This is a genomic window from Methyloversatilis sp., assembly GCF_030698125.1.
Taxonomy (GTDB): domain Bacteria; phylum Pseudomonadota; class Gammaproteobacteria; order Burkholderiales; family Rhodocyclaceae; genus Methyloversatilis.
In genome coordinates this window covers 1-56302 of sequence record NZ_JAUYNV010000001.1, presented here as the reverse complement: position 1 = coordinate 56302, position 56302 = coordinate 1, and the positions used below count along the sequence as shown (strand labels likewise).

The following is a 56302-nucleotide window of genomic DNA, read 5'->3' as shown; positions in this document are numbered from 1 at the left end:
CTCGCCGCGCTGGCCGCCCTGACCCTGTTCGCCGGAGCGCTGTTCGCCGGAGCGCTGTTCGCCGCTGACATTGGTGTTGCCGAGCGAAATGCCGCCTTCGGCGAGCATTTCACGCAGTCGCGGCATCGCCTGCTCCAGTGCTTCCCGCACCTGCGGGTTGGCCGATACGAACTGTGCCGTGCCCAGATCGCCGCCGATCTGCAGCGAAATTTCGATCCGGCCCAGATGCGGCGGCGTCAGGATCAGTTCCGCGCGACTGTTGCCGTTTTCGGCCAGCCAGGTCACCTGGTGGCCGATGTCGTCCGCCCAGCCGGGATGCGTGATCGGGGTGGCAACCGCCATTTCGGTGGGCGGCTTCTGTGCAGCGTTCAGGTGGCCGCGAAAATCGCCCTGGGCGGTCTGCGGCGTTGCCGGCTGACCGGCGTCCGCCCGGGCGTCACCGGCCAGCAGCGCGTCCGGCAGATTCTTGCCGTTCGTTTCGCCGGTGCCATCTGTCGCGGCGGCAATCACTGCCGCCGGCAATTCGCCCGACGCCTCGCGGCCCGCTTTCCTGCCGCCTTGCCCGGTCAGATCGAGATCAAGGTCGGCCTGTTCGTCCAGGGTATCTCCCCGACCGGCCAGCCGTTCGATGACGGGCAGGGTCGCCGGCACCAGCAGGCCGGCCGGCAGCAGTTCGGTCGCGATGCGGGCCGGATCGGCGCTCAGCGCATCCAGCAGATCGATCTTCTCGTCGCTGCCGTCGTTGCTGCCGTCGTCGAGCAGACGGGCCAGCAAGGCAGCGCGCGGGTCTTCGGGCGCATTCTTCAGGGAGTCCTGCAGCAGGTTGGCAAATGCCGTCGCCGTGTCTTCGGGCGACGCATCGGCACCGATGCCGCGCGCTTCGCTCACCGGGCCACTGGACGCGAGCGCTGTGGCCGACGAGGGCAGGCTGAGCTTGATGTCTGACATGGGAAGTCCTCCGTTGATGGAGGGGTATAAGCAGCTAGCGTGCCAGCTGCCGGACGTGCCGTGTCAGTCGTCCGCAACCAGGCGACCCGAACGGTCGTCCGCCACACGCTGTTCGGCCCTGGCTTCACGCTTGACCAGCGTGGCCTGATGGCGGTCGGACAGTGTTTCGAAGGCCTTCACGCGGGTGCGCGTGTCGAGCCACACGCGCTGGCCAGCCTGGGCGCGGTCGCGCGATTGTTCCACCTGCTGCTGCTGGTGGCGGATGGCGTCGTCAATGCGGGCGAGGAAGGCGGAGTAATTGCTCCACTGGCCCGGTGTCAAGCCGTTGCGTGCAGCGGCCAGGAACTGGTCCTGATATTCCTTGCGGTAGTCCTCGAGCATCGTGAGCTTGCGCGACTGGTCGTGTTCGCTGGCGATCAGTGCCGCCAACGCACGCGCCGACTCGTCCATGCGCGTCTGACTCAGGTCGAGAATGGTCTGCAGACGAAACGGTTCAGCCATGATTCAAAGGTCTCTCTTTGTCCGGCCACATTGCGTGCTGCCGGTCACGGCCGCCGCACGTGTCACCGATTTTTGCAATCAGGGATTCAGACCGAAAATCTGGTGCAACTTCATCACTGCGTCCTCAAATCCTTCACGTTCGTCCATCGCCTGCTGCAAAAAGGCTTCCAGCGTCGGAAACATGTTTACTGCAAGATCGAGCTGCGGGTCTGCGCCCGGCGAATAGGCGCCGACCGAAATGAGGTCGCGCGCGCGCTGGTAGCGCGACCACAGCCCCTTGAAGCGGCGCACCAGATCGAAATGGCTGGGTTTGACCAGGCTGTGCATGGCGCGCGATACCGACTGTTCGATGTCGATGGCCGGGTAGTGGCCGGCATCGGCCAGCTGGCGCGTGAGCACGAAGTGGCCATCGAGAATGGCGCGCGCCGAATCGGCGATCGGGTCCTGCTGGTCGTCGCCTTCGGCCAGCACGGTGTAGAAGGCGGTGATCGAGCCGCCGCCCTCCGGCCCGTTGCCGGCCCGTTCGACCAGTTGCGGCAGGCGGGCGAAGACACTTGGTGGATAGCCGCGGGTGACCGGTGGCTCGCCGATGGCCAGCGCGATCTCGCGCTGCGCCATCGCATATCGGGTCAGCGAATCCATGATCAGCAGCACGTGCCGGCCCTGATCGCGGAACCACTCGGCAACCGTGGTCGCATAGGCGGCACCCTGCAGCCGCATCAACGGGCTGGTGTCGGCCGGTGCGGCGACCACGACGGATCGTTTCAGGCCGGCGGCGCCGAGGATCTGCTCGATGAATTCCTTCACCTCGCGGCCCCGTTCGCCGATCAGCCCGACCACGACCACCTCGGCCGACGTGAAGCGCGCCATCATGCCCAGCAGCACCGACTTGCCGACGCCGGAACCGGCGAACAACCCGATGCGCTGGCCGCGGCCGACGGTGAGCAGCGAATTGATCGAGCGTATGCCGGTGTCCATGGTGCGGCGTATCGGTTCGCGCAGCAGCGGATTCACCGCGCGGCTGGCGACCGAACGCGAGTGCCGCGTGATGACCGGGCCGAGCCCGTCGAGCGGCCGGCCGGCACCATCGACCACGCGGCCGAGCAGGGCGTCGCCAACCGGCAGGTGCTTGGCACGGTCGGATGCACGCCTGCGCGGCTCCAGCCTTTCGGTCGGGGTGGGGCGCTGCGGCGCCGCTTCGAGCGGTATCACTTGCGCGCCGGGCGCGAGGCCGACCACATCATCGGTCGGCATCATGAACAGCTTGTCGCCGTTGAAACCGACCACTTCCGCTTCGCAGCTGTTGCCACCCGGCACCATGATGCGACAGCCGGAACCGAGCGGCAGCTTCAGGCCGGCAGCTTCCATCACCAGACCGTTGATGCGGGTCAGACGCCCCGCGTGCAGGTACGGATTGATGCGTCCGGCCAGCGTGCCGCAGTCGGTCATGAAGCCGGACCACTTCGCGAGATGAGCGTTCGACGCAGCCGGTGCGGCCGTCTCCGGCGTGTCGTCGAGCAGTGGCTCGTCGACCGGAGTGTCCAGGGTGTCAGTCATGTTCTATCCAGTCCGCATCATCGATCAGCGCCTCGACGATGCGCGTCCAGCGCGTGGCCAGTGTGGCGTCTATGTGACTGCCGCCCGCTTCGATCTTGCAGCCGCCGCGTGCAATCGCGGTGTCTTCGAATATGCGATGGCCGGCATGCGCCAGCTGGTCACCGGCGTGCGAGCGCACGAGCGACGCGTCGTCCGGGTTCAGATAGATCGCTGTGTGCTGGTGCGGCAGCTGGTTGATCGCTTCGCGCACGACCCCGACGATCACTTCCGGTTTGACCGCGATCGCCTGCCGCACCACCTGGCGGGCGATTTCCACGCCCAGGTGCAGCACGCCCTGCGCCACTTCGGTGTCGAGCGATGCCAGTGCCTCCTGGAGCTGTTCGATCACGCTGTGCAGGCGCATGGCTTCCATGCGCACGCGCGCCGTACCTTCTTCGTAGCCGGCGGCGTAGCCTTCGCGGTGGGCGTCCGTCTGAAGCTTTTCGAGTTCTTCGGCCGTGGGCAGCTTGAAGTCGGGCTGCGTCTCGCTGTCTGCTTCCGATTCGGCTGCAGCATGTGTTGTCGGGACCGGCGTTGCGGATGCGCGGCCCTGCGACCCGCCCGGAGCATCCTCAATGCCCGCAGTCGGCGCGATGCCCTGGTCAAACACTTCGAGCTTCCAGTGCGTGAAAGCGAGTGCGCCGTCCGACGTCATCGGCTGCTCCCGCGCGTGTCGCCGGGCTGGAACCGGATCACAGCATTTCCTCGCCGCCCTTGCCGCCCATGACGATCTGGCCTTCTTCTGCCAGGCGACGCGCGATCTTCAGGATTTCCTTCTGCTCGCCCTCGACTTCGGACAGTTTGACCGGGCCGCGTCCTTCCAGGTCTTCGCGCAGCGATTCGGCGGCGCGCGACGACATGTTCTTGAAAATCTTCTCGCGCAATTCGGGCGAGGCGCCCTTCAGCGCCAGTACCAGCTGGTCACCGCTGACTTCGCGCAGCAAGGTCTGGATGCCGCGGTCGTCGATGTCGAGCAGGTTCTCGAACACGAACATTTCATCGACGATCTTCTGTGCCAGTTCCGCGTCGTATTCCTTGACCGCATCGAGGATGGCCGACTCATTCGCGCTGCCGACAAAACCCAGTATTTCGGCGGTCGCCTTGATGCCGCCGAGCGCCGTCTTCTTCATCTTGGCCGAACCGGCCAGCACGCGCGACATGGCTTCGTTCAGTTCCTTCAGCGCCATCGGCTGTACGCCGTCGAGCGTGGCGATACGCAGCACGACGTCGTTGCGCAGCCGTTCGGCGAACAGCTTGAGCACTTCGGCCGCCTGGTCGAATTCCAGGTGGGTCAGGATGGTGGCGATGATCTGCGGGTGTTCGTTCTTGATCAGGTTGGCGATGGTGGCGGCATCCAGCCACTTCAGGCCTTCGATGCCGGCGGTGTCCGAATCATTCAGGATGCGCGACAGCAGGTGACCGGCGCGTTCTTCGCCCAGCGCCTTGGTCAGCATGTTGCGGATCAGCGTTTCGTCGGCCGATACGCGGCTGCCGGCCGAGGTGGCTTCGTCGAACAGGTCGAGCACTTCGGTCACCCGTTCGCGCGGCACGTTGCGCAGCCCGGCCATCGCAGTACCGATCTTCTGCACTTCGCGCGGCCCGAGATGCTTGAGCACCTCGGCCGCGGCGTCTTCGCCCAGCGTCACCAGCAGCAGGGCGCTGCGTTCGATTCCGAGATCATTCATCGCCGTTCACCCAGTGCTTGATCACTTCCGCGATCGCCTTCGGATCGTTCTTCGCCATTGTGCGCGCTGCTTCGAGCTTGGTTTCGAACGCGAGCGCTGCGCGCGCTTCGGGTGACAGTTCGAGCTGGGCCGCCGCGCTGCCGGGCAGGGATACCGGCTGGCCATCGGCATCCAGCGTGACGTCGCGCACATCGTCTTCGTTGCGCCCGGCCGGTTCGGTCAGCGTGCGCACCAGTGGCTTGAGCACACCGAACAGCAGGTAGGCCGCGACGCCGGCAACCAGCAGGTATTTCAGCAGGTCGCCCGCCATGCCGGTCAGTTCCGGATCCTTCCAGACCGGCGTGTCGATCACCTCGTGCTGCACTTCGGTGAAGGGGGCCGATGCCACGTTCAGCGTGTCGCCGCGCCCTTCGTTGAAACCCATTGCCTCACGCGTCAGGTCATTGATGCGTTTGAGTTCGTCGTCGGTCAGCGGTACCGGCTTGGTATTGCCCTTGTCGTCGGTGATGACCTTCTGCGCCACCAGCACGGCTACCGAAAGCCGGCGAATCTGTCCGGTCGGCTGGCGCACGTGCTGCACTGTCTTGTCCAGCTCGAAATTGGTCGTCGAATCCTTGCGCGTATTGATCGGCACCATTGGCGCTGCGCCGGGCGCACCTTCGGCCACCGGCCCGCCTGGCGCCGGCGGTATCGTGATCGGCGCGGCGGCCGGCGCCGGCGGTTGATTGGCGAGCGCGCCCGGAACGCCACCGGCGGCCGGCTGGTTGCTGACCGATTCGCTCATCTGCTGGCTGCGGATTGCGGCTTCGGGCGTCGGATTCGGTTTGTAGGTTTCGGCGGTCTGTTCGGTCTGGCTGAAGTCGATGTCGGCGGCGGTCTGCACGCGGTAGTTGCCGCGCCCCATCAGCGGCTCCAGCATGGCTTCGATGCGCCGGATGGTGGATGCCTCGATCTCGTTCACATACTTCAGCTGGGTCGGGTTGAGCGTCGCGCCGTCTTTCATGTCGCGGTTGCCCGACAGCAGGTTGCCGTTCTGGTCGAGCACCGACACGTTTTCGGTGGCCAGCTGCGGCACACTCGATGCGACCAGGTGCACGATGCCGCCGACCTGTTCCGGGCTCAGCGTGCGGCCCCCGAGCAGCCCGAGCACCACCGATGCCGACGGCTTCTGGTCGTCGCGCAGGAAGGCGCTTTGCTTGGGAATGGCCAGATGCACGCGGGCGTTGTCCACGGCGGCCAGCGTGCCGATGGTCTGCGCCAGTTCGCCTTCCAGCGCACGCTGGTAGGTCACCTGCTCGGAAAACTGCGACTGCCCCATCTTCTGCTTTTCCATCAGCTCGAAACCGATCGAGCCACCGCGTGGTAGCCCCTGGGCGGCGAGCTTCAGCCGCGCATCGTGTACGAACTGCGACGGCACCAGGATGGCGTGCCCGCCTTCGGAAAATTTGTACGGCACGTTCTGCTGCTGCAGCATCGCGACGATGGCGCCGCCGTCCTTGTCGTTGATGTTCGAGAACAGCACTTCGTAATTGGGGCTGTTGCTCCACAGCGCGAGGCCGACCAGCAGCGCGATCGCCATCGCCAGGCCGCCGGCGAGTCCCATCTTCTTCTGCATCGGCAGGGCGGCCAGTCGCTGCTGCGCAAGCGCAAGCGGATTGGCACCCCCGGCAGGGGCGGTGTTCGGATCAAGTAAGGCGTTTGCAGCGGCCATGTTTCGTCTCGCGCAGGTGACGGATGAGGGTCTGCAGTACGGCAGACCTTGCAGGATGAGACGGATTGTCGGCGTGCCTCGCGCGAGCCGTTCCGCGGATAAGGCGGGTTTTTGGCCGGCTGATCCGCCCGAAAACGTGGTCTGCGCCTTGCTACGCTGGCACGGTCGATCAATTCCTGCGCCCGCCGGCGTTCCGTACATGGCCGAACCCGCTGCTGCCACTGCTGCCGTCACCGCCGCCTCTGCCGCGGACATGCCGCGCATTGCGCCGGAGGAAGCGGCACGCCTGGCCGAAGCGTTCCGCCTGTTCAATGCCGCGTCGGCCGAGCTGTCGGAAGCCTACGGCACGCTGGAACGTCAAGTCGCCAGCCTGACCGAAGAACTGGCCGCAGCGAACGGCGAGTTGCGTCGCCAGTATGAACAGAAGGCGCGTCTGACCGACCGCTTGACGACCTTGCTGAACCAGCTGCCGGCCGGTGTCGTCGTGGTCGACGGCGCTGGCGAAATCGAACAGGCCAATCCGGTGGCATTCGACATGGTGGGCGCGCTGGCCGGACAGTCATGGTCGTCGTGTACCGGCCGGCTGGTCCAGGCCGACGCCCCCGCCGAATGGGACTGCACCGACAGCGAGAGCGCGCATCGCCGGCTGTCGGTCAGCGAAGCACCGCTGACCGGCGAGAACGCCCGCATCGTGTTGCTGCACGACATGACGCGCCAGCACGCGCTGAAGATTGCCGCTGCCCGCAATGAACGTCTGGCCGCGATGGGCGAAATGGCCGCCTCGCTGGCGCATCAGCTGCGCACGCCGCTGGCCGCCGCCACGCTTTACGTCGGCACGCTGATCGGGCGCGAACTGCCGCCGGCCGACATGCGCTCGATAGCATCGCGCGCGCAGGACAGGCTGCGCCATCTCGAGCGGCTGATCCGCGACACATTGATGTTCGCGCGCGGTGAAGTGCTTGGCCGCGAGGCGATCGACATCGCCGGCCTGCTCGAAGAATTGCGCCACACGGTCGAGCCGGTGGCGCGTGCCGCCGGCGTCGAACTGATTGTCGATGCCGCATCGGCAGTCGGCACGGTGTCGGGCGATCGCAAGGCGATTGCCAGCGCGCTGGTCAGCCTGCTCGAAAACGCGGTGCAGGCCTGCGGCGCCGGCGGTGAAGTCGGCCTGTCTGTCGGCATCGATGGCAATCGCCTCGGATTCACCGTGCGCGACACCGGGCAAGGCATCGCGCCGGAGATTCAGGAAAGACTGTTCGAACCCTTCTTCACCACGCGTGATGAAGGCACCGGACTCGGGCTGGCGATTGCACGCGGTGTGGCGCGCGTGCACGGCGGCGACATCGAATGCGTGTCCGCGCCCGGCGCGGGCAGTCAATTTACGCTGCGCCTGCCGATCACGGCCGGTAGCGGTGCCCCGGAAGACGTGCTGGAGAAGGTGCAATGAGCGAAAAGCTGAATATCCTGGTGGTCGAGGACGAACCGAATCTGCGCGATGCGCTGTGTCTGGCCATCGAATGCGCCGGCCACCGCGTGATCGGTGCGGCCGATGGCCCGCAGGCGTTGCGCATGATCGAGCGCAACACCGGCGAGCATGCGCTGAATCTGGTCATCACCGACCTGAAGATGCAGCCGATGGACGGCCTCACGCTGCTGCGCGAAATCCGCATGCGCGAAGCCGCGCTGCCGGTGCTGCTGATGACGGCGTTTGGCGACGTAGAAAAAGCGGTCGCCGCGATGCGCGCCGGCGCCTGCGATTTCCTGCTCAAGCCGTTCGAGCCCGACGTGCTGCTTGCCCACATCGACCGTTACGCGGCACCGGTGGTGACGCCGGCCGACATGGTGGCCGAGGACGCACGCACGCGGCAGGTGCTCGGTCTTGCCGCGCGGGTCGCCCGCTCCGAAGCCACCGTGCTGCTGACCGGCGAATCCGGCACCGGCAAGGAAGTGTTTGCCCGCTACATCCACCAGCAGTCGGCACGTGCCGCCATGCCATTCATCGCCATCAACTGCGCGGCCATCCCGGACAACCTGCTCGAAGCGACCCTGTTCGGCTATGAGAAAGGTGCGTTTACCGGGGCCGCCGCCGCGCAGGCCGGCAAGTTCGAACAGGCCAACGGCGGCACGCTGCTGCTGGACGAAATTTCCGAAATGCCGCTGGCGCTGCAGGCCAAGATGCTGCGCGTGCTGCAGGAGCGCGAGGTGGAGCGGGTGGGCGGCAAGAAGCCGATTCCGCTCGACATCCGCGTACTGGCCACCAGCAACCGCGACATGGAAGCCGAAGCGCGGGCAGGGCGCTTCCGCGAAGACCTGTACTACCGGTTGAACGTGTTCCCGATCGGCATTCCGTCGCTGCGCGACCGCCCGGGCGACATCGTGCCGCTGGCCCGCCACTTCCTCGCCGGCTGCGCGAAGGCGCAAGGTCGTGTGCTGCGGCTCGGCAATCCGGCGGCGGCAATCCTTGCCGGCCACGACTGGCCCGGCAATGTGCGCGAACTGGAAAACACCGTGCAGCGCGCCGCCATCATGGCGCCCGATGACCTGATCGAAGCCGAGCACATCATTCTTGGCGGCCAACGCGGCCTGTCGCGTCCGGTCGCGGTACCCGCTCCCGCCGTGGAGTCGGTCATGCCGATGCCCGCGGCCAACGATGCACCGCCCAGTGCCACGCCTGACGCGCCCCTGAAGGTCAGGTCGGTGCGCGACATGGAGCGCGACCTGATCCTGGAAACCCTCGCCGAGGTGGGTGGGTCACGCAAGAAGGCGATCGAGAAACTGGGTATTTCCGAGCGCACGCTGCGGTATAAACTGGCGCGCTACAAGGCGGACGGGTTGCTGCGGGAAGGTTGAATGTTTCCCTGCAGTGTGTTGGCCCGGGATTTGCTAATGAATCATCAACCGGGTCAAAACCCCTGAATGGGTGGTTCGCGGGCGGCATTTTTTGCCGCCATGCGGCGCAGCGCAGGGCAGTCATGCCGTACTGCAACGGAGAAATGTCATGAACACCAGCCTGAACCAGATGATCACTGAATTGCGCTCCACCGCGCAGGTCGCCGCCGGCAAGCCTGCCGGCCAGGCCGGCGCCGATTCGGGTGCCGATTTCAGCGATGCGCTGAAGAACGCCATCGAACAGGTGAGTGCAGCACAGGAACAGGCGAAGCAGATGTCGGAAGGCTTCATTACCGGCACCTCGGAAGCCAATCTGCAGGACGTGATGATCGCATCGCAGAAAGCCAGCCTGTCCTTCCAGCAGATGGTGCAGGTGCGGAACAAGCTGGTGAACGCCTACCAGGACATCATGAACATGCCGGTCTGACCAATCCCGAGCGGATACGAAAAAACGGCCGCGAGGCCGTTTTTTCGTTGACCGCATGGGTCGTCGCGAAGGGGTTTGACGAGCGGATGTGCGCGGAAATATCCGGATCCGCTGCAGGGCAAGCGCTTTCTGAAAACTTTCGAGTGCCGAGGTTTTACATGAAGACGAAGAGATTCTCGGCCGAACATATCGGGTCAGTGTTGAAGCAGGCCGAGTCGGTCACGCCGGCAGCGGTCTGTTGTTCTGTTTCCACCCGGATGTGCAGCGACACTTGAGTCCCCGGACCGGCAATCGAGGTCAGGTTGTCAAAGAGCAATGACAACGCACCCCGAACGTACAAGCGACCTTACCCGCCCCGCCCGCCGCACGCTCGATATGCGGAGCGGAAATGTTGCTACGTCCCCGATAACCACTCCACAGCCAAGCCATCCTCAACAACCAGGCGAATCTGCGGGTTCGCGATCAGCGTCAAGTCAAGCGAGATCACTTGGGTCGCATGTTCAAGTGCTCCACATAACTCCAGCGTAGACACGATCACAGAAGCCCTCCGCACTCGTTGCCACAAGTCACCAAGCGCCTCCGCAGGAGGGTCAGCCAAAGTTTCAATGTCAGTTAAAGTCCAAAGTTGCTCAGGACGGGCCACCGCATGTAGCGCGGCACAGACTGTTGAACCTGCAAGTGGAAAAGCGTTTAACTCGAGAGTCATGGAATGCTCCGATCAGCCACCAAGCGGTTTGGTCGGCCCACGTTGTGGTGTCCCGCCCGTGGGGTTCGGAAAATAATCATGCTGGTGGGGATTCGGATGCGATCCCGGCCGGCCATGATCGGTGAAGTCAATATCGCGCACCGGCTTGCCGTTCGCGTCGAATTCACGCGCTTGGTCATATCGACCATTTCGACCATCTTTTTGCCCCAACTGCGTATGTGCGCCTTCAGCTTCTGGGCTAGGAGCTGGATTCCCATGCCTATCTCGCGGCAGATCGCGGTCAGGGAAACGATTCCCGCTATCCGCCCCCTGATTAAGAACATTCCCGAACACATTGTTCTTGAAATTCTCGATCGCCTGCCCGGGAGAATTGATCAGCGTGCCCAGCCCAGTCAGTGCGCCATTGACGAAGCCACCGAGCTGCCCCAGTGCGCCCGACATCGGATTCGATGAGCCGCTGCCACTATCCCTTTGTGGTGCCAGCGGGTCGACATTCGAACCCGCACCCCGACCGCCGTTCAGCGACTGGTTGCCCACACCGCTGCCGATCACACCTGCGGTAACGTCCGTCATCGTCGCACCTGCGACGACGGGACCCATTGCGACCTGCACATTCTGAGGATAGCTGCTCTGGCTTCCCGGCGTCACCAGCTGCGCCTGCAACCCGAACGGATCCACCAAGTTGACCGGGTTGTTCGCCACGTACGCATACGGGCTCATCGCATCCACCATCCCCGCCGGGTCGCGGGACATGAACCTGGCGATGCCGGGGTGGTAGTAGCGGGCGCGGTAATAGGTGAGTCCGGTGGCGTCGGGCTCGCGGCCGGTGTAGCCGTACAGGGGAATCGTGCCGGTGCCGGCGGAGCGGTTGCCCCAGGCGTCGAAGCGCTGGTTTGTGGCGAGCGAGGTGCTGGTCGGGCTGACGACGCCGACGACGCTGCCCAGGCCGTCCTGCACGAAGGCAAGCTGGGCAGCACTGGCGCTGGTGGTGGCGCCGCTGAGGCGGAGCAGGGGTTCGTCGGCGCCGGCGCCGTGCACATGGACGGCTGCGGGTGCGCCGCTGAGTGTGGTGGCCCACTCGGCATGGATGTCGTCGCCGTCATACAGGTAGTGCCTGGTGAGGCCGGCCGAGGTCTTGTCGAGGCGTCGGCCGCTGCTGTCGTAGCCGTAGGTTTCGCTGACTGCGCCAGTGCCGGTGCGCGTGGCCGCGCCGAGGTGACCGAGCGCGTTCCAGACCAGCGTGAGCGTGCTCGCCCCGGTGCCGCTGGCCGTGCAGTCACTCGCCGTCTTCGTCACCACTCCCCCGCTGCCGACCTCGCACAGCTTTGTCAGCTGGCCGTTGGCATCGTGTACCGCGCCCCTCCGTTCGGGCCTACGGCCCTCGCTGCGGGGCGCGATTACCGAGTATGCAGATGCAATGGGGGTGTATCAGTTTTAAATCGGCATTGACACCTGCAGTATTGATGAGCCGGGTTCCACGCCGCGAAAAACCGCCATGCGAGCGCACCGCGGCTCCGCCGGGCTGCGCTCAGCGGCGGCGCATTGCCATCAGCACAAGCAGGCCGCCAGCGAACAGCGCGGCCGGCGCGGGTTCCGGCACGGCGCTGACATAGGCCTGACGGTAGTCGAAGCCGGAATCGCCGAGCGCGGAATAGGTGTTGATCGGCGCGCCTTCAGCTGTTTTCAGCATCACGATGCCGCCCCAGCCTATCGTGTTGCCGAGGTTGGAAAAGGCCGCGAACTGACCGGACGAGGGCTCGTAGGGGGTGCTGCCAAGGCTGACCGACGCCGAAGCATTGCCGCCCAGGCTGAACGGAAGCACCGTACCCAGTATCACCGGCACCGTGATGTCGAGGCTGCCGAACCGGCCGTCACCGAGCAGGCGTTCGCTGCTGCCCGGCGCCCAGTCATTGAGCAGGCTGCGGAAGGTGGATATCGAGCCGAGCGTGGCGGTAAAGCTCCAGTACGACGAGGCGTTCCAGCCGCCATTCCAGCTGTTGCCGCCTTCGATGCCGAGGTCGCCCGACACGTTGACGCGGTAGGTGAGCAGCGCGGCCGTGCCGGCGGCGAGGCCGGGCGCGGTGATCACGAGCGAGTCGCTGAAGCTGGCGTGGGCGGTGGAACTGGCCGCCACGACGAGATTCAGGTTGTAGTCCGGATTGTTCAGACGCACGTTGGCTGCGGCGACCACGTGCACGCCGCCGGTTTCGGCGCGGGCGCTGCCTTGCGTGCCGCCTTCGATCACGCGCTTGCCGCTGCTGCTGTTTACCGCGCTGTCGGCTTGCGAGCCACCCGGGGCGGCGCCGGTGTGAAAGGTTTGGTCATAAGGTCCGTTGCCATAGCTCGATCCGGACACGCTCGTGGTCGTCGTCGAGTAGTAGGCGGCGTGGGCGCCTGCGCTGCTCAGGGCGCAGGCGATCAGTGCGCTGCACAGGCGGCGCGTGCGCGCCTGCGGAATCGTGACGGTGGGCATGGGAAACCTTTCCGGAGTTGGAGGACGACGGGCGTTGTCATTCAAGCACCGGACAGACGGGGATGCATCGTTGTAGGCGGAATGGCCGATGTCGCGCGTCTTGTCGGGTCGATGTCGTGCGCGGTACCCGTGCCGACGGCAGCCGAATCCGACAGACGATATTCGCCGCATTTGTTGACAATGATTCTCATTTGTAAGACTCTTCATTCGTCCGCGAATTCGAGTGTGAAGAGGTCTTCGCATCGTTTTCACGGGTGTTTTCAGCAAGCCAGGCGTCGACCTCGAGTCCGTCACCCAGCGAATCCTTCGCCAGCCATCGCCCGCATCGCCCGGGCGCGCAAGCCTTCCGTTCCGCAGCATGTGCCCGATCGGCGCGATGTCGCACCTGCCAGCCACGACCGGATCGGTCCGCCAGCCTCCGACTGCACTGTCCGCCCCGCCGCATGCGGGGCAGGGGTGCGGATAACTTTCAAAATCAATGAGGTGAATCGATGACCATCCGAAAACAGACCGTGCGTGCAGCCGGTGCAGTGATGCTGGGAACCTTGCTGGCCAGCGGCCCGGTACATGCCATCAAGATAGATGTGGCGGAAGACGTGATGACGTCCTCCTTTTTCCAGGGCGCGAATGCCGTACGCGGCTACGCGGGTGACAACCGGCCGGTATTCCGCGTATCGACCGGCAATCCGTTCGGCACGCTCGGCGCAGAAACCATCTATCTCGCGTTCGATTACGACTTCTCGTCCTTCACCGGTCCGGTCAACGCCATCCTGACGGTGCAGTCGACGAGCGGCGGTTTCGGCGCCGATGCGAGCGCCGACACCCCCTTCACCGTTTCGGCGCACGGCGTGGCCGCCAATCCGTTAACGGCCATCAGCGATGACACGAATCCCGCGGGCAGCGTGAGCTGGCTGAACTTCTACAACCAGAGCATCCTGCCGGCCGACGTCGCGGCGCGCAGTGTCGTGACCGGGCCGGGCGCCGTCACCTTCGATGTGTCGGCGTTGGTGGGCGGCTGGCTCAGCGGCGGCAATGCGGTGCAGGTGATCGCTCTGACCGGCCTCAACGACACCTCGGGCAACGAATTCCTGCATGGCTTCCTGAACAACACCGAAGCGCCCGGTTCGGTCTTCCTGACGGTTTCGGCGGTGCCCGAACCCGAAACCCATGCGATGTTGCTCGCCGGTCTCGGCCTGCTGAGCCTGGCGCGTCGCCGCCAGCGCGCTGCCGGGGAAACGCGGTGAGCGGCACGATCCTTCCGTTGCGTCAGTTGGTCGGCGCACTGACCCTCGCCGGGCTGTTTGTCGCAGCGCCCGCATCGGCCGGCCACTACCCGATGTACGCCAGTTGGGCCCAGCCCGACGGACCCGGCAGCGATCTCACGCTGACCTACAGCTTCAGCAATCTGCTCGACGGAGGGCTGCGCGATGCCGCCGGCGTGGCGCTGCCGGTGTCGGTGCTGCGCAGCGCCTTCGAGCAGGCGCTGTCCGATTATGCGGCGGTGCTGCCCATCCATTTTGTCGAACAGACCGATGGCGGGCCGCTGCCGGAAACCGGCGAGTACGACCCGGCCGGTCTGGCCGACATCCGGGTCGGTCTGGTCGCCCACATCAGCGATGCGAATGCCTACGCCTACTTTCCGTTCTCGGCCGCCAGCGGTCTGGCGGGGGACATCGTGTTCAATGCCGGACGCTTCGGTGCCGGCTGGACGCCGCTGTGGTTCTATGCGGTGGCCCAGCACGAACTCGGGCATTCGCTCGGCATGGGGCACTACGAAAGCGGCGATGCACCAACGGCTGTGCCGGCGCAGCTTTCTGTCTACGAAGGCCCGGTGTTCGCGCTCGACGGCGAAATGGTGATCGCGCTGCAGGGTGTCTATGGCAGCGGCACGGGTTCGGTCACGCCGCTGTCGGCGGTGCCCGAACCGCAAGCCTGGGCCACGCTGCTGGGCGGCCTGGGCCTGGTCGCCGTGCGGGCTCGCCGCGCCGCACGACCTGTTCGATACCGGGAGACCGGCCATGCGTGATCACACACCGAAGTCATGGCGGCGCGCGGCACCGATGCAGTTGCTCGCATGCCTGCTGATCGCTTCCGCGTCGCCGGTTTCCGCACTCGAGATCGAGTTCGACTACACCTACGACACGCGCGGCTTTTTCACCGACCTGGCGACCGGTGCGCCGCGCATCGATCGCCGCGCCTTGCTCGACCTGGCCGCCTCGCATTACAGCGGCTTCACGGATACGCTGAGAGCGATCGCGCCGGCAGAGGGCGACCAGTGGTCGGTGTCCTTCCTGCACCCGAGTCTGGGCGGGCCCGGCGTGACGCTGAACAACGTCGCCATCGAAGCCGACACGTTGCGCATCTACGTCGGCGGCTCGCCGTCGGCGCCGGGCGTGCTGGGCTTCGCCGGTACCGGCGTCAACCTGCAGGCCACCGGCAGTGCCGCCTTTGTCGACGCCGTCATGACGCGTGGCCAGCTCGATACCACCGGCCCGGATGCCAGCGACTACGCCACGTGGGGCGGTTACATCTGGTTCAACGCCAGCAATGACTGGTACTTCGGCGCGGACGCCGCAGGGCTGTCGCCCGGCGGCCCGGATTTCCTGACCACGGCGACGCACGAAATCGGTCATATCCTAGGTTTCGGCGAAGCCGATTCGTGGCGGGCGCAGATCGATCCCAGCACCGGACTGTTCACCGGTGCAGCGTCGGTGGCGGTGTACGGGAGCGGCGTGCCGCTCGACCGCTACGGCAGTCACTGGGCGGAGGGCACGATCAATGTGCGTGATGGCCAGATGCAGGAAACGATGATGGATCCGAGCACGCTCTTCGGCGAACGCCAGTTGCCCACCGCGCTCGACTATGCCGGCTTCGCCGACATGGGCTGGCAGGTGTCGGCAGTGCCGGAGCCGGAAACTGCGTTGATGCTGCTGGCCGGTCTGGCCCTGATCGGTCTGCGGGCGAGGCGCACCGGCGGTCGCTGCAGCGACACGTGATGAATCTGGATCCGGTCGAAATCAAGGCCTTCGTGCCGGCCACCGACCTTGAACTGTCGCGCCGGTTCTACCTCGCGCTCGGTTTCGAAGTGTCGTGGACGGACGACCGTCTCGCATACGTTCGCCACGGCCACGCGAGCTTCCTGCTGCAGGCGTTCGACGCGCCAGCGTTTGCCCGGCAGTTCCAGATGCATCTGCTGGTTGCCGACGTCAGCGACTGGCACGCGCATGTCGTATCGGCCGATATCGCCCGCCGCTTTGGCGTGTCGGTCGGCAGGCCGGAAGACCGGCCGTGGGGCATGCGGGATTTCGTGTTGTTCGATCCTGCTGGCGTGCTGTGGCGCATCGCCCAGAATCTTCCGCAAGCGGGCTGACAGGCGCGCCTGTCACTTGTCGCCGTCGGGGCCTACACTCGTGGCGGGAGGACGACAACGATGAAAATCCGATTTCTGGGCGCCGCGGGTACGGTGACCGGTTCGCGCTATCTGCTGACACACGAGGGGCACTCGCTGCTCGTGGATTGCGGCTTGTTCCAGGGTGTAAAGAATATCCGCAGTCGCAACTGGAAGCCGTTTCCGGTCGATGCAGCCGGCCTGTCGGCCGTCGTGCTGACGCATGCCCATCTAGACCATTCCGGCTATCTGCCGCGGCTGATGCGCGAAGGCTTCGACGGACCGGTGTGGGCGACGTCGGCCACGCGCGAACTGGTGGATATCCTGCTTGAGGACAGTGCCCACCTGCAGGAAGAAGACGCGCGTCACGCCAACAAGTACGGCTACAGCAAGCACCACCCGGCCGAGCCGCTGTACACGGCAGACGATGTGCGCCACGCGATGAAGCATCTGCGCAGCACCGGCTTCGGCGAACCGTTCTCGATCGGCCCGTATCGCGTCACCTTTCAGCGCGCCGGGCACATCCTGGGCGCGGCCAGCGTCTGCATCGAGTGCGCCGGTCAGCGCATCACCTTCAGCGGTGATCTCGGGCGGCCGGACGACCCGGTGATGCACGCACCCGAACCGCTGCCGGATACGGACTGGCTGGTGGTCGAGTCGACGTATGGCGATCGCCTGCATCCCGAACATGACCCATTCGCCACGCTGGCCGACATCGTCAGCCGCACCGCAGCGCGCGGCGGCACGGTGCTGCTGCCGTCGTTCGCGGTCGGTCGCGCCCAGACGCTGATGCATCTGCTGGCCACGCTGATCGACGAACGGCGGATTCCCGACCTGCCAGTGTTTCTCGACAGCCCGATGGCGATTGACGTCACCGGTGTGTTCCGACAGTACCGGCACGAACACCGGCTCAGCCAGCAGGCGTGTGACCGCATGCGTGACGCGGTCACCTTCACCCGCAAGCCGGAAGAGTCGGAAGCGCTGGCGGGCAACCGATACCCCAAGGTGATCATCGCGGGCGCCGGCATGCTCAATGGCGGCCGCATCCTGCATCACCTGCTGGCGTTTGGCGCCGACCCGCGCAACACGGTCGTGATCGCCGGTTACCAGGCCGAAGGCACGCGCGGCGACGCGCTGCTGAGGGGCACGCGCAGCCTGCGGATCTTCGGCCGCGATGCGCCGATCGGCTGCGAAGTGGCGAAGGTAGACGGCCTGTCGGCGCATGCCGACTACCGCGAAATCCTCGGCTGGCTGCGCCCGGTCGGGCGCGCGCCGCGCCGCGTGTTCGTGACGCACGGCGAAGCAACCGCGGCGGACAGTCTGCGTCAGAAGCTCGAGCACGAACTGGGCTGGTCTGCCGTGGTGCCCGAGCAGGACGAAACGTATGTGCTCGACTGATGACACGGCTGCTGGCGTCCGTACCCGGTGGCCGGTGGCGTGATGTCGCAGCAAATGCGCCGCGTCGTGGCAGTGGCCGGCGCGCTGTGGCTTGTGTGCGCGGCGCACGCGCAGGCGACCGACGGCGCATCGACGATACCGGTCGCAACGATGGTTGTGGCGTCCGCTGCGCCCGAGCCCGAGCCCGTGACCGATCCCGGTGCTTCATGTCCGCCGACCGACGGCTGCCCGGCCTGTCCGCCGGCAGCGCCCCCGCTGATCGTCTGCGCCCAGCCGCCCGATCGGCTATCCGACACACCGCCGGAAGACAGTGTCTGGGCCCGATGGGGCAAGGATGCCTCCGGCGCGCTGCTCGGCATCCTGTTCGGCACGCTGTTGTCGCTCTACGTGACGGTGGTGTTCGACCGCTACAGGCGATTCCGCGAAACGCTGATCGACATCGCGCAGGCGCGCCTGCACAACGACGCCTACCCGATGGCCGTTACCGGACTGCAGCCGGTGCGGGACGCCGCCGTCGCCTATGCCCAGCTGCTCGAGCGCAAGCAATGGACGCTCGACACCGACGGCCATCTGGACGCGGCCGCCGAGGTGGGCAAGCTGACTGCTTTTGCGCGGCTGTCCGCGCTGTGCATTGAAAACCTGTTGCACGGCACTACCCGCGGACTGACGCCGGATGCCTACCTTGCCGCTTTCCAGGGCGAATACAACCGGATCAACGGCAAGCATTTCGTGCAATTCGAACAGCGTCTCGCACCGGATCGTGCCGCCTTGTTGCGACCCTGGCCGCGCCCGCCGGCACCGGTGGCGCGCAAGGTCGTTCCGGTTGATTTTTTCGACCTGCTGCTCGGCTGATCCGGACCGGCGGCGCCCATCGTCGAGCAGGAACGAAAAAGGGGCTTCGCACCCTGCGGCACGAAGCCCCTGAAGTTCGCGCGAACCGGAGCCCGCGCGAGGTGCAGCGTGCTCAGGCCTTGCGCATGCGGCGGCGCGCCATCATGCCGATCAGGCCGAGGCCGGACAGCAGCATGCCCCAGGTTTCGGGTTCCGGCACCGGTGCCATGAACGAGGCAGAGGTGAAGCCGCGCAGGTTGGCGTTCAGCGTGCCATTGAAGGTCGCGAGACCGGTGCCCAGATCGATCGAATACAAACCGCTGTCGCCGTTGTCCAGCGTCAGGGCCGCCCAGCCCATGCCGCTGGCGTCGATTTCGAAACCGTTGGCGCCGATCACGTTGCCCGAAATGCCGAGCGACCCGACCGTCGTGATGGTCGGTGCGTTGAAGGCGGTCGGGGCGACGTGCAGGGTATCGGTCGTGGTGTTGAGGTAGTACAGCGCGGTCGATGCCGGGCCGCTCATTGCCGAGGCGTCGGAGTTGGTATAGGCCACAGCGCTGAAGCCGGAAGGGATGACGCTGGCAGCGTTGCCGACGACACCCGTATCGACGTTGATCGCCAGGTTCTGACCAACGTTGCTCACGTAACGCAGCGACGCTGCACCGGCGAAATCGGCCACCGGATTGAAATCGATGCCGTAGGACAGCGACGGGTTGACCAGCGGGGTGTCGAGTGCCGCCATGAAGGTGGCCATGCCGCTCGCAACGTCCAGCGTGTAGATGCGGTTCAGGCTGCTCACGCCGTACACCCTGTTGTTGCTCGGGCGCAGATCGATGCCGAGAATGCGTTCGCCGGCGCCCAGGCCGGTGATCGAAGTGAAGGTGGCGGCCGACGTGCTGCTGCTGCTGAACATGCCGATTTCGTTGCCGGTCGTCAGACCGATGAAATCGGCCGCACCAGCCGGCGTTGCAACGGCGAGCGCGACGGTGGATGCCGCCGCCAGAAAAGCTCTTTCGTACTTCCGGGCTTTATCGTACCTGTGGGTTTTTTCGTACATGTCTGACCTCTCCGAAGAAAATGGTTGGGGAAATGGACGAGAACGCAACTCGAAAGCGCGTCGTCATTCCCTCTACTCGGCGGAGGCCGGAACGGATGCAGGTGTCACCGAACTTTCATGTTTCGAGGCAGGAAGTCCATGACGGACAACGAAAGCTCTTGTTGTCAGTGAGTCGTCTGTTTATCCAGAGGATCAGATTCGGGGAGGGGGTTCGTTGATCAGCGCCCAGAAAATACCCAGGTTGGTCACGGTGCGCGAAAACTGGTCGAAATCCACCGGTTTCACAACGTAGGCGTTGATGCCGAGGTCGTAGCAGCGGCGAAGGTCGGGATCTTCGCGCGACGAGGTCATGATGACCACGGGCAGTGTGCGGAGACCGTCGTCGCGGCGCATTTCGGCCAGCATGTCGATGCCGCCCATGCGCGGCATGTTCAGGTCGAGCAGCATGAACAACGGCTGGCTGCCCTCGCGCGCAGCGAAGCGGCCGCGCCGATAAAGGTAGTCCAGCCCCTCGACGCCGTCCCGAACGATGACGATCTGGTTGGCAAGCTTGAGTTCGCCGAGGCTCATCAGCATCAATTCGACATCGTTGTCGTTGTCTTCGACAACCAGAATGTCACGCAAGTGCAGGGACATCGCTTACTCCTGTGAGGGGGTCTGCAGGCCGGTTTGAGGCCGGGCGGGCCAGTCGCGGCAGGGCGACGAAGAAGCTGGCGCCTGCGCTGGGCTCACCAGTGGCCCAGACGCGGCCGCCATGGCGTTCCACGATGCGCTTCACGTTCGCCAGCCCGATGCCGGTACCTTCGAATTCGCTCGAATGGTGCAGGCGCTGGAACACGCCGAACAGCTTGCCTGCGTATTGCATGTCGAATCCGGCGCCATTGTCGCGGATCCGGAAAACAAGGTCGTCGCCGCTGTCGTCGACGCAATCGACTTCGATCACTGCCGGCGTGCGGTCGCGCGAATACTTCACTGCATTGGCCATCAGGTTGTAGAACACTTGGTAGAGCAGTTTCGGATCGGCTTGCACGTCCGGCAGCGTGCCGATCTTCAGCTCGACGACGCGATTGCCCATGTCGGGGGCAAGTTCTTCGACCACTTCGGCGATCAGCGTGTTCATGTCGCAGCGCTCGCGGCGCAGTTCGGTGCGGCTGGCGCGCGAAAATGCGAGCAGACCTTCGACGATATTGCTCAGGTGATGTACCGACGTCCGGATGCGCTCGATGTAGCGCTGAGCCGGGTGGTCAGCCGGTGCCGGGTGCTTGTCGGCCAGCGCGCGCGCGAACCCTTCGATGTGCCGCAGCGGGCCGCGCACGTCGTGCGAAATGGCGTATGACAGCGCTTCGAGCTCCTCGATCTGCTGCTTCATCTGGCTGTTGAGTGTGCGCAGTTCTGTTTCGTATTGCTTGCGGCGGACGATTTCAGCCTTCAGTTCGGTGTTGGCCCGGCTGAGTGACTCGGGACTGGGCAGCGACAGCGCGATCGGGATCAGACGCCACAGCATGATGGCGGTCGCAATCGACACGGCGGCCGTGAAAAGGCGCAGCCAGCCATCGAGCCAGAAATCCGGATACCACAGCGTCCAGATGTCCATCGCATGCGTGACGCCGCAAGCCATGATGAAGACGCCAAACATGATGAAGATCGGGCTGAAACTCAGGTCGGTGCGACGACGCACGAAGGTCCACAAGGTGGCCGGGATGGTGAAGTAGGCGACGGCGATCAGCAGGTTCGCTACGACGTGCAGCAGCAACAGATCCTTTTGCCAGGAGAAACAGTAGCCGTGAGGCAACAGCGTCTGCAGTTCGTTCACCATGTTCATTGCCTCTTTGGTCTCGATCGTGAATGACACCACCTTTGGCACCATCGTCAGACCTTAGCGCGCTTATCAATTGCTGTCAGCAACCGAACAGCCCGCGGCGCAGAGCGAATGAACGCTTCGAATCGACTTAGACGTCGCGCTCGCTCGTACGTTCTTGCTCGATGCGCAGGATGTAACGCTGGATGAGTGCATCCGCCGTGGCCGGCAGGCCGATGAACTGGCATCCGGCACGCAGTTCGCTGCCGCCGCGTTCGGTGACGCGGAACATGTTGCGCACCTGCAGCGTGGCCGTGATGGTGCCAAGTTCGGGCAGCATGATCTGGCACTGGTCGATCACGCTGTCGACCGACAGGTTCAGGCTGCTCGGTGGCGCCACGACGGCCATGCCGCCGCCCGAAATATCCACGATATTTGCTTCGGTCATGCGTCCGTTGCCGTCACCGGCCGGGATCAGGCAGCGCAGGCGGGGATTGGGCGGCACGATGAGGCGATAGTAGTCACGCCGCTGCAGCCGCAGCATGCGTGTCGGCAGCGGAATCTCGATCGCCGGACCGCCGTCGAATTCGACGCTGCGGCAGCGCGGTACCATGAATTGCACCTTCACCTTTTCGAGCGAGGTGAGGCAGACCAGCGGTGACGACTTGAGCGCCTTTTCCAGTTGCTTCTCGTCACGCGGCACATCGAGCACCACCGCGCCACGCGCGTCGTCGATGTCGAGAACGGCCGTCAGGAAGGGCTCGTTCGAACGGCCGGCGTAGACTGAAATATTGGCCTTCTGGTCCTTGATCGCGCGCAGGTAGAACACGATGTCGGTCGTGCCGTCCAGCACGTAGCGGGCGAAGTCGTCGGCTTCTAGCAGATCGAACCGGATGTCCTCGGTCATGGAATGCGTCCTGTCGGTGTGCCGCGTCTGCTGGCGCAGGGCTGCGGCGGTGCAGTGGAGTGTAAGGTCAGGCGGGCACCCTGATGGTCGATGGCGGTGCGGCGTTCAGCCCTTTTTCGACACGATAGATCCACGCCAGCAGTTCGGCTACGGCGATGTAAAGCTCCGGCGGGATGCGCTGGTCGAGATCGAGCCCCATCAGCAGCGCAACCATTTCGCGCGATTCATGCACGAAAACGCCCGCTTCACGAGCGCGCCGGATGATTTCGTCGGCCACCAGTCCGCGGCCCTTGGCCACGACGCGCGGCGCGGCATCGCCTGCACCGTAGGCCATGGCGACCGCCTGGGCGCGGGCAGACTGCGTCATGCCATCACCTGCGTGCCAGCGGGATCAACCATGGTTTCATCGGCCGCCTCGGTCGGCTGACTTCCGGAGGCCGGCGGTGCATCGCCGAAGGTCACCTGACCCAGGCGCAGTCCGGCGTCGCTCATGCGCTGTTGCAGTTCCAGCAGGGCGCTGCCCATGCGCAGCCGCGCTTCGGGATCACTGGAAAAATTGAGCGCGATGCCATGGTCGCGCCACAGCGTCAGGGACGTTTCGACCTCCCCCAGACCGGGCAGCACCAGTCGCAGGCGTGATGTCCAGGGTACATCGGTGTCCGGCTCCGCACCGGTCTCGTCGGGCCGTCCGTCGGCGCGCGGGTCGTCGATCTCGATCTTCATCATCTGCCCGGGCCAGGCAAGTCCTTCCCAGGCGAGCGAGTGCTGCGCCAGGCCCAGCAACTGGTTGTGCACCAGCGGTCGCAGTTCGGCTGGCGTTGCGGTATCTGCGCGCGCGGCTTCGGCCCGTTCCGGCGCCGGTGCGTCGTTGATCTGTGCGAATTCGGCGCCAGCCCGTGCAAGCGTTGCGGCATCGGTGCGCTGCGGCGCGGCCGGCGTCGCACGGGCTTGTGGATCAAAGGCACGCTGCGGCTCGCGCTCGGTGGATTCGATCGTGCGCTCGCCGCTGACCCACTGCGCCTGGTGCGACTCGTAGAACAGGCCGCTCTGGCCGATCGCGCTGGCGAGTCGGCCGGCGATCAGTGGTGTTGCCGCCGCGTCGCTCACGTTGGCGCTGGCGCGCAGCAGGGCCGGATCGATCAGGGCCTGCCCGGCGGACAGGCGAGCCGGCGGCGGCGCCGGGCGGTCGAGCAGGGCGCTGATGACGCGCGCCGGCTCGCTGAGGCTGACGTCGCCGGCCTCGCCGGCTGCGGAATCCGGGACCAGCGTGGCAATCAGCGTCTGCGCATTGCGTGCAACGTGGGTAAGGGTGACCGTGCTGCCTTCGCGTGCGCCCTGCGGCAGTTGCAGCGTGACCATCTGACCCGCAACCTGCGCGCGCGCGCGCCCGTCCTGCAGGTTCTGGATGATCTGTGCGGTATAGCGCTCGCCGGGCTGGAATTCAGGCAGCTGTCCGCCGATCGGGCTGACCGGACCGGCGACCTGTACCGAGCCGCGGGCCAGTTCCGCAAGACGTTGCGAGATGCCCGGCAGCAGGTTGTTCATGCGTTCAGCCGTTTTCGGCCCGGCCTGCCGGCAGTTTGCCGAGGAACACCTTGACCTGTGCCATCCACGGTTCGACGTGGCGGCGCACTTCGGCGTCGTGGGCGAGTATCTGTTTCATCAGCGCAACCTTGCGGGCACGCTCCGCCGGCGACGCCGGTGGTTCGTCATTGTCTGCCAGGCGCTGGCGCAGCGCAGAGACATCGAGTTCGAGGGTGACCAGACGGTCCCAGTCGTTGGCGCGCGCGGCATCGACCATGTGGCTGGAGATCTGGTGCATGTCTTCGAGCAGGGGCAGTGAGTTCATGTCGTCGGGCCGTCTTGCAGGAGGTACCGGTTAGTCAATGAGCGTACAGGCGGGCAGCGGTTCGGAGTCGCACATGTAAGCGGTATTTACCGTGCAATTTCCGCTTTTGCCTACATGGGCGCCCCTTGCGACAGCTTCTGCCTGATTTCTTCCCAGGCATCCTTCAATTCACCCAGCAAGTGACTGACTTCTTCCAGTGCGCCGCGGTCGTTGTGGGCATTGGCGTGCAGCAGGCGCGCGCACATGTAGTCGTACAGTGCGTACAGCCGCTGCGCCAGTTCGCCGCCGGCGTCCAGATCCAGGCTCACCTTGAGACCGTTGCCGATGATGTCGATGGCGCGTGAAATCGACAGGCCCTTGCCCGCGGTTTCACCCATTTCCATCTGGTGGCTGGCCGTCGATACCGACATCAGCGCACCGTCGAACAGCATCAGGATCAGCAGGTGCGGATCGGCACCGGCCACCCGGGTTTCCATGCCGACCTGTGCGTAAGCCATGTGTGGATTTGAAAGCGATGCAAACATGAAAGTCCCTTTTCCCGGTCGTGTTGATTGCATCAGCGCGACGACATCGTCGGCAGATTGGCCAGTTGTTGTGTCAGATAGTTGCTGGTGGCGGTCATGTTGCTGATCAATGTGTCGAGTGCGCTGAATTGCTTGCGGTAGCGCGCTTCGATCGTCAGCAGGCGGTCCGACATCGCTTCAGCGCGCTTCTGGTACGCCTTGGCGGCTGCGGTCAGCCCTTCGGTGCGGCTGGAAATGAGGCCGCCGGCGTCGATCATGTCGTCCATCAGGCTGGTCAGCCGGCTGCCCATGCCCTTGACGTCATCGAAGCCGCGGAACAGCTTCTGCACGTTTCCGTTGTCGAGCGCGGTCGTGAGTTTGGTCGAATCGATCGCCAGCTTGCCGTCCTTCTCGACCGATACGCCGATGGCCGACAGATTCAGGCCCGGGGCGATAGAGGTACCGACCAGGGCGCTCAGGCGGTTGCGCAATGCCAGCATCGTGCTTTCGCCATTCAGCGTGGCGGCCTTGTCGGTTTCGGTGTTGTAACTGGTCTGCGTCTTGATGATCCCGAGCGCATCGTTGTAGGCCTTGACGAGACGTTCGACGCCGCTGCGGGCGACGCTGGTGTCATTGGTGACCGACACCACGGTCGGACTGCCGACGTTGGTCTTCTTCAGGCTCAGCGTCACGCCCTCGATCGCGTCGGTCAGCGTGTTCGTACTTGATGTGATGGCGATGCCATTGACCGTCAGCGTGGCATCGGACGCCGGGATCATCTGCGACAGGCGCGACGTACCACCGGTCGATGCGTCGTAGATCAGGCGCGACAGTCCGGCGTCGTCGGTGTGGTTGCCGTCGTCGTCGGTGGCGGTGATTTTCACCGTATTTTCGGTTCCGCCATCAACGGAGCGCAGCACCAGGCGATGGCCGGTGCCGTCATTCACGAGCGAGGCGGTGACGCCTGCATCGGCATCGTTGATGGCGTCGCGTACATCGGCCAGCGACATCGCATCGCTGCCGATGGTGATGTTGACTGCGGTCTTGTCCGGGTTGGCGGTAAAGGCGCCGGCGTTGTATTTGCCCAACTGTATCGTCAGCGTGCCGCTGCCGACGCTGGCCGTGCTGCCGGCGAACTGGCCGGACGCCACTACTTGCGATTCGGCCAGCGTATTGACTTCAAGCGTGTAATTGCCGGCAACCGCCGTTTCCGTGCCGGCAACTGTTGCCACGTCGGCGTTGCCGATCGCTGCCTTGCGTGCGGTAAAAGTTGCCGCGTTTGACAGGGCAGTGGCCGCCGACTGTATGGAAGACAGCGCACCCTTGATGGAACCGTAGGCGGAAATCTTCGCCTGTACGCCGGCCTCCTTCTGTGCGAGCAGCGTCAGCGGGCGCTGTTCGAGCGACATCAGCTGCGATACAAGGCCTGAAACGTCAAGGCCGGAGCCGATTCCTGCGGAAGAGATTGCCATGGTGCGGTGCCCCTCAGGCCTTGCGCTCGATCAGACCGCTGTGGCTCTTGCCGAGCGCGCGCGCGATGGCGATCAGTTCCTCTGAAGGGATCTGCCGCAGGATTTCCTTGGTGCTTGAATCGATAAGTCTCACGATTGTTTTCCCTGTTTCCTTGTCAATCGTGAATAGCAAATTCTGGTCCACCGGTTGAATCTGGCGGCGGATTTCATCCACCGTCTGTTCGATCTGTTCGGTTGTCAGCGGGGTGTTCTGCGCGGGTTGGTCGGGAACACTGGCGGGCGTCACGACATTCACGGCGGTGCTCTGTGCGAGGGCCGGAGTGAGCGGTGGCGAGGTACTCGGCGGGACTGGCTGGATCGCCATGACGATTTCCCCTTGCAATTAACGAGGCACGGCGAACCGTGCCCCGTTTCTTTCAGTTGCCGGTGCTTAGCCGCGGAGCAGGCTGAGCACGTTCTGCGGAAGCGAGTTGGCTTGCGCCAGCATCGCAGTGCCGGCCTGCTGCAGGATCTGCGCGCGGGTCAGATTGGCGGTTTCCATCGCGAAGTCGGCATCCTGGATGCGGCTGCGGGCTGCGCTGACGTTTTCCGACGTGGTCTGCAGGTTGCTGATCGTGTTCTGCACGCGATTCTGGATGGCACCCAGTGAAGCGCGTTGCGTATTGATCGACTGCAGGGCGGCGTCGATGACGTCGATGGCGGCGTTGGCACCGGTTTGCGTGCCGACGCTGATCGAAGCAACCGACGACAGCGCACTGGCGTTCGCCGTGGTCGCGGTGAAGAGACCACCGGCTGACGCGCTGGTGACCGAGAAGGCGTCCGACGACGAGAACTTCAGCGTACCGCCGACCGTCGAGGAGTCGGTGGTGGCGGTAGCGCCCGTCAGGACGACTGCTGCACCGGCTGTTGCGTTGGTGAAAGCGTTGCGACCCTGCAGGCTGATATTGCCGGCACCGGCGAAGTCGGTGATCGAGATGTCTGCGCCGCTTTCCGACTTCAGCGTGACCGAACCGCCGCTGACCGTGGCGGTGATGCCGGTCGTCGCAGCGTAGTTGTTGATCGCGGTCGAGAGCGAGCTCAGATCGGCAGCGTTGCCGATGGTGGCCGACACGGCGACGCCGGTCGAGTTTTCGCCGAACAGCGTGAAGGTGTAGGTGCCGGCAGCCGTCAGGCCGCTCAGCGTGGCTTCGGTCGCTGCCGTTGCGCTCACGCCGGTGGTTGCGCTCTGTGCATTGACGGCCGCGGCGACTGCCTTGGCGGTGTCTGCAAGATTCACTGCAACCGCTGCGGTACCGAGCGAACCGGTCACGGTCAGATCTTCGGCTGCCACAACGGTGTTGGCGACACGGGCGCCGGCACCGGCTGCCAGCGCGGCTGCGGCGTTCAGCGTGCCGTTGGCGCTGACGGTGTTGGCACCGATATTGGTGGCCTTGGTGTTGTTCAGGCTGATGCCGATCGACTGGTTGGCATTCGCACCGACCTGGAAGTACTGACCGGAGAACGAGCCGTCAAGCAGGTTCTTGCCGTTGAACTGGGTCGTGGAGGCAACGCGGTTGATTTCCTGCTGCAGCTGCGACACTTCCTGTTGCAGGGCCTGACGGTCGCTGGCGCTGTTCGAATCATTGGCGGCCTGAACCGACAATTCACGCATGCGCTGCAGACCTTCGGTGATCGAACCCATCGCGCCTTCAGCGGTCTGCGTCAGCGAGATGGCATCGTTGGCGTTGCGGACGGCCTGGTTCAGACCACGCACCTGGGAGGTCATGCGTTCCGAGATCGCGAGGCCGGCGGCGTCGTCTTTCGCGCTGTTGATGCGCAGGCCCGAGGACAGGCGCTGCAGCGAAGTGGCGAGCGAGCTCTGCGAAGAATTCAGGTTGCGCTGGGCGGTGAGCGACGGCACGTTGGTGTTGATGATTTGCGGCATTTTATTTCTCCTGTCACGAAGTAGTGTGTAGTTACGGCGCTCCGGGCATGGCCCGCTGTTGATGTCGCCGATGGTTCAAGTAACGGAGTTGCCGCTGCAAACTTTAGCGGGGCACCTTAATGAAAGCCTTTGTCGTCTTGGCTTTCAGGCAACTGCCGATGTGAAATGGCTTGCCCTTGCGGCATGTACGGGCGTTCATGTTCACGTGAGGTTGCCGCCGCAATCGCTTTTGCCTGCAAGGTCGGCCCGTTTGGTGCTCCGGACATCGTGCCGGAGCCGCTCCGGACTGTTGCGGAATGTCAGCGGAGCGGGCTCTGAGTGACTGCTGACGGGCCGCTCAGTGGCCGCCGTGGTGCGTGACGGGCAAGGACATTTACGTTGGGCATCGCCTGCGGCTCACCCCAACCTACGCACTCCCGACTGCACCGTTGCCGCGGAAAGCACTTGTAGGTTGGGGTGAGCCACAGGCGATGCCCAACAACCCGACGTCGATCGCCGCCACGTCCGCACGGAAAGCCCTCGTAGGTCGGGGTGAGCCGCAGGCGATGCCCGACAACCCGACGTTGATCAAACGCCACCTCCGCAATGAAAGCGCTGATGGCAGCGATGTCGGGTCAGCTGCTGACCGTGTGCGTGAAGACTGCGCACCGCGTGGATATTCCGGAACCGATTGCACTTCGCCGATGGCTTGACGCCGAGCGCGCGTGCCTTCGAATCAGGAGGGGTCGCCAGAACCGGCGGCCCCACGCAGATCGCGACTGAATGTTGCGGGAACCGGAAACAAAGACGGGCGCGGCGAATGCCGGCCCGGGTCACGCGGCGATCGGCTGCTCGGGTGCGATGACCACACGATTCTTGCCGGTGGCCTTGGCCTGATACATGGCCACGTCGGCGCGCTCTATCGCCGACGTCTGCGGTTCTTCATGACCGACCACGGTGACGCCGGCGCTGAAGGTGATCAGCAACTTGTCGTTGTTGGCCAGGAAATAGCGCTTGGTAAGTTCGCGCTGCAGGCGTTGCAGCACGATGACCGAATCCTCGACCGAGGTCTCCGGCAACAAAATGACGAACTCTTCGCCGCCGTAGCGCGACAGCGTGTCATGCGGGCGCAGGCAGTCGCGCACGGTGCCGACCAGGTGCAGCAGCGCCTCGTCGCCGGTGTTGTGGCCGTAGGTATCGTTGAGCCGCTTGAAGTTGTCGATGTCCAGCACTGCGAGGCACAACAGCGAACCGCGCCGTGCCGCGCGCGACACTTCCTTGGCGTAGGACTCTTCCAGTCCCTTGCGGTTGAGCGCGCCGGTCAGCGGGTCGTGGCGCATCTTTTCGCTGGTCTGTTCCAGTTCGACCTGCAGGCGTTCTATTTCGGCTTCCGCCGCACGCACGCGGTCGCGCATGTTGTCGACCTCGGCACGCGACTTTTCGGTCGTGGCGCGCATGGAGTGCGTGGCGGCAATCACTTCGGCAATGACACCCTGCAGCGAACCGATGTCGTCGGCGGCAGCGATTGTTTCCGCGTAGCCTTCCATTTTCTCGCCGAAGCCCGACGTGGCGTCGGTGAAGCTGCCGAGCTGCTCGACAAAGCCGGCCAGCATCAGCTTGATCTGGTGTTTTGCGTCGTCGATGTTGCCTCGCAGCGAGCCCTGACGCTCGATCACTTCGCGCAGCCGGCGCTCCACTTCATCCAGTTCGCGCGCGGTCAGCGGGTGATCGCACAGCGCACGCAGCGAGTCGATCTGACCGCGCATCCAGCGGTCGTCGAGCACCAGTTCGCCGATGTTCTTCAGCAGCAAGTCAAGCAGCGACAACAGACCGGCACGGATTTCGGCCTGATCGTCGACCACCCAGTTCAGGCGATAGACAAGGTTGCGCAGCTTGGAGGCCAGATCATCGACGCCGCCCATGTCGCGCACGTCGCGCAGCGCCTGCCCCAGCGCAAGGGCTTCGTCGCGCAGTTCGGGCGCCGAAATCAGCAGACCGCCTACGACACCTTCGAGCGTGCTGGCGAACAGGTCGCGCAGCGCGGCATCACTGTTGTCCAGCGCGGGAACGATCTTGTGGATGCCATGGCCATGAGACTCGGCAGCCGGTGCATCGCTGCTCTCGCAGGATTCCCAGTTGTCTGCAAGCTTGCTCAGCCGAGCGTAGAGCGCGTCGAGCTCGCCGCTGGACGAATCCAGCACTTGCTGGATCGCCATCTGTTTCTGCGCATACGTCAGTGAGTCGTGATTGCGTTCGAACTGCTTGAACAGGTCCTTGAGCAGCGCCGTCCATTTTCGCTGAGGCGCCGCCTGCGCGCGCAGCAGGCCGACCAGGGAGCCGCTGATCGCCGACCAGCTGCGGCTGACGACAGCGCTCTCGAGCCGCTCTACAAATTCGATCTGCGATTGATTGAGGCGGGGCAGGGTGCTGCAGACCAGCTTCAGTGCGCGTTCCGGAAACAGGTCGTCGGCCTTGGTGCCGGCAATTTCGTGATAGAGCGACCGGTAATTTTCCGGCGTGGGCTGCAGCTGCCGCATGGCGAGCCGTCGCAAGGCTTCACGGGCGATTTCGAGCGGCTGCATGGCGTCAGACATTTCAGTGGCAATTCACAGTCCGTAACGAATGCTTACAACGGCACGCCGACGACGGGCTTGAGGGCGCATCCGCAAGTTATTCCACACTCCGCACGGCAGTGCGGGCGGTTGGCCTAATCGGTGAGCCCGTGCTTGAGGCCGTAGTGGGTCAGTTCGGCGTTGTTCTTCATGCGCATCTTCTCCAGCAGACGTGCGCGATAGACGCTGACCGTCTTGACGCTGAGGCTCAGTTCTTCGCCGATCTGCGTCAGCGTCTTGCCGGAGGCAATCATTACCAGCGTCTGGTATTCGCGGTCGGACAATTTCTCGTGCGGCGGCCGCTCGTCGTCGTCGGTGATGGCATTGGCCAGTTCCATCGCAAGCGTCGGCGAAACATACTTCTTGCCGCTGGCGACCTGACGGATCGCGGTGACCAGCTGTTCCGGCGCGCTCTGCTTGGTCAGATAGCCCGAGGCGCCGGCTTTCAGTGCGCGGATCGCGTACTGGTCCTCCGGATGCATCGACAGCACCAGCACCGGCAGGCGCGGAAATTCCTTGCGCACCAGCTTGAGTGTGTCGATGCCATTGCGGTCGGGCATCGATACATCCATCAGCACGAGGTCGAAACTGCCGTCGCGCAGCTTGTGCATCGCTTCGACGCCATTTTCCGCTTCACCCGTGACGATGAGGTCCGGGCTGTCTGAAAGGATCTGGCGCAGGCCGGAGCGCACGATGGCGTGGTCGTCTGCAATAAGTATGCGGATGCTGCTCATCGGGAAAACTCCAGTACGGTGCGACGGCACGCAGGCACCCTCAGCAGCAGGCGGGTACCGCCGTGCTCGCGGCTGCTCGCTTCGAAACGTCCGTTCAGGTGCACCACGCGCTCGCGGATGCCGCGCAGGCCGAATGATTTGGGCTTGTTCAGGTCTTCCGGCGCCAGGCCCCGGCCATCGTCGCCCACTTCGAGCACGATGTCGTCGTCTTCTTGCGTGAGGCGCACTTCAACCGTGTGCGCGCCGGCGTGCTTGGATACATTGGTGAGCGCCTCCTGGAACACGCGGAACAGCGCGATGGCGGTTTCCTCGTCCGGATCGATGTCGTGATCGATGCACAGCAACTCGCACTTCAGGCCGGTACGGGCGGCAAAGTCTTCCGCATGGCTCTCGACGGCCGGCGCGAGGCCGAATTCCTTCAGGATGCCCGGCCGCAGTTCGCGCGCGATCCGCCCGACCGTGGTGATCGCGTCATCCACCAGTTTGCCCATGCTGACCGAGCGCGCCTTGATTGCGCCCGGATCGGCTGCGGTCTTGTTCGCCAGCAGCGACACTTCGAACTTCAGCGCCACCAGCAGGCCGCCCAGTTCGTCGTGGATGTCGCGTGCAATGCGTTCGCGTTCCTCTTCCTTGGCGATCTGCAGATGCGACGACAGCTCGGCCAGCTGGCCGCGCGACTGTCGCAACTCACGTTCGGTCAGTTTGCTCTGCGTGATGTTGGAAACGATGCCTTCCCAGATCAGCACGCCGGACGCGAGCACGCGCGGCGACGAGCGCAGGTTCACCCACTTGATGTCCTCGTCCGGCAGGCGGATGCGGCCGTCCCAGTTCACCGTCGCCTGGGTGTGCGCCGACAGGTGCATCGCGCGCTCCAGCTCCGGCATGTCCTCGGGCAGGACCATGTCGAGAAAGCGGCGCGGTTGCGCCACCAGTTCGCCCGCCTTGAAACCGAGCAGCGCGAGGCAGCCTTCACTGACGAACAGGAAGCGCCAGCCGCCGTCTTCATGCCGCAGCAGCTGGAACACCATGCCCGGAATGTTGGCCGCCAGTGCGCGAAAGCGGGCCTCGCTGTCGCGCACGGCATCGAGCGCGCTGTGCCGTTCGGCCCGGTTGCGCGCCTCGCGAATTTCGCGCTCGACCGCTGGAATCAGCCGGTCGAGCTTGCCCTTGCTGAGATAGTCATGCGCGCCAGCCCGCATGGCCGACACCGCGATGTCTTCCTCGATGACACCGGACACGATGATGAAGGGCAGGTCGAGCTCCAGTTTCTGCAGGATGGACAGCGCCGCCATCGCCGAAAAGCGCGGCATGTTGTGGTCGGACAGCACCAGATCCCAGGTGCGCGACGACAGCGCCTCGCGCAGTGAGCGCTCGTCTTCCACCCGCTGCGACCACACCTGGTAGCCGGCTGCCCGGAAGCGGTGCAGCAGCAGCAGCGCGTCGTCTTCCGAATCCTCGATCAGCAGCACATTGAGCGGACGGGCAATCGTCGGCCCGGCATCGGTTCCCGTCAGACGATTTGCGGAGGAGCCAGGAACGGGCACGGGCGTGACGGTATCGGACATCGGGCAGGGGGGGCTCCATTCGCGTACGTCTGCGGCGCGCTGACAGGTGGAGACACGTTCATGATGATTCGAGTTTAATCCATGGCCGATCCCATGAGTCAGCGATGCGCGCGCCATGCCCGGTGGACAGCAGATATAATCCGCCCCGCGCCGCTTTAGCTCAGTTGGTAGAGCAACCGCCTTGTAAGCGGTAGGTCGTCAGTTCGATTCCGACAAGCGGCACCAATGAATTCAATGGCTTGTGGGCGAGGAGGGTAGTTGTTCCCCGCCTTCAGGTTTCAAATGCGGTTACAACCGCCCGTCGTGGCACTCTCCAGCGCGTTTTTTGACGTGCCCAGCGATCAGGCTGGATGAGTCTGTTTTCGCCTCTCTCGCTCTGCCGCCGACAGTCTGTTGATCAGTGCCAGCCAGTATCGAAGCAGCCAGGCGCGGGTGGATCGTCACGCGTGACCCATTCGTCGCGCCGGGACATTGCCAGCGGCTGCGAGACGGCCCAGGCAGCTCCGATGCATGCGAAGCAGCTTGCGGGCTTCGGCCATGGCCAGAGCGTCGCCAGCGGGCGCGCGGGCTGCGTTGATGCGGCCGGTCTATGTGCGGGTGCTCTGCGCATGCGTTGTGGCCTTGCTGACGGTTCGGCGCGTGCTGCCGCGTCCGTTCATCGCGTCGGCCTCGGCATGCGGCGAGCCAGTACCTCTAGTTCGGCCGCTGCGCACTCGATCAGCCCCGCGTGTGTGTCGATGTACTCAGCCGGGGGCGCGGTGCGCGCGGTGGCCGCGTCGGCATCGCCAAGGCCATCGGGCAGGCGATCCAGCAGCATGTCGACGGCAGCAAGCAGTCGCGCGGTTGCGAAGGTGGTTTCGATGGTGCGCAGGGCTGCACGGTCGGGCGTGAATGTGTTCATGGTCGAGGCTCCACAGGCTGTTGAAGGATCCCCGCTGCACCGTGTCCATGTGACATTGACATCAGCACAGGGAGGCTAGATTGCCCGTGTTCGATCCGCTCCGCAAGCCCGTAATGTGACGTTGCATCGTGACGCTGAAACGTCGCATTGACGCCAGAATCGAAGAACATCCTGTGACAGACTGTTGTCTGCGTCAGGGGCGGACGATGAGCCGCTGACGGCCGGGCCAGTCCATGTCTAGGCCAACGATGAGCGGAGCATGGAACAAGCACCGGATGAGCACCGGACTAGCATCGGGCCGGCTTGGTGCGTGTGACATGGCGTGACATCAGCAGCGCCACGGTGCAAAGCCCACCACGAGCCGGGCCGACCCCGCCGGGGAGGGGTGATCACGCGCGCGCCACACATCATCATGCCCCGGTTCCAAAATTTGCCGGCGCCGGAAACCTTCGGGACAGGGTTACAGCGGGTCGCGACGGCGAAAGCCCGCAGAAATCCAACGAGCGCGCGATGAGCAGCGAGGGCAGGACAAGCGAAGCCCAAGCGATCCTCAGTCCAGCAGGACAATGAAGGCGTGGTGCTCAACGCCGGGGAAGCCCGCCACCAGCTCGGCGCGCGCAGCCCTCAACCGGTCGTCGAGTACGTCGCGAGCCTCGACGCTATCGTTCCCGTCGTCGATGAAGGCCTGAAGCGCAGCGGCCTCTCTGATGCGCTGCATGATCCGCTGCTTGGCGTCAGGAACCGCGGGGCGGTTCTGGTGCAGACGGGTGAAGCTGTCGAGCATCGCCCAGGCGCGAACGGCATCGACTGCGGCCCGGTCGCGCTCCGCAGCATTGCCGCCGCGCGGCGTCAGCACGGCCATGAAACCGCGAACGATCGCGTCCGCGTCGAGGCACACAACCTCCGGGCCGAACAGGTCGGCAGCCTCCGGGCGATGAACCGGGCGTCCGAGTGTTGGACGTGAGAAAAGCTCGCGCTGGTTGCCGTTCTGCATCTGGTGTCCTGCCCGCTCCTGTGCATGCGTCGCGCATGATTCATGCACTCTGCCAGCGTTCTGGATGAACAGCCACCGCAAGCGGCTAGATGTTTTCCCGACGGCGCGCGGCTGTCGTTTCAGACCTGTTCGATGTGGCAACAATCGGCGTGTTTTAGGTGGTGATGCGCCGCTGTTGAACAGGCTGTTGAAACACTGCGCACTGTAAAGTGCGTGTATCAGGGTTTCCCCTGTTGCCTTCGATTGTCGGTGCCGGACCGCTTTTCGCGGAGCGCCCCACCTGCATTTGGTTTGCGGGCGATCTTGTGTGCGCATCAACTGCATACGGTTGTGGCGCTTGGCAAGAAAGGTAGTTGGTCAATACGGTGCCGTACGGTGAGATTGCAGGCATTCCGAGCGGATAATTCCTGTTAAAAGTGAAGCTTTTTTCGGGGGCGATCATGGCAAGAGGAAGACTTTCGAGAGCTGAGGCGAAAGACCGAATCTCTTTCATCCTTGAGCAGCAACAGCGTGTGGAATCTGTACAAACCGTTCTACGCCACTATTTGTTTTGCGGATTTGTAATGTTCCACTGGGCGCTGCTAATCGCGGGTAGCCGTGATTGGGCTGTGCTGACAATTCCCTATGCAATCTTCTTAGTCATGGGCTATCGGTATGTTAGGAGCAGCGTGAGCCCTGCAGATGGCTTCGAGATAAGTCAAATGGGGGGCGAACTTCGTGATTTCGATTCATCGTTCCCCGGCCTGAAGGACGAAGTTTGGATGCTGTACCAAGGGCTGAACCAGTTCATCGTGCAGCAAAGCCTTGAGCGCACTGCTTGGGCAATCGTCGTGGTCGTCCCGGCCGTGTCTCTCGTTTCCGGCGGGCTTCTTTACTGGGCGCTGCGTTAGGTAGCTGCACGGACCTCCAACGGGTGGGGTGGCTTCAGTCGTTCATCGGGTATGTGAACCCGCGCGATCGAGCTTGCATCTGCCCGCTGCCGAGCTGTGAAGCACGCGGGTCCGGTCCGGTGTAGTCACTGAATCGTGTCTTTTCCCCTTCGTAGCGCAGGCGAATCTCACCGGTCGGGCCGTTGCGGTTTTTGCGCACGAACACTTCAGCCAGTCCGCGCCACTCCGGCGCATTGTTCGTCGTTTCCTCGCGATGGAGCATCAGCACGATGTCCGCGTCCTGCTCGATTTCCCCGCTGTCTCGTAGGTCGTGAAGCTGGGGCCGGCGATCGGTTCGAGCCTCGGTTCCCCGGTTCAGTTGAGCGCACGCGATGATGGGCGCCCCCAGTTCCTTGGCGAGCGCCTTTAGCCCGCGAGAGATAGCGCCAAGCTCCTGCGTGCGGTTCTGACCTTCCCCCCGCATCAGGCCGATGTAGTCGATAACGATGAGTCCGAGTCCGTGCATTCGCTGGATCCGTTTCGCCCGGGCACGGACGTAGGCCAGCCCGACGGCGTGCTTGTCATCAATGAACAGCCTTTGCGTCTGCGCGTGCGAGAGCTCGCGGGCGAAAACAGACCGATAGTCTTCGACGCGCGTGCCGGTGCGCATGGCCTGAATACTGACTCCTGTACGCTGAGCCATTAGGCGCATCGCCAGCTCGCGCTTGGGCATTTCGAGCGAGAACATCAGAACAGTCTGTTCAGCCAAAGCGGCGGCGTCCGCCATTCCCAATGCCAACGCCGTTTTTCCAACGGATGGACGGGCCGCGAGAATCACTAGCTGCCCAGGTTCGAACCCACCGGTCACCTTGTCGACGTCGCGTAGCCCGCTGCTCAGGCCAGCAAGTTGGCCGCGCTGTTCGGCCCTGCGCTCAATGTAATCGACCGCCAGTTGCATCGACGTGGCCAGCGGGGCGGGTTCGTCGCGTTCCGTGTCGATAGCTCGCGCCGCGATCTGTTCTAGACCAGCAGCAAAGTCCTCGTGTGAAAGCCCGCCGGCCGCGTAGGAGACCGCCAGCGCCTCTATTTCGCCTTGACCCCTGCGTCGGTACGCCCGATCCCGGATCGTGGCCGCATAGGCTCGGATATTCGCTGCGGAGGGTGTGTTGTTGGCGATGTCCCCTAGGTACGCCAGCCCGCCCATCCGTTCTGCTTCTCCTGCAGCATCGATAGAGCCAAAGACTGTAACCACATCCGCAGGCTTCCCCGACATCAAAAGGGCCGAAATGTGACGAAAAATTCGGCGGTGGTCGTCGCGGTAGAAGTCCCCGTCGCTCACGATCTCCGCGATCCGATCGAAGCTCTTGTTGTCGATCAGCAGGCCGCCGATCAGGGATTGTTCAGCCTCGATGCTGTGAGGCGGAAGGACGATGGTCTGATGGCTCATGCTTCGCGCCCTCCGTGCTGTGCCCGTGCGGCCTGCTCGCCGGCGGTTGTTAGCCGATACTCGCCGGTCTGCTTGTCCACGTACCAGAGCTTCAGCCAGTTCTTGCGGATGGCGTTTCGGAAGTGCGCCCGCCAGTCAGTCTGTTGCGACTGGCGTTCGATGTGGTCGCGGCAGAACTCGCTCCATGCGAGCCCAAGGAACTCGTCCGAAAGGCCAATTTTCTCGGCATATCTGAAAACGGGGTCGCTGTCAGGGAGTTGCGGAACGCCTTCGGCCGTGCATCGCCTTAGGTAATCGTTGAGCGTTAATGCCGCAGCTTTCGTCCGGGTTCGCTTTGGCTTCAGTTGCGGAACGTCCGCCTTACGCTGACCGATTCCGTCGTCAGATTGCTCTGCATGGTTCACTGTTTGTTCATTGTTTGTTTGGGTCGCAGTGGTGATACCCGTCTCGCTGCACTGGTGATACCCGTCGCGCTCAAGAGTGCGACCCGTCGCATTAGTGATACCCGTTGCACTGGTGCTACCCGTCTTAATCCCCTTCCCATCGCCTTTCGGGAAAATTCGATAACGACGCGTGCTACCTGGCGCGCCGCCATGCGCGTTGTCGATCACCACAAGGAAGCCGTGTCCGATCAGATCGTGAAGGATCCTCTGTGCCGTAGCCCGCGAGCGACTGATGCGCCTTGCGACTGTCGCAACGGACGGCCAGCAGATCGCGGAGTCGTCTGCAAAATCCGCAAGCACCGTCATAACGGCATGGTGGGACCCGCCGCCCCGGAAGTTCTCCATGACCTCGCGCATGACCTTGTACGACATTACGCCCGCCCACGATTCGTCTTCATCGCAGCCCGGCGTTCTTCGCGTTGTAGCGAGCGGTGAATGTGCCGGCGGCACGTCATGCACTCGCCGCGGCTGCGGCATGTGCAGGCGGCCGACGAGCTGATATCGGGTCGCTGATCGTTGCTTCCGGCGCTTTCGAAGGTAAGCTCAGGGGGCTTTTGAATGTGGTCATCGCCCTGAGCCGGGGTCCAGCCGGCCGGGGCGGTCTTGTTGGCGGCCATGGTTACGCGGCCTCCTGACCCGGGGTTGCTTCTGGCTCAAGGCTCGCTAAGTGCTTTTCGATGTCACTACGTCGCCAGCCCATGGCGCGCACTCCGATACGGATAGGGGCGGGGATGCGGCCGGCTCGCCAGTCGCGGCGCAGGCTCGGCAGACTGCGACGAAAGATCGCGCAGACCTCGGGGGCTTTCAGGATTGAGTCGCCGTCGTGGGCTGCACCAGCAGGCGAAGTTGCGGCGTCAGAGGGCCGTGCTGAGGTAACGGGTGAGTTCGATTTGGTTCGCATATCAGGCTCCAACAAGAAATGAGCGGTACCGCGGTGCGCGGTGGCTTTTTCTCGCTTGGTGATTGCGAACCCCTCAAGGGTCGTCGGCCTGTCCCCGACTGCCAGCCTCATTTTTCATGGAGGCGCTACCTGTACTCCGGTTGCCAAGCCCGGTACGTCTTCACTTTCTGCTGGGCTGACGACTTCCCAACGGCGATCAGAGAGTATCAGGACGAACTTTAAAGTTTCAAGCGAAGTTGGACCGAATCGCCGTGATCTTTACACCGTCGGCGGTCTGTTCGACTTTCAGGCCTTCAAGGCGGCTTGACCACACTTCAAGCGCTGCCCGCCGCTCTGGCAGGTAGTCGTGAAGGTCGTAGTGCTGGCGTGTCACGCCCTGGGGGGTGTGATTCAACAGCATCGGCACGATCGGGCCGTGCCCAAGCCTTGCCAGGTGTGTTGCCCCTGTTCGCCGGAGGTCGTGCGGCGTGAAAGGCTCGATATCCGCTGCGCGCAGCGTCGATTTCTCCAGCTTGAAATCCCGTGTAATCGCCCGGCCAACAGACTGTTCAGACACCGGTCGCCCGCGCAGCTTTCCGGGGAACAAGAACGGCGACGGTTCCTCGCCTCGCTGTGCCGCAAGCGTATCGGCCGCGGCTTCTGCTCGTTCGATAACCTGCGCGACCGAGTGGGTTATCGGGACGATGTGCGCAACGCCGTTTTTTGATCGGGCCGCTGGAATCGTCCAGATCCCGCGTACCTTGTCGAATTCGCCGCGCATGGCTTCGCGCGCCTCACTCGGTCGGCACAAGGTGTGGATTTGAAGCAGCAAGGCCAAGTGCATCTGTTCGGCCGGCATCACTGCTGGAAGGACTCGGAGCAGGGCGGATAGCTCCAGTTCGGACAGCACCCGATCTTTCGGGGTGAACGTCTCGATGGTCCGGACGACGGCTGCCGGGTTGGCCTCGATCACTCCCTTCTCTACCGCCAGCGCCAGCAAGCGGCGCACAAGCTTCAAGCATTGCCACGCCGCGTTGAAGCTGCCGCGTCGCTCGATCCGCTCGACCACGCTCGCAACATGCTTGCGATCGATGTCGCGCACTCGCAGGCTACCGAGAAAGGGGAGAACGTCACGGCTGAGGATCCTTTGATCTTCGAGCCATGAACGCTTTTTGCGCTCCGCCCATGGCAGATAGACATCCTCCGCGAAGGCGGCCAAGGTGGTGGCCTGCTTGCGCTCCTTGCGTGCGCTAGCGGGGTCTGGGCCATCACCTGCGCGCGCCTTTGCCACCTCCGCGCGATGTGCTGCGTTCGCCGTGCGCGCTTCCGCCAAGGAGAGTTCGGCCGGGTACTCCCCCAAACGGTACATCCGCACCTTCTTTGCAAGCATTGAGCGAGCGTAGAAAACCTTTCGGCCTGTCGGCTCGACCCGAAGGTACAGGCCGTCACCGTCAGCCAGGTCTCGCCGGATTTCTCCCGCCTTGGCGGATCGGATTGCCGCATCGTTCAGCTTGCCCATCGTCACACCTCCACCCATCAGGTTGAATTTCAGGTTACAACCAAATGATGTTGTTTGTAACCTTGTGATGTGATTTGAACCCTTATTTACTTATTAAAGTATTGAATAAAAGGTAAATATTGTATCAATAGAGGTCAGGTTTGGTCGTGTAAAACCGCCTTGTAAGCGGTAGGTCGTCAGTTCGATTCCGACAAGCGGCACCATGAATGCAGTCGTCAAAGCCAACTCCCGCGAGTTGGCTTTTTCTTTCCGGAGCGTTGTCCAGCGGCTGGGGACGTTGCTTGAACGCCCGGGCCCGCGCAAGGGATGGGCAAAAAAAAGCCCGCACACGGCGGGCTTGCGGAAGGAGAGGGCCTGACTGCCCGGGGGCAATCGCGACGACTGAACACTAGACGATGCACGGCCGCGCGGCTGTTGCCAGTTGCAAGCAGGTGTTGCAGCGGCGCCTGTGGCCCGTCAGCCCGCCTTCCGTCCGGGAGATCGGAGCCGCTCAGCGCGGCTGTTCCGGTCCGCGGGCGATCAGCATGTCGGCGACGGTCCGGACCGACGGCCAGTCCTTCATCGCATCGATGGCCTGGCCGAAACCGGCGGCGGCGGATTGCTGCAGGGACTTTTCGGCCATTTCGAGCAGGCTGGTGGAGTATTCCTTCATCGCCCGGTTCTGCAGCGTGACGAAGTTGTCGTACAGCGCAGCCGGTCCGTCGACGACGGGGCCGGCCGCGGCGTTCGCCGCCGGGGCCATGCCCTGCAGCAGCGAAAACACGAAACGGCCGAGCGCGCGCTGGGCGTCGGCAGACTCCGGTTGGCCGAAGAATGCAGGGTCGAAACTGATGGTGGGCGCTGCCTCGTCGGTGCCACGGCGGCATTCGATGTGGCCGTCGGCACCGAGGCGCAGCGTCAGTTCATCCGGAAAGTCGGGCAGGCGCATGGCGGTCATCCTTCAGGCGTAGCGCGCGTCGCGCACGATATGGTCATCGTCGGCCGTCGTGAAAGCGTGCAGGTCGTGGTCGTCGGCTTCGAGCCAGCATGCGCGGTCGCGCCAGTCGGCGATCACCCAGCGGTCGCAGGCGATGGCATCGACGTCGAGCGTGTGATGAGCCGGCCGGTGCGTGTGACCATGAATCAGCAACGTGCATTGATGGTGGCGCAGCACGGCGGCGATGGCTTCGCCGTTGGCATCCATCAATTCTTCGCTCTTGCCGGCGACGGCCTGCTGGCTGCGCTGGCGCAGGTCGGCAGCGATCGCGTGGCGCTCGGCGAGCGGGCGCGCGACAAAGGCGGCTTGCCAGTCGGCGCTGCGTACCATGCGGCGGAATTGCTGATAAGGCAGGTCGTCGGTGCACAAGGTGTCGCCGTGCATCAGCAAGGCCTCGCGTCCGGCGATGTCGCACAGCAGCCAGTCGCCATGCAGCGTGGCGCCGGTGGCGGCGGTGAATCCGGCGCCGAGCAGGAAGTCGCGATTGCCGGGCAGTACATGGATGTCGGTGCCGGCGTCGCTCAGCGCGCGCAAAGCGGCGATGATCGGGCGGTGTTCGGGCAGATCGGCGTCTTCGTCGCCAACCCACACCTCGAAAATGTCGCCCAGCAGGAACAGCCGCCGGGCGTCGCGCGCGCGGCCTTCGAGCAGATGCAGGAAGGCCGCGTTGAGGTCTGGCGTGGCGGACGACAGGTGGAGATCGGAAGCAAACAGGTCCATGCGTCGTCGCGCCTCAGCGCTCAGGCCACTTCGGCGCGTTCGATCAGCACATCCTCGACCGGCACGTCCTGGTGGAAGCCCGAACGACCGGTACGCACGGCCTTGATCTTTTCGACCACGTCCATGCCTTCGCTGACCCGGCCGAACACACAGTAGCCCCAGCCGTCCTGTGCCTGGTCCTTGTCGAGGAAGAGGTTGTTGCCGACATTGATGAAGAACTGGGCGCTGGCCGAATGCGGATCCGACGTGCGTGCCATGGCGACGGTGCCGACCGTGTTCGAAAGACCGTTGGCCGACTCGTTCTTGATCGGCGCCTGGGTGTCCTTCTGCTTCATGCCGGGTTCGAAACCGCCGCCCTGGATCATGAAGTTGCCGATCACGCGGTGGAAAACGGTGTTGTTGTAATGACCGGCCTCGACATAGGCGAGGAAATTGGCGACCGTCTGCGGCGCCTTTTCTGCGTCGAGTTCGAGCGTGATGACGCCGTGGTTGGTGTGCAGCTTGACCATGTGAATCTCCGTAAGCGGGGCCGCGCGGGGCGACCGTGGGTGGGGCGGGTGGGAGCGAGTCGTGGCAACTACGCGCCCGGGTTCAGGGCTGCGCTTCGACGACGCGGACGGACTGGATGACCACCGGCGTCAGCGGGACGTTCTGGTGCGGGCCATTGTCGCCGGTGCGGACGTTCGCGATGCCGTTGACCACTTCCATGCCCTTGATCACCTTGGCGAAGGCGGCGTAGCCGAAGCCGTCGCGCGACGGGTAGTCGAGTGTGCGGTTGTCGACCAGATTGATGAAGAACTGGGCGCTGGCCGAATGCGGATCGTTGGTGCGCGCCATCGACAGATAGCCCGGTGCGTTGCGCACACCCTTGCTCATGGCCTTTTCGGCTTCGTTGCGGATCGGTGCGCCGGTTGCCTTCTGATTCATCTGGGCGTCAAAACCGCCACCCTGGATCATGAAACCGTTGATCACGCGGTGAAAGATCAGGCCATCGTAGAAGCCGGATTTTGCGTACTGCAGGAAGTTGGCAACGGTGGCCGGCGCGGCCTCCGGGAAAAGCTCGATCAGTATCGGACCCTGACTGGTCTTGAGTTCGACCTGCGGGTTGGCCGCGGTTGCGGCCAGCGGAACAAGGCTGGCGAGCAGCGCGAGCAGAAACTTCTTCATGAGGATGACTCCGGGTTGGGTGATCGGGGGTTCATGCGGGCATGCAAACGGACAGGTCAGCCGGACAGACCGATGAAGGGCGGCCGGGTTCAGCCTTCGCCTTCGAACACGATGCGCCAGCGGCCGTCTTCGCGCTGCCAGTACTGCTGCTTGAGCATGCGGTTCGACAGATTGTCACTGCGGTAGTCCTGTTCGAAAGTGACGACGACCAGGTCTTCGCGGCCGGGATTACGGAAGGTGCTCAACTTGTCCACACCGACCTTGATCCATTTCTTGCCCGCGTTCACCGCGCGCTTCTGTGCGGCAAACGCCGCCAGATCCTTCTTGCCGGCGCTGAACCGCGCAGAATAATGCGACAGGAAGCGCTCGACGTCACGACTTTCCCAGTCACTGCGCCACTGTTCGTGCGCCCGGTTGAACTCGCTGCGCTCGGACTGCCAGTCGTCCAGCGTCAGCCATTCCACCGAGTCGCTGATGATGACCGGCACCGACGCGCCCTGCAGGTGGTTGTTCAGCGCGAGGAAATCGGAATTGGCCAGCACGACGCAGCCGTCCGACGCGCGCGGCGGGCGCGAGAAGGTGTCGGAAGGCGTGCCATGGAGCCAGATGCCGTGACCCTTGCGGCCCTGCTTGCGGTCCCACGCGTTCGGGTAATTGATCGGCAGCGCGCCCGCTCCATAGAAATCGGTCAGTCGTTCCGGCGGCAGGAAGCCGGTGACCTGATAGACACCCAGCGGCGTCTTCTTGTCGCCTTCGCGCATCTTTTCGATGCCCAGCCGGCCATGCGATACGTAATAGTCAGCAACGAAGCGCGGCTGACCGGCTACGTTCTCGTATAGATAGAGCCGCGAGCGGCGCGTGTCGACCACCACCGCGTGACGTTGCGACGCCTGCAACTGCAGCAGGTAGCGCGGCACGCGATCGGCCGGTGGCTTGTCGCGGTAGGCACGGATGCGCGCCACGGCTTCATCGCGCAGGTCGGCCAGCCGTTCTTCCGGCGCGTTCGGCGCATTGCCTATCGTGGTCAGCGCACTCGACCGGGCCATCAGCAGGTCGCCGCGAATCAGGTGGCCGAGCCGGAAGTTGGGCCAGATATGCAGCAGGGCATCGACCTGTTCGAGCGCAAGTCCCAGTTTGTTGCGCTCGATCTGGCGGAACACCTGTTCGAGCATGGGCTCCGGACCGCTGTCGGAATAGCGCACGGCGTCGCCTGACTGACCCGAGCCGATCGCAAGCGGGACGAGCAGCGACGACAGGCACAGCGCGTTGCGCAGGACACGCGCGACCGCGCGTCCGGAAAAGTACCGCATCGCCGTCATCCGCCGACGCGCTCCCGCTGGATCAGCCAGCGACCGTCGCGGCTGACCAGCACGAGCGTCTTGGTGGTGGAGCTTTTCAGGCCCACGGCCTTGTAGTGCTGGCGGAAAGTTGCCTTGACGCGATCGGCGCCGTCACGGGTGACCTGCACGTTTTCGACCCGTACCTCGATGGCGCCCGGTTTGTCGATGCGTGCCCGGCGTTCTGCCTCCCACGCCTTGCGGGATTTCTTGCCGGGTACTTCGAAACTGCTGTCGTAATGCGCGAGATAGGCGGTCACATCCTTGCGCGCCCAGGCGGCCGCCCAGTTCTCGACCGTGCGCGTGATGTCGGCCACCGGCAGGCCGGTGGCGTCGGCGGCCGGCGCGACCGCAGCCGCAGACGCAGCGGGCGGCGTGACTGCCGGTGCGGGCGTTGCAGTCGCTACGGGTGGTGCAGCCTTGGCGGGCTCCGGCGGCTTGGGCGGGGCAACGACCGGCGGCGTGACTGCTGCGACAGTGGTCGCCGCCGGCGTTGACGCCAGCGTGCCGGCTGACGTCGGTTTGCTGCCACTGCGCGGGGTATTGCCGACCATTTCGCGGATCATGTTCAGCTTGCTCTGCGCACCGATGTTCGAAGAATCGAGCTGCAGTGCCCGGTCGTAGGCCTGGGTCGCCATGCGGGCGTAGATGTCGCCCAGATTTTCGTGCGCCACCGCGTAGCTCGGGTGGGTACGGATGGCCATTTCGAGTGCTGTCTTGGCCTTGTCGAACTGCTTCTGCTGGGCGTAGAGAACGGCCAGGTTGTTGTAGGGCTCCGGCAGTTCAGGGTAGTCCTCGGTCAGCTTCTGGAATACCGAAGTCGCTTCCGGCACGCGACCCAGTTCGGTCAGGATCAGTCCCTTGAAAAAACGGCCCTGCGGATCGCGCGGCACTTTTGCAAGAAACAGGTCGATCTGTTCCAGTGCCTGCTGCGGCTGCTTTTGTCGCAGCAGCTTTTCGGCTTCCTGCACACTGTTGGCGAAGGCCGGCTGGAGCGATACGCCGAGCATCATCAGGGCGGCTGCGAGGCGCGATACGAGCGGCAGCCGAAAACGTGTCGAAGAGGCCATGTGTTAGACTTTTTGGCGTGAAACCGTCGTTTGACAGACCCGAATCTTATCAAGAAGGCGTGCCGACGTCCTGTTGTTGCGCCTGAATTCCGAACCGACCTGCCTGCCGGGTCGGCGCATACCCCAAGCACCCTCCGTCTGGCCCACACCAATGCTCAAGATCCATAACACCATAGGCCGCGAAAAACAGGCATTCCTTCCGATCGAGCCGGGTCGCGTGCGCATGTACGTGTGCGGCATGACCGTTTATGACTTCTGCCATCTGGGTCATGCCCGGGTGATGGTGGTGTTCGACATGGTGGCGCGCTGGCTGCGCGCGTCGGACTATGCGGTGACCTATGTCCGCAACATCACCGACATCGACGACAAGATCATCAAGCGCGCGGCCGAAAACGGCGAATCGATGCGCGCGCTGACCGACCGCTTCATTGCGGCGATGCACGAGGACGCCGATGCGCTCGGCGTGCTGCGCCCCGATCACGAGCCGCGTGCGACCGAATTCGTGCCGCAGATGCAGTCGCTGATCGAGCGGCTGCAGGAAAAGGGGCTGGCGTATCGCGCGGCGAGCGGCGACGTGAATTACAGCGTGCGCAAGTTCGATGGCTACGGAAAGCTGTCCGGCAAGTCGCTCGATGAACTGCGCGCCGGCGAGCGCGTGGACGTGATCGACGGCAAACAGGACCCGCTCGACTTCGTGCTCTGGAAGCACGCCAAGCCGGCGGAACCCGCCGACGCGAAATGGGCGTCGCCGTGGGGCGATGGCCGACCGGGCTGGCATATCGAGTGCTCCGCCATGAGTTCGCAGCTGCTGGGCGATCATTTCGACATCCACGGTGGCGGCGCCGACCTGCAGTTTCCGCACCACGAGAACGAAATTGCCCAGAGCGAGGGCGCACACGGCCATACCTTCGTCAATTACTGGATGCACAACGGTTTCGTGCGCGTCGACGACGAAAAGATGTCGAAGTCGCTGGGCAATTTCTTCACCATCCGCGAAGTGCTGAAGCAGTACGACCCGGAAGTGGTGCGCTTCTTCATCCTGCGCGCGCATTACCGCAGCCCGCTCAATTACTCCGACGCCCATCTCGACGATGCCCGCGGCGCACTGAACCGCCTGTATACAACGCTGAAGAACGTGCCGCCGGCCGATGTCCGTCCGGACTGGACCACACCGGCCGGTCAGCGACTGCGCAATGCGATGGACGACGATTTCAATACGCCGGAAGCGATGGCGGTGCTGTTCGAACTGTCGAACGACGCCAACCGCAGTGGCGATCCGGCCGTTTCGGGCGAACTGCGTGCGCTGGCCGGCGTGCTCGGCCTGCTGGAACGATCTGCGGAAGAATTCCTCCAAGGACGTGCGCAGGCAGGCGGACTGGACGATGCGCAGATTGATGCACTCATCGAACAGCGCATTGCTGCCAAGAAGGCACGCGATTTCGCGACCGCCGACCGCGTACGGGACGAATTGAAGCAACAAGGCGTCATACTGGAAGACTCTGCCGCCGGCACCACCTGGCGGCGGGCTTAGCGGACTTTCACCGGGGGCAGGGTGCGCGCGATCACGATCAAGTCGGCCTGGCACGGCCACAGCGACTGCCAGAAATGCGGCGTGCGCCGCAGCGCACTGTTTGCCGAGCTGGTCGAGTCCGACTTCGCGCTTCTGCACGACCAGATCGACGACTTCGATTATCCGTCCGGCGCAGTCATCTATCACGCCGGTGCGCACGGGGAATGGCTGTTTACGGTGCGCAGCGGTGCCGTCAAGCTGGTGCGCTACGGGGCGGACGGCACCCAGCGCATTCTGCGCATTCTGGGTCGCGGTGACGTATTCGGTCTCGAAGCACTGGTCAGTCCGGCCTATGACCACACCTCGCTTTCACTGTCACCGGTCTCGCTTTGCCGCATTCCCCGTGTGCTGGTCGAGCGGCTGAACCGCGATACGCCGCGCCTGCAGAAACCCCTGTTCGAACACTGGCATGCCGCACTGGCTGAAGCCGATGCCTGGCTGGCCGAATTGACGGCAGGCCACGCCGATGTAAAAACCCGTGTCGCGCGCCTGCTGCTCCGGCTTGTCGATGACGCCGAACCCGGTCGGGCGATCCGTCTGAGCCTGGAAGACATCGGCGCCATTCTGGGCGCGGCGCCGGAATCAGCCAGCCGCGCGCTCGGCATCCTGCGCCGCAGCAACCTGCTGTCCGATGCGCCTGACAGCCGCTACCACTGGCTGATCGATCGGGCGGGACTGAAAGCGCTCGTCGCGCCGCCCGCAGAGTACTGATCCGCGCCGCGGCGCTCGCTGCCACGCGCCTGCCGGCGCACGAAGAATCGCGCCATTCGTGATTCTTATAGCAGACATAAGAAGCCGTTATCTATAAAGTGCGACCTCCGAAAGGAAGGCACAGGCCACCCCGCCTGTGTCAGTACCTGTCCGATGCATGGGCCCACCCGGCCTGATGCGGGTTTCGTTCAAACGGTTGAACCGGACGGCACGTGGCAGCTGCCGCGTCCCGCCCAGTGTGGTTATGGAGAGCGTCGCATGAAAGTCGTCTTGTCGCCCGAGCAGATCCGCTCCGGCGAAATACCCGTTCCGGCATGGGTCAAGAGCCGCAAGCTGGTCGCATGGGTCGCCGAAGTGGCGGCGCTCACCCAACCCGACGCCATCTACTGGTGCGACGGTTCAGAAGAGGAATACGACCGTCTGTGTGCCGACATGGTCGCATCGGGCACGATGAAGCGCCTCGATCCGGTCAAGCGCCCGAATTCCTATCTTGCGCTGTCCGACCCGTCTGACGTCGCGCGCGTCGAAGACCGCACCTACATCTGCTCGGCACGCGAGGAAGACGCCGGCCCGACCAACAACTGGATGGCGCCCGCGCAGATGCGCGAAACGCTGACCGGCCTGTTCCGCGGCTGCATGCGCGGGCGCACGATGTACGTGGTGCCGTTCTCGATGGGCCCGCTCGGTTCGCACATTTCGCAGATCGGCATCGAACTGTCCGATTCGCCGTATGTGGCGGTCAACATGCGCATCATGACGCGCATGGGCCGCGCGGTGTACGACGTGCTGGGCAGCGACGGCGACTTCGTGCCCTGCGTGCACACGGTCGGCAAGCCGCTGGCGGCGGGTGAGAAGGATGTGCCGTGGCCGTGCAACGCCACCAAATACATCGTTCATTACCCGGAAACGCGTGAAATCTGGAGTTTCGGCTCGGGTTACGGCGGCAACGCTCTGCTCGGCAAGAAGTGCTTTGCACTGCGCATCGCATCGACCATGGGCCGCGACGAGGGCTGGCTGGCCGAACACATGCTCATCCTCGGCGTGGAAAACCCGCAGGGTGACAAGCACTATGTCGCGGCGGCATTTCCGTCCGCCTGCGGCAAGACCAATTTCGCGATGCTGATTCCGCCGAAGGGCTTCGAGGGCTGGAAGGTCACCACCATCGGCGACGACATTGCCTGGATCAAGCCGGGCAAGGACGGCCGTCTGTACGCGATCAACCCGGAAGCCGGCTATTTCGGCGTGGCGCCGGGCACCAACCAGAATACCAACGCCAACTGCATGGCGTCGCTGGCGTCCGACACCATCTTCACCAACGTCGCGCTGACCGATGACGGCGACGTGTGGTGGGAAGGCATGACCAAGCAGCCGCCGGCCCACCTGATCGACTGGCAGGGGCGCGACTGGACGCCGGAAATCGCGAAGGAGACCGGCGCCAAGGCGGCCCATCCGAACGCGCGCTTCACCGTCGCGGCAACGCAGAACCCGGTGATCGATCCGAACTGGGACGACCCGGCCGGCGTGCCGATCTCGGCCTTCATCTTCGGCGGCCGTCGCTCGACCACGGTGCCGCTGGTGACCGAGGCGCGCAACTGGATCGAAGGCGTCTACATGGCGGCGACCATGGGCTCGGAAACCACCGCGGCGGCGGCCGGCCAGCAGGGCGTGGTGCGCCGCGACCCGTTCGCCATGCTGCCCTTCTGCGGCTACAACATGAGCGACTACTTCAGCCACTGGCTCACGCTCGGCCAGAACCTGTCGGCGCAGGGCCAGGCCCTGCCGCGCATCTTCTGCGTGAACTGGTTTCGTACCGACGACAACGGCAAGTTCGTGTGGCCGGGTTTCGGCGAGAACATGCGCGTGCTCAAGTGGATGCTGGATCGCGTGGCGGGCAAGGCCGAAGGCGTCGAACACCTGTTCGGCACCACGCCCCGCTATGACGACCTGAGCTGGGCGGGCGTGGAGTTCAGCCGCGAACTGTTCGACCGCATCACGTCGATCGATACGGTGGCATGGCAGCAGGAACTTGCGCTGCACGAAGAGCTGTTCGACCGGCTGCAGTACCGCTTGCCGGAAGCGCTGTCGGCGGTGAAGGCGCAGATCGCGCGGCAACTGTCGGTCTGAGCAACAAGGCCCGGACTCCGCAACGGAGACCCGGGTCCTGTCGCGCCGCGGCGTGCGCGGCGACGGTTCATGACAGCATGATCGCAATGAACGCGAGCATGCCGAACAGCCAGCCCAGCACCGGCAGGCGTAGCCATGCCGGCGCGTTGCCCAGTTCCATGAAGTGACGGATGAGCAGGTTGAAGGCGGTCAGCGACAGCAGGCCCCAGTTCGCCCAGCGACCGGATGCGTAAGGGCCGAGCCACCAGCCGGCGAGCGTCAGCGCCGACAGGGCGAGCCAGGCCAGGGTTTGCGCGCGGCTGTTCATCGCAGCACGTAGAGCAGCGGAAACAGCACCAGCCAGACCAGATCCACCCTATGCCAGTAGCCGGCGACCGCTTCGGCCAGCCGGCGGCCGGCTTCGTCCGTGCCCAGCCTGCCGCGCTGCGCCCGCCGGGCGACCACGGCCAGCATCACCATGCCGAGCAGCACGTGCATCAGGTGGAAGACGGTGGTGAAAAAGTAGAAGAAGTAGAAGGTGTCGGTACGCAGCGTGCAGCCGGCGCCGAACAGCTGCGCATACTCGACCGCCTTGACGACGACATAGAGCGCGCCGCAGCCCAGCGCAGCGGCGAACCACGCGGCCAGCCGGCCGCTGGCGAGCGCGCCGACGCCGCGGGCGACCGCGTAGCTGCCGGCCAGCAGGGCCAGCGTGTTGCAAGGGTCTGTTGACGTTCAATCGCTGACCGCGCGTGAGTCCCGATGCGCTCAGATCAAGGCGGGCCGACGCAGGCTGACTGGCCGTCAGGTCAGGAGGTCCAACGCGGAGCTGGGCGCATCGGGACTCACGCCCTTCGGGTTTGCAGCGTGTACGCCACGGACCGCGTTGCACGCCTCGTCCAGACGGCCAGTCTCGACTTCGTCGCGCGCCTTGCCCGTGGCGTGCGCGCTGCAAACGCGGTCTGCGATTGAACGTCAACAGACCCTGGGCCGCCGAGCGGATGCACGGTTGCCATGCCGGCGCTGAACAGTTCGGACCAGCGGCCGCGCGCGTGGGCGAGTGCGCCGAGCAGCAGCGCGAACACCGTCTGTTCGGCGAGGATGAAGCACCACATCGCCAGGTCGCCCGGGACGGTGCGCGGCCGGGTGTCGGCCGATGCGCACGCGGTGTTCACGGCGAGCGCCCGGTCAGCAGCAGGTAGAGCTGCGGCAGCACGCGGGGCAGGTCCTGCGCCCGGCGCAACAGGTGGAAGCGCTGCGCGCCGAACAGGTGCGGCAGATAGTCGGCCGCCTCCTGGTCTATCGTCACGCAGAAGGGCTGCAGCCCGGCGCGCCGCGCTTCCATCAGCGCGTGGCGCGTGTCTTCCATGCCGTAGCGGCCCTCGTAGAGGTCGAGGTCGTTCGGCTTGCCGTCGGTGAGCAGCAGCAGCAGCCGCTGTTCCGCTGCTTGCCCGCCGAGGATTTCGGTGGCCTGGCGGATGGCCGCACCCATGCGCGTGTAATAGCCGGGGCGCAGCGACTGCACGCGCCCGCGCACCTCGTCGCCCCAGGCGTCGGCGAAGTTCTTGATCAGCGACAGCCGCACGTGGTCGCGCCGGCGCGATGAAAATCCGTACATCGAGAAGGCGTCGCCACCGGCGTCGAGCGCCTCGCCGAGCAGGTGCAAGCTGTCGCGGATGACGTCGATGACCTGGTGCTCGTCGTCGATCGCCGCTTCGGTCGACAGCGACAGGTCGGCCAGCACCAGGCAGGCGAGGTCGCGCTGCTGCGCGCTCTGCCGGCGCCACAGCAGGGGCTGGCCGGGGGCGCTGCCGAGCTGGCGCTGCACGCTGAAATCGACGCAGGCCGACAGGTCGAGCACGTCGCCGTCCGCCTGGCGGCGCAACCAGCTTTTCTGCGGCCGCAGCGATTCGAAGCGCTGGCGCAACCGGGTGGCGGCCGGCTGCAGCCGGGCGGGCAGCGGCAGCGGCGTGGCGCCGCGCGGCAGCATCGGCACGACGCGGCAGTGGTCCGGCAGCAGCGCGGCCTTGCGCCAGTCCCATTCCGGCAGCAAGCGGCCTTCGCCGAGCGGAATGTCGTCTTCGGTCGCCGATGGCAGGTCGAGGTCGACGCGCAGCCGAGACGAGCTGGCGCTGCGCTTGCGCGACAGGCTCAGATGGTCGAGATCTTCGGCGACGCGCGCCGCGTCGGTGTCGTCGTCATCGGCGGTGCGGTCGAGCGGGATGAATTCCGACCACGAGAACAGGCTTTCCAGCCGGAACACCAGAAGGCCGCTGCGGCCGTCGATGTCGTCGACGTAGCTGGCGCGCTTGCGCTGGCGCAACTGCTGGCCGGCGCCTGCGGCGGCCGGCCTCTCTTCGGCCGCGTCGTCGGACGGCGGACGAGCGTTGTCGGCCGCTTCGACCGGATAGAGCCACAGCGGCACCGGCAGCGGATCGCCGGCGGCCGGCGGTACGGCCGGAGCGTCGCGCGGTTCGAGCAGCGCCGCCTGCAGCGCCGCTTCGCGCCGGCTGCCGTCGCTTTCCTGCAGCGCCGGGCGCGGCCTTTGCGCGACGTGCGTGCGCGCCAGCCGGCCGTAAAGTTCGGCCAGCCCCGGGTAGTCGTCCAGCGTTTGCGCGACGAGCCGGCGGTTCCAGCCGGCCCAGTCGTCTGCCGGACCTGGTGCCGGTGCACGGCTGGCCAGCGCGACCAACCACAGGCCGAGCCCTTCGTTGAGTGCGATCTGGTCGAAGGTGTCGAGCACCGGCGGCAGCCGCAGTCCGTCGTCGTCGCGCCAGGCCACCGCGTGGCGCCGGCCGGTGCCGGCCAGCTTCTGCAGCCAGCGGCGCGGCGTGGCGAGGCGGCGTTCGGGCGAGGCGCGCACGCCCAGTCCGGGGTCGGCGCCCAGCGCGCGCAGCACGGTCGCCAGTCGCGGCGCAATGCGCTCGAGCATGACCGCCGCCTGCGGATGGCGCGTATCGGCGAGTCGGGTGACCAGATGATGCCAGCGTATGCCGACCTGTTCTTCCATGATTTTTGGGTGGCGGGGGAGGGGAGCGGGAGGGGCGGGGCCGGCGGCAGGCTGCGCCGCCGGTCCCGCGTTTCAGATCGCCACGGTCAGTTGCGGCGCCTGGCGGTGCGTCAGGCTGGCAACCACGAAACTTGCCAGATACATCATCACGCCGACGCCGAAGGCTGCGCCGGCGACGAGCCGTGCCCAATACACCATGGCGATCTTGTCCTGCGTCGCCATGAAGGACAGCGCGTCACCGCTTTCCGGCAGGCGCTGCAGCGACACCTGCATGGCGCCGGCAACGGTCAGCAGCACGGTGATCGTCAGCATGGCGATGCACATCACCCAGCACGAACCGATTTCCAGCTTCTGCGCCGCCGTGCTGTTGGCCTGCCGCCCGGCGAGGATGGGCATGGAGTAGGAAATGATGGACAACACGATCATCACGTAGGCGCCGAAGAAGGCGAGGTGGCCGTGCGCCGCGGTGAGTTGCGTGCCGTGCGTGTAGTAGTTCACCGGCGCCAGCGTGTGCAGGAAGCCCCATACGCCGGCACCGAGGAAGGCCATGATCGTCGTGCCGACGGCCCAGGTCATCGCGGCCTTGTTCGGATGTTCGCGGCGGCGGCGCTTCAGCATGCTGAAGGCGAACACCATCATCATGAAGAAGGGCAGCGGTTCGACGGCGGAGAAGATCGAGCCGATCCACAGCCAGTACTCGGGGGCGCCGATGAAGAAGAAATGGTGGCCGGTGCCGAGGATGCCGCTGATCAGCGCCATGGCGATGATGAGGTAGAGCCACTTCTCGACCACTTCGCGGTCGACGCCGGTGGTGCGGATCATGATGAAGGCAAGGATGGCGCCGAGGATCAGTTCCCACACGCCTTCGACCCAGAGGTGCACGACCCACCACCAGAAGTACTTGTCGAGCGTCAGCGACGACGGGTTGTAGAAGGCGAACAGGAAGAACACGGCGAGCCCGACCAGGCCGGTCAGCAGCACCATGTTGACCACGGTCTTGCGACCGCGCAGCACGGTCATGCCGACGTTGAAGATGAAGCCGAGCACGACGACGACGATGCCCAGCTTGGTGATCGTCGGTTGTTCGAGGAACTCGCGCCCCATGGTCGGCAGCAGTTCGTTGCCGGTCAGGTCGGCCAGCCGCGCGTAGGGTACCGCCAGGTAGCCGATGATGGTCAGCGTGCCGGCGGCGGCGAACAGCCAGAACAGGATGCGCGCGAGTCGCGGGCTGTACAGCTCGCACTGGCACTCCTCTGGAATGAGGTAGTAGGTGGCGCCCATGAAGCCGAACAGCAGCCAGACGATGAGCAGGTTGGTATGCACCATGCGTGCGACATTGAACGGGATTTCGGGGAACAGGAAGTCGCCGACCACGTACTGGGTACCCAGCACGAGTCCGAACACGATCTGTCCGACGAACAGCAGCAAGGCGAAGACGAAGTAGGGCTTCGCGATATTTTGAGAGGCGTATTTCATGATGGGTCCCTGGATTGGATGCGTGTCCTGGATCAGCCTTCGACGTTGGGCGGCCAGTTGTTGGTATTGATGCGCGATGTCCAGATCAGGAAGTCGGCGAGGTGGTCCAGTTCCTGTTCGCTGAGATTGAACTGGGGCATTTGCCGGCGGCCTTCGGCGCCGCTGGGCATGGCCTTCATCCAGGCATTGAAGAAAGCCTTGAAGGCCTGTTCGTCGCCCATGCCGCGGCGGGTATAAACGTTGCCCAGTTCGGGCGCGAAGTAGGCGCCCTCGCCGAGCAGCGTGTGGCAGCCGATGCAGTTGTTCTTCTCCCACAGCGCCTTGCCCTGGGCGACTTCGGCGGTCAGCTTGTCGCGGTTTTCGCGCTTGGGCAGCGCGGTGACCGTGTCGACGGTCAGGCCGATGAACAGCAGCATGAAGAATGCCCCGCCGCCGTAGTAAATGTTGCGGGCCATGCCCTTGGTGAATCGTTCCGACATCGTGTCCTCCCGTTGATGAATGAAATTCAGATGGCCCGAATTGGCGTCCGTATCGACGTTCGTATCGACGTCCGCATTGGTGCCCGCGCCGGCGCCACGGCGAAGTGCGCCCGCACCACGTCGAGAATCGCCGCGCGCGTGGTGAGGTCGTCGGTCAGCGGTTCGGCCAGGCAGGCGGTGCAGGCCGTCAGGGTGTCGACGCCGGCGCGGATCAGTCGGGCGGCGTGGATGAGCAGGCGGGTCGACGGCGATTCGTCGAGGTCGTGGCCGCCCAGGTGGCGCAGCGCGCCGGCCAGCTTGACCAGCGTGTGCGCGGTGTCGGCATCGACGCCGCCTTCGTGCGCCACGATCTGCTGTTCGACCGCGGGCGCCGGGTAGTCGAAGGACAGCGCGACGAAGCGCTGCCGGGTGCTGGGTTTCAGGCCCTTGAGAAGATTGCGGTAGCCGGGGTTGTAGGACACCACCAGCATGAAGCCGGGCGCGGCATGCAGGCACTCGCCCGTGGCGTCGAGCGGCAGCATGCGGCGGTCATCGGTGAGCGGGTGCAGGATGACCGTCGTGTCCTTGCGCGCCTCGATGATTTCGTCGAGATAACAGATGGCGCCTTCGCGCACGGCCCGGGTCAGCGGCCCGTCCTGCCAGAAGGTGCCGGCGGGCCCGATCAGGTGGCGGCCGACGAGATCCGCCGCCGTCAGGTCGTCGTGACAGGCCACCGTATAGAGCGCGCGTCCGAGACGGTCGGCCATGTACTGCACGAAGCGCGTCTTGCCGCAGCCGGTCGGCCCCTTGATCAGTACCGGCAGGTCGTGCTTTGCCGCCTGTTCGAACAATCCGGCTTCGTCGCCGGCTGGCGCGTAGTAGGGCGCGCTGCGCGGCGGTTCGCCGGTGACGTCCTGTTCTGTGTCCATGCATTCACTCCTGTTTTGGCGGCACCGTGCGGCGAGCGCTTGTCGATCGAAGGCGCGCGGTGCTCAAACAGGATTTAGCAGGAAGCGGGCCACTCTCAATACATTGATATTCAAATCAATTGTTTGATTAAGGTTTAAAATACCCTCCATGAAAAAGGGTTGTTTTGACTATTTATGGTAAAAAAAACCTTTTCCCGTTCGCCGCGGCGAAGCGATCCGTGCGGGCGTGGAGAGGAATGGACGCAAGGGCGGGTCAAAGCCTTCGGCTCCGGTTCCGCAGAAGTACCGCGTGACGGCGGCACTCCACGGGGCGGGGCGGAAGACGATTGCGATGCGCGGCCCAGCCTGCGACCGTACGGATTCACCCGACCGTGCAATCGCCACGGACACCCGTAGGTTGGGGTGAGCCAACGGCGATGCCCAACAAGCACCCCGACGACCCGCCCCACCTCCGGCTGAAGGACGGCGTTGGGCATCGCCTGCGGCTCACCCCGACCTACGGCTGTACGGATACACCCGACCGCGCATCCGCCGCGGACACCCGTAGGTTGGGGTGAGCCAACGGCGATGCCCAACAAGCACCCGTCGATCACGCCCCACCTCCGGCTGAAGGACGACGTTGGGCATCGCCTGCGGCTCACCCCAACCTACGGCTGTACGGATTCACCCGACCGCGCATCCGCCGCGGACACCCGTAGGTTGGGGTGAGCCAACGGCGATGCCCAACAAGCACCCGTCGATCACGCCCCACCTCCGGTTGAAGGACGGC

At 64.6% G+C, this 56302-nt stretch carries 54 protein-coding genes and 1 tRNA gene (1 of these 55 cut by a window edge); 14 read left to right on the top strand and 41 right to left on the bottom strand.

All coding sequences use genetic code 11. The annotated features are described in order from the left end of the window. The 6 genes from Q8Q80_RS00275 to fliF all read right to left on the bottom strand — a co-directional run. Positions 1-948 carry the 5' portion of a flagellar hook-length control protein FliK gene (locus Q8Q80_RS00275; protein WP_305631014.1) on the bottom strand. 87 nt of this gene lie to the left of the window's left edge, so 948 of the gene's 1035 nt are visible here — the first part of the coding sequence; it begins with the start codon at positions 946-948; the stop codon falls past the left edge of the window. 63 nt (positions 949-1011) lie between these two features. After that, positions 1012-1449 (bottom strand): flagellar export protein FliJ, encoded by a 438-nt coding sequence (gene fliJ / locus Q8Q80_RS00270; RefSeq protein WP_305631013.1) that lies wholly within the window; start codon positions 1447-1449, stop codon positions 1012-1014. 78 nt (positions 1450-1527) lie between these two features. After that, positions 1528-3006: a flagellar protein export ATPase FliI gene (gene fliI, locus Q8Q80_RS00265; RefSeq protein ID WP_371132654.1), complete on the bottom strand. Its 1479-nt coding sequence runs from the start codon at positions 3004-3006 to the stop codon at positions 1528-1530. Beyond that, positions 2999-3700, bottom strand: coding sequence for a flagellar assembly protein FliH (locus Q8Q80_RS00260; protein ID WP_305631012.1), 702 nt, complete (start codon positions 3698-3700; stop codon positions 2999-3001). Before Q8Q80_RS00260 ends, fliI begins: the two co-directional genes overlap by 8 nt. Positions 3701-3737: 37 nt before the next feature. Continuing rightward, on the bottom strand, positions 3738-4730 hold the full coding sequence (fliG, locus tag Q8Q80_RS00255) for a flagellar motor switch protein FliG (RefSeq protein WP_305631011.1): 993 nt from the start codon (positions 4728-4730) through the stop codon (positions 3738-3740). After that, entirely contained in the window at positions 4723-6441 is a 1719-nt protein-coding gene (gene fliF / locus Q8Q80_RS00250; protein WP_305631010.1) for a flagellar basal-body MS-ring/collar protein FliF, read from the bottom strand. Before fliF ends, fliG begins: the two co-directional genes overlap by 8 nt. 199 nt (positions 6442-6640) lie before the next feature. Between fliF and Q8Q80_RS00245 the strand changes: the two genes are divergently transcribed. From Q8Q80_RS00245 to fliE, 3 genes are all read left to right on the top strand, one after another. Further along, a complete protein-coding gene (locus Q8Q80_RS00245) occupies positions 6641-7888 on the top strand; it encodes a PAS domain-containing sensor histidine kinase (protein ID WP_305631009.1) in 1248 nt (415 codons plus the stop codon). Beyond that, on the top strand, positions 7885-9291 hold the full coding sequence (locus Q8Q80_RS00240; RefSeq protein WP_305631008.1) for a sigma-54 dependent transcriptional regulator: 1407 nt from the start codon (positions 7885-7887) through the stop codon (positions 9289-9291). The genes Q8Q80_RS00245 and Q8Q80_RS00240 overlap by 4 nt, the downstream gene beginning before the upstream one ends. A gap of 148 nt (positions 9292-9439) precedes the next feature. Then, the gene (gene fliE, locus Q8Q80_RS00235; RefSeq protein WP_305631007.1) at positions 9440-9757 is read left to right on the top strand and encodes a flagellar hook-basal body complex protein FliE; all 318 of its coding nucleotides are present in this window, start codon (positions 9440-9442) and stop codon (positions 9755-9757) included. A 394-nt stretch (positions 9758-10151) separates the two neighbouring features. On the opposite strand, the gene Q8Q80_RS00230 is transcribed toward fliE, so the two are convergent. The 3 genes from Q8Q80_RS00230 to Q8Q80_RS00220 form a co-directional block, all read right to left on the bottom strand. Next, on the bottom strand, positions 10152-10463 hold the full coding sequence (locus Q8Q80_RS00230) for a hypothetical protein (RefSeq protein ID WP_305631006.1): 312 nt from the start codon (positions 10461-10463) through the stop codon (positions 10152-10154). A 12-nt stretch (positions 10464-10475) separates the two neighbouring features. Continuing rightward, a complete protein-coding gene (locus Q8Q80_RS00225) occupies positions 10476-11762 on the bottom strand; it encodes an RHS repeat-associated core domain-containing protein (protein WP_305631005.1) in 1287 nt (428 codons plus the stop codon). A 229-nt stretch (positions 11763-11991) separates the two neighbouring features. Next, entirely contained in the window at positions 11992-12936 is a 945-nt protein-coding gene (locus tag Q8Q80_RS00220) for a hypothetical protein (protein ID WP_305631004.1), read from the bottom strand. 491 nt (positions 12937-13427) lie between these two features. Between Q8Q80_RS00220 and Q8Q80_RS00215 the strand changes: the two genes are divergently transcribed. Genes Q8Q80_RS00215 through Q8Q80_RS00190 form a run of 6 tightly spaced genes read left to right on the top strand, consistent with a single transcriptional unit; the run spans position 13428 to position 18574 of the window. Beyond that, positions 13428-14180, top strand: a complete 753-nt coding sequence (locus Q8Q80_RS00215) for a PEP-CTERM sorting domain-containing protein (RefSeq protein ID WP_305631003.1) — start codon at positions 13428-13430, stop codon at positions 14178-14180. After that, positions 14177-14962, top strand: a complete 786-nt coding sequence (locus tag Q8Q80_RS00210) for a PEP-CTERM sorting domain-containing protein (RefSeq protein ID WP_305631002.1) — start codon at positions 14177-14179, stop codon at positions 14960-14962. The genes Q8Q80_RS00215 and Q8Q80_RS00210 overlap by 4 nt, the downstream gene beginning before the upstream one ends. Continuing rightward, positions 14955-15932 (top strand): PEP-CTERM sorting domain-containing protein, encoded by a 978-nt coding sequence (locus tag Q8Q80_RS00205; RefSeq protein ID WP_305631001.1) that lies wholly within the window; start codon positions 14955-14957, stop codon positions 15930-15932. Before Q8Q80_RS00210 ends, Q8Q80_RS00205 begins: the two co-directional genes overlap by 8 nt. Next, positions 15932-16306, top strand: a complete 375-nt coding sequence (locus tag Q8Q80_RS00200) for a VOC family protein (protein WP_305631000.1) — start codon at positions 15932-15934, stop codon at positions 16304-16306. The genes Q8Q80_RS00205 and Q8Q80_RS00200 overlap by 1 nt, the downstream gene beginning before the upstream one ends. A 60-nt stretch (positions 16307-16366) precedes the next feature. Beyond that, positions 16367-17722: an MBL fold metallo-hydrolase RNA specificity domain-containing protein gene (locus tag Q8Q80_RS00195; RefSeq protein WP_305630999.1), complete on the top strand. Its 1356-nt coding sequence runs from the start codon at positions 16367-16369 to the stop codon at positions 17720-17722. Between the two features lie 42 nt (positions 17723-17764). Next, positions 17765-18574: a hypothetical protein gene (locus tag Q8Q80_RS00190; protein ID WP_305630998.1), complete on the top strand. Its 810-nt coding sequence runs from the start codon at positions 17765-17767 to the stop codon at positions 18572-18574. Positions 18575-18686: 112 nt separating this feature from the next. Here the strand turns inward: Q8Q80_RS00190 and Q8Q80_RS00185 are convergent, their stop codons facing one another. The 14 genes from Q8Q80_RS00185 to Q8Q80_RS00120 all read right to left on the bottom strand — a co-directional run bounded on the left by Q8Q80_RS00185 (position 18687) and on the right by Q8Q80_RS00120 (position 32953). After that, positions 18687-19610 carry a DUF4394 domain-containing protein gene (locus tag Q8Q80_RS00185; RefSeq protein ID WP_305630997.1) on the bottom strand — a complete coding sequence of 308 codons (924 nt, stop codon included), beginning with the start codon at positions 19608-19610 and terminating at the stop codon, positions 18687-18689. A 192-nt stretch (positions 19611-19802) separates the two neighbouring features. Further along, the gene (locus Q8Q80_RS00180; RefSeq protein ID WP_305630996.1) at positions 19803-20246 is read right to left on the bottom strand and encodes a response regulator; all 444 of its coding nucleotides are present in this window, start codon (positions 20244-20246) and stop codon (positions 19803-19805) included. Further along, positions 20227-21477, bottom strand: coding sequence for an ATP-binding protein (locus tag Q8Q80_RS00175; RefSeq protein WP_305630995.1), 1251 nt, complete (start codon positions 21475-21477; stop codon positions 20227-20229). Before Q8Q80_RS00175 ends, Q8Q80_RS00180 begins: the two co-directional genes overlap by 20 nt. Positions 21478-21559: 82 nt before the next feature. Next, entirely contained in the window at positions 21560-22315 is a 756-nt protein-coding gene (locus tag Q8Q80_RS00170; protein ID WP_305630994.1) for a flagellar brake protein, read from the bottom strand. 67 nt (positions 22316-22382) lie between these two features. Next, a complete protein-coding gene (locus Q8Q80_RS00165; RefSeq protein WP_305630993.1) occupies positions 22383-22682 on the bottom strand; it encodes an EscU/YscU/HrcU family type III secretion system export apparatus switch protein in 300 nt (99 codons plus the stop codon). Then, positions 22679-23860 (bottom strand): flagellar hook-length control protein FliK, encoded by a 1182-nt coding sequence (locus Q8Q80_RS00160; RefSeq protein WP_305630992.1) that lies wholly within the window; start codon positions 23858-23860, stop codon positions 22679-22681. Before Q8Q80_RS00160 ends, Q8Q80_RS00165 begins: the two co-directional genes overlap by 4 nt. A 4-nt stretch (positions 23861-23864) precedes the next feature. Next, entirely contained in the window at positions 23865-24164 is a 300-nt protein-coding gene (locus Q8Q80_RS00155; RefSeq protein ID WP_305630991.1) for a flagellar protein FliT, read from the bottom strand. Positions 24165-24274: 110 nt separating this feature from the next. Continuing rightward, complete coding sequence (gene fliS / locus Q8Q80_RS00150) at positions 24275-24661, bottom strand: flagellar export chaperone FliS (protein ID WP_305630990.1); 387 nt, start codon at positions 24659-24661, stop codon at positions 24275-24277. A gap of 59 nt (positions 24662-24720) precedes the next feature. Further along, a complete protein-coding gene (gene fliD / locus Q8Q80_RS00145) occupies positions 24721-26139 on the bottom strand; it encodes a flagellar filament capping protein FliD (RefSeq protein WP_305630989.1) in 1419 nt (472 codons plus the stop codon). 13 nt (positions 26140-26152) lie between these two features. Then, positions 26153-26503, bottom strand: a complete 351-nt coding sequence (locus Q8Q80_RS00140) for a flagellar protein FlaG (RefSeq protein ID WP_305630988.1) — start codon at positions 26501-26503, stop codon at positions 26153-26155. Between the two features lie 66 nt (positions 26504-26569). After that, complete coding sequence (locus tag Q8Q80_RS00135; protein ID WP_305630987.1) at positions 26570-28063, bottom strand: flagellin; 1494 nt, start codon at positions 28061-28063, stop codon at positions 26570-26572. A gap of 812 nt (positions 28064-28875) precedes the next feature. Continuing rightward, the gene (locus Q8Q80_RS00130) at positions 28876-30636 is read right to left on the bottom strand and encodes a diguanylate cyclase (protein WP_305630986.1); all 1761 of its coding nucleotides are present in this window, start codon (positions 30634-30636) and stop codon (positions 28876-28878) included. Between the two features lie 113 nt (positions 30637-30749). Further along, positions 30750-31388, bottom strand: coding sequence for a response regulator transcription factor (locus tag Q8Q80_RS00125; RefSeq protein WP_069039955.1), 639 nt, complete (start codon positions 31386-31388; stop codon positions 30750-30752). After that, positions 31385-32953 carry an ATP-binding protein gene (locus Q8Q80_RS00120; RefSeq protein WP_305630985.1) on the bottom strand — a complete coding sequence of 523 codons (1569 nt, stop codon included), beginning with the start codon at positions 32951-32953 and terminating at the stop codon, positions 31385-31387. Before Q8Q80_RS00120 ends, Q8Q80_RS00125 begins: the two co-directional genes overlap by 4 nt. Before the next feature lie 149 nt (positions 32954-33102). On the opposite strand from Q8Q80_RS00120, the gene Q8Q80_RS00115 reads away from it, so the two are divergent. Continuing rightward, positions 33103-33178: transfer RNA gene (locus Q8Q80_RS00115), tRNA-Thr, on the top strand. Positions 33179-33608: 430 nt separating this feature from the next. On the opposite strand, the gene Q8Q80_RS00110 is transcribed toward Q8Q80_RS00115, so the two are convergent. After that, positions 33609-33854, bottom strand: coding sequence for a hypothetical protein (locus Q8Q80_RS00110; RefSeq protein WP_305630984.1), 246 nt, complete (start codon positions 33852-33854; stop codon positions 33609-33611). Positions 33855-34404: 550 nt separating this feature from the next. Further along, a complete protein-coding gene (locus Q8Q80_RS00105; RefSeq protein ID WP_305630983.1) occupies positions 34405-34848 on the bottom strand; it encodes a hypothetical protein in 444 nt (147 codons plus the stop codon). A 416-nt stretch (positions 34849-35264) separates the two neighbouring features. Here Q8Q80_RS00105 and Q8Q80_RS00100 point away from each other — a divergent pair, with 416 nt between their 5' ends. Beyond that, positions 35265-35738, top strand: a complete 474-nt coding sequence (locus Q8Q80_RS00100; protein ID WP_305630982.1) for a hypothetical protein — start codon at positions 35265-35267, stop codon at positions 35736-35738. Between the two features lie 34 nt (positions 35739-35772). On the opposite strand, the gene dnaB is transcribed toward Q8Q80_RS00100, so the two are convergent. From dnaB to Q8Q80_RS00055, 9 genes are all read right to left on the bottom strand, one after another. Continuing rightward, entirely contained in the window at positions 35773-37164 is a 1392-nt protein-coding gene (dnaB, locus tag Q8Q80_RS00095; protein WP_305630981.1) for a replicative DNA helicase, read from the bottom strand. Further along, positions 37161-37979, bottom strand: coding sequence for a helix-turn-helix domain-containing protein (locus Q8Q80_RS00090; RefSeq protein WP_305630980.1), 819 nt, complete (start codon positions 37977-37979; stop codon positions 37161-37163). The genes dnaB and Q8Q80_RS00090 overlap by 4 nt, the downstream gene beginning before the upstream one ends. A 755-nt stretch (positions 37980-38734) precedes the next feature. Next, the gene (locus Q8Q80_RS00085; RefSeq protein ID WP_305630979.1) at positions 38735-40006 is read right to left on the bottom strand and encodes a site-specific integrase; all 1272 of its coding nucleotides are present in this window, start codon (positions 40004-40006) and stop codon (positions 38735-38737) included. Between the two features lie 490 nt (positions 40007-40496). Then, positions 40497-40943, bottom strand: a complete 447-nt coding sequence (locus tag Q8Q80_RS00080; RefSeq protein WP_305630978.1) for a hypothetical protein — start codon at positions 40941-40943, stop codon at positions 40497-40499. Positions 40944-40946: 3 nt separating this feature from the next. Continuing rightward, positions 40947-41702 carry a UDP-2,3-diacylglucosamine diphosphatase gene (locus Q8Q80_RS00075; protein WP_305630977.1) on the bottom strand — a complete coding sequence of 252 codons (756 nt, stop codon included), beginning with the start codon at positions 41700-41702 and terminating at the stop codon, positions 40947-40949. 20 nt (positions 41703-41722) lie between these two features. Further along, on the bottom strand, positions 41723-42211 hold the full coding sequence (locus Q8Q80_RS00070) for a peptidylprolyl isomerase (protein ID WP_305630976.1): 489 nt from the start codon (positions 42209-42211) through the stop codon (positions 41723-41725). An 82-nt stretch (positions 42212-42293) separates the two neighbouring features. Next, a complete protein-coding gene (locus Q8Q80_RS00065) occupies positions 42294-42869 on the bottom strand; it encodes a peptidylprolyl isomerase (protein ID WP_305630975.1) in 576 nt (191 codons plus the stop codon). Positions 42870-42958: 89 nt separating this feature from the next. Next, positions 42959-44179, bottom strand: coding sequence for a murein L,D-transpeptidase family protein (locus Q8Q80_RS00060; protein WP_305630974.1), 1221 nt, complete (start codon positions 44177-44179; stop codon positions 42959-42961). 5 nt (positions 44180-44184) lie between these two features. Further along, on the bottom strand, positions 44185-45276 hold the full coding sequence (locus Q8Q80_RS00055; protein ID WP_305630973.1) for a tetratricopeptide repeat protein: 1092 nt from the start codon (positions 45274-45276) through the stop codon (positions 44185-44187). A gap of 151 nt (positions 45277-45427) precedes the next feature. Here Q8Q80_RS00055 and cysS point away from each other — a divergent pair, with 151 nt between their 5' ends. The 3 genes from cysS to Q8Q80_RS00040 all read left to right on the top strand — a co-directional run bounded on the left by cysS (position 45428) and on the right by Q8Q80_RS00040 (position 49681). Next, entirely contained in the window at positions 45428-46807 is a 1380-nt protein-coding gene (gene cysS, locus Q8Q80_RS00050; RefSeq protein ID WP_305630972.1) for a cysteine--tRNA ligase, read from the top strand. 21 nt (positions 46808-46828) lie between these two features. After that, positions 46829-47557, top strand: coding sequence for a Crp/Fnr family transcriptional regulator (locus tag Q8Q80_RS00045; RefSeq protein ID WP_305630971.1), 729 nt, complete (start codon positions 46829-46831; stop codon positions 47555-47557). Positions 47558-47815: 258 nt separating this feature from the next. After that, a complete protein-coding gene (locus Q8Q80_RS00040) occupies positions 47816-49681 on the top strand; it encodes a phosphoenolpyruvate carboxykinase (GTP) (protein ID WP_305630970.1) in 1866 nt (621 codons plus the stop codon). Between the two features lie 67 nt (positions 49682-49748). Here the strand turns inward: Q8Q80_RS00040 and Q8Q80_RS00035 are convergent, their stop codons facing one another. From Q8Q80_RS00035 to Q8Q80_RS00005, 7 genes are all read right to left on the bottom strand, one after another. Then, positions 49749-49988: a cytochrome C oxidase subunit IV family protein gene (locus Q8Q80_RS00035; protein WP_305630969.1), complete on the bottom strand. Its 240-nt coding sequence runs from the start codon at positions 49986-49988 to the stop codon at positions 49749-49751. Beyond that, positions 49985-50362, bottom strand: coding sequence for a cytochrome c oxidase subunit 3 (locus Q8Q80_RS00030; protein WP_305631059.1), 378 nt, complete (start codon positions 50360-50362; stop codon positions 49985-49987). Before Q8Q80_RS00030 ends, Q8Q80_RS00035 begins: the two co-directional genes overlap by 4 nt. 143 nt (positions 50363-50505) lie before the next feature. Next, entirely contained in the window at positions 50506-50835 is a 330-nt protein-coding gene (locus Q8Q80_RS00025) for a hypothetical protein (protein ID WP_305630968.1), read from the bottom strand. Continuing rightward, a complete protein-coding gene (locus Q8Q80_RS00020; protein WP_305630967.1) occupies positions 50832-52670 on the bottom strand; it encodes a nitric oxide reductase activation protein NorD in 1839 nt (612 codons plus the stop codon). Before Q8Q80_RS00020 ends, Q8Q80_RS00025 begins: the two co-directional genes overlap by 4 nt. A gap of 72 nt (positions 52671-52742) precedes the next feature. Beyond that, positions 52743-54146, bottom strand: a complete 1404-nt coding sequence (locus Q8Q80_RS00015) for a cbb3-type cytochrome c oxidase subunit I (RefSeq protein ID WP_305630966.1) — start codon at positions 54144-54146, stop codon at positions 52743-52745. Positions 54147-54178: 32 nt separating this feature from the next. Then, entirely contained in the window at positions 54179-54625 is a 447-nt protein-coding gene (locus Q8Q80_RS00010; RefSeq protein ID WP_305630965.1) for a cytochrome c, read from the bottom strand. A gap of 26 nt (positions 54626-54651) precedes the next feature. Further along, on the bottom strand, positions 54652-55533 hold the full coding sequence (locus tag Q8Q80_RS00005) for a CbbQ/NirQ/NorQ/GpvN family protein (RefSeq protein ID WP_305630964.1): 882 nt from the start codon (positions 55531-55533) through the stop codon (positions 54652-54654). Positions 55534-56302 lie beyond the last annotated feature (769 nt).

Coding starts and splice junctions, on each gene's coding strand:
- Q8Q80_RS00185 (WP_305630997.1), bottom strand. CDS start 19,610: ATGTACGAAAAAACCCACAGGTACGATAAAGCCCGGAAGTACGAAAGA.
- Q8Q80_RS00060 (WP_305630974.1), bottom strand. CDS start 44,179: ATGCGGTACTTTTCCGGACGCGCGGTCGCGCGTGTCCTGCGCAACGCG.
- Q8Q80_RS00105 (WP_305630983.1), bottom strand. CDS start 34,848: ATGCAGAACGGCAACCAGCGCGAGCTTTTCTCACGTCCAACACTCGGA.
- Q8Q80_RS00120 (WP_305630985.1), bottom strand. CDS start 32,953: ATGTCCGATACCGTCACGCCCGTGCCCGTTCCTGGCTCCTCCGCAAAT.
- Q8Q80_RS00170 (WP_305630994.1), bottom strand. CDS start 22,315: ATGACCGAGGACATCCGGTTCGATCTGCTAGAAGCCGACGACTTCGCC.
- fliJ (WP_305631013.1), bottom strand. CDS start 1,449: ATGGCTGAACCGTTTCGTCTGCAGACCATTCTCGACCTGAGTCAGACG.
- fliD (WP_305630989.1), bottom strand. CDS start 26,139: ATGGCAATCTCTTCCGCAGGAATCGGCTCCGGCCTTGACGTTTCAGGC.
- Q8Q80_RS00065 (WP_305630975.1), bottom strand. CDS start 42,869: ATGAAGAAGTTTCTGCTCGCGCTGCTCGCCAGCCTTGTTCCGCTGGCC.
- Q8Q80_RS00160 (WP_305630992.1), bottom strand. CDS start 23,860: ATGAACAACCTGCTGCCGGGCATCTCGCAACGTCTTGCGGAACTGGCC.
- Q8Q80_RS00135 (WP_305630987.1), bottom strand. CDS start 28,063: ATGCCGCAAATCATCAACACCAACGTGCCGTCGCTCACCGCCCAGCGC.
- dnaB (WP_305630981.1), bottom strand. CDS start 37,164: ATGAGCCATCAGACCATCGTCCTTCCGCCTCACAGCATCGAGGCTGAA.
- Q8Q80_RS00020 (WP_305630967.1), bottom strand. CDS start 52,670: ATGGAAGAACAGGTCGGCATACGCTGGCATCATCTGGTCACCCGACTC.
- Q8Q80_RS00090 (WP_305630980.1), bottom strand. CDS start 37,979: ATGTCGTACAAGGTCATGCGCGAGGTCATGGAGAACTTCCGGGGCGGC.
- Q8Q80_RS00230 (WP_305631006.1), bottom strand. CDS start 10,463: ATGACTCTCGAGTTAAACGCTTTTCCACTTGCAGGTTCAACAGTCTGT.
- Q8Q80_RS00125 (WP_069039955.1), bottom strand. CDS start 31,388: ATGAGCAGCATCCGCATACTTATTGCAGACGACCACGCCATCGTGCGC.
- Q8Q80_RS00155 (WP_305630991.1), bottom strand. CDS start 24,164: ATGAACTCACTGCCCCTGCTCGAAGACATGCACCAGATCTCCAGCCAC.
- Q8Q80_RS00040 (WP_305630970.1), top strand. CDS start 47,816: ATGAAAGTCGTCTTGTCGCCCGAGCAGATCCGCTCCGGCGAAATACCC.
- Q8Q80_RS00140 (WP_305630988.1), bottom strand. CDS start 26,503: ATGGCGATCCAGCCAGTCCCGCCGAGTACCTCGCCACCGCTCACTCCG.
- Q8Q80_RS00055 (WP_305630973.1), bottom strand. CDS start 45,276: ATGGCCTCTTCGACACGTTTTCGGCTGCCGCTCGTATCGCGCCTCGCA.
- Q8Q80_RS00085 (WP_305630979.1), bottom strand. CDS start 40,006: ATGGGCAAGCTGAACGATGCGGCAATCCGATCCGCCAAGGCGGGAGAA.
- Q8Q80_RS00070 (WP_305630976.1), bottom strand. CDS start 42,211: ATGGTCAAGCTGCACACCAACCACGGCGTCATCACGCTCGAACTCGAC.
- Q8Q80_RS00245 (WP_305631009.1), top strand. CDS start 6,641: ATGGCCGAACCCGCTGCTGCCACTGCTGCCGTCACCGCCGCCTCTGCC.
- Q8Q80_RS00180 (WP_305630996.1), bottom strand. CDS start 20,246: ATGTCCCTGCACTTGCGTGACATTCTGGTTGTCGAAGACAACGACAAC.
- fliF (WP_305631010.1), bottom strand. CDS start 6,441: ATGGCCGCTGCAAACGCCTTACTTGATCCGAACACCGCCCCTGCCGGG.
- Q8Q80_RS00205 (WP_305631001.1), top strand. CDS start 14,955: ATGCGTGATCACACACCGAAGTCATGGCGGCGCGCGGCACCGATGCAG.
- Q8Q80_RS00240 (WP_305631008.1), top strand. CDS start 7,885: ATGAGCGAAAAGCTGAATATCCTGGTGGTCGAGGACGAACCGAATCTG.
- Q8Q80_RS00190 (WP_305630998.1), top strand. CDS start 17,765: ATGTCGCAGCAAATGCGCCGCGTCGTGGCAGTGGCCGGCGCGCTGTGG.
- Q8Q80_RS00195 (WP_305630999.1), top strand. CDS start 16,367: ATGAAAATCCGATTTCTGGGCGCCGCGGGTACGGTGACCGGTTCGCGC.
- Q8Q80_RS00035 (WP_305630969.1), bottom strand. CDS start 49,988: ATGAACAGCCGCGCGCAAACCCTGGCCTGGCTCGCCCTGTCGGCGCTG.
- Q8Q80_RS00260 (WP_305631012.1), bottom strand. CDS start 3,700: ATGACGTCGGACGGCGCACTCGCTTTCACGCACTGGAAGCTCGAAGTG.
- Q8Q80_RS00015 (WP_305630966.1), bottom strand. CDS start 54,146: ATGAAATACGCCTCTCAAAATATCGCGAAGCCCTACTTCGTCTTCGCC.
- Q8Q80_RS00075 (WP_305630977.1), bottom strand. CDS start 41,702: ATGGACCTGTTTGCTTCCGATCTCCACCTGTCGTCCGCCACGCCAGAC.
- Q8Q80_RS00005 (WP_305630964.1), bottom strand. CDS start 55,533: ATGGACACAGAACAGGACGTCACCGGCGAACCGCCGCGCAGCGCGCCC.
- Q8Q80_RS00200 (WP_305631000.1), top strand. CDS start 15,932: ATGAATCTGGATCCGGTCGAAATCAAGGCCTTCGTGCCGGCCACCGAC.
- Q8Q80_RS00220 (WP_305631004.1), bottom strand. CDS start 12,936: ATGCCCACCGTCACGATTCCGCAGGCGCGCACGCGCCGCCTGTGCAGC.
- Q8Q80_RS00215 (WP_305631003.1), top strand. CDS start 13,428: ATGACCATCCGAAAACAGACCGTGCGTGCAGCCGGTGCAGTGATGCTG.
- Q8Q80_RS00130 (WP_305630986.1), bottom strand. CDS start 30,636: ATGTCTGACGCCATGCAGCCGCTCGAAATCGCCCGTGAAGCCTTGCGA.
- fliS (WP_305630990.1), bottom strand. CDS start 24,661: ATGGCTTACGCACAGGTCGGCATGGAAACCCGGGTGGCCGGTGCCGAT.
- fliG (WP_305631011.1), bottom strand. CDS start 4,730: ATGAATGATCTCGGAATCGAACGCAGCGCCCTGCTGCTGGTGACGCTG.
- Q8Q80_RS00080 (WP_305630978.1), bottom strand. CDS start 40,943: ATGACCGCCATGCGCCTGCCCGACTTTCCGGATGAACTGACGCTGCGC.
- fliI (WP_371132654.1), bottom strand. CDS start 3,006: ATGACTGACACCCTGGACACTCCGGTCGACGAGCCACTGCTCGACGAC.
- Q8Q80_RS00110 (WP_305630984.1), bottom strand. CDS start 33,854: ATGAACACATTCACGCCCGACCGTGCAGCCCTGCGCACCATCGAAACC.
- Q8Q80_RS00010 (WP_305630965.1), bottom strand. CDS start 54,625: ATGTCGGAACGATTCACCAAGGGCATGGCCCGCAACATTTACTACGGC.
- Q8Q80_RS00175 (WP_305630995.1), bottom strand. CDS start 21,477: ATGGTGCCAAAGGTGGTGTCATTCACGATCGAGACCAAAGAGGCAATG.
- Q8Q80_RS00165 (WP_305630993.1), bottom strand. CDS start 22,682: ATGACGCAGTCTGCCCGCGCCCAGGCGGTCGCCATGGCCTACGGTGCA.
- fliE (WP_305631007.1), top strand. CDS start 9,440: ATGAACACCAGCCTGAACCAGATGATCACTGAATTGCGCTCCACCGCG.
- cysS (WP_305630972.1), top strand. CDS start 45,428: ATGCTCAAGATCCATAACACCATAGGCCGCGAAAAACAGGCATTCCTT.